At 60.2% G+C, this 56,458-nt stretch carries 52 protein-coding genes, 2 tRNA genes and 2 pseudogenes (1 of these 56 cut by a window edge); 37 read left to right on the top strand and 19 right to left on the bottom strand.

Annotation, left to right across the window (positions count from 1 at the left end; translation table 11 throughout):
* The 3 genes in view from relA to ACIQU2_RS22785 are tightly spaced (at most 28 nt apart) and all read left to right on the top strand, a layout consistent with a single transcriptional unit that may run on beyond the window.
* Positions 1-761, top strand: the 3' portion of a protein-coding gene (relA, locus tag ACIQU2_RS22795) for a GTP diphosphokinase (protein WP_403144107.1). 1,483 nt of this gene lie to the left of the window's left edge; only the last 761 of its 2,244 coding nucleotides appear in the window; its start codon lies off the left edge, out of view; the stop codon is at positions 759-761.
* A 5-nt stretch (positions 762-766) separates the two neighbouring features.
* Positions 767-1,600, top strand: coding sequence for a nucleoside triphosphate pyrophosphohydrolase (gene mazG / locus ACIQU2_RS22790; protein WP_403144105.1), 834 nt, complete (start codon positions 767-769; stop codon positions 1,598-1,600).
* A gap of 28 nt (positions 1,601-1,628) precedes the next feature.
* On the top strand, positions 1,629-2,171 hold the full coding sequence (locus ACIQU2_RS22785) for a DUF2058 domain-containing protein (RefSeq protein ID WP_033056870.1): 543 nt from the start codon (positions 1,629-1,631) through the stop codon (positions 2,169-2,171).
* Between the two features lie 70 nt (positions 2,172-2,241).
* Here ACIQU2_RS22785 and ACIQU2_RS22780 read toward each other — a convergent pair whose 3' ends face one another.
* From ACIQU2_RS22780 to ACIQU2_RS22755, 6 genes are all read right to left on the bottom strand, one after another.
* Positions 2,242-2,430, bottom strand: coding sequence for a hypothetical protein (locus tag ACIQU2_RS22780; protein WP_347802243.1), 189 nt, complete (start codon positions 2,428-2,430; stop codon positions 2,242-2,244).
* 420 nt (positions 2,431-2,850) lie between these two features.
* Positions 2,851-4,071 (bottom strand): beta-ketoacyl-ACP synthase I, encoded by a 1,221-nt coding sequence (gene fabB / locus ACIQU2_RS22775; protein ID WP_403144103.1) that lies wholly within the window; start codon positions 4,069-4,071, stop codon positions 2,851-2,853.
* 11 nt (positions 4,072-4,082) lie between these two features.
* A complete protein-coding gene (gene fabA, locus ACIQU2_RS22770) occupies positions 4,083-4,598 on the bottom strand; it encodes a 3-hydroxyacyl-[acyl-carrier-protein] dehydratase FabA (protein WP_008148022.1) in 516 nt (171 codons plus the stop codon).
* Positions 4,599-4,845: 247 nt separating this feature from the next.
* Positions 4,846-6,747 (bottom strand): ATP-binding protein, encoded by a 1,902-nt coding sequence (locus ACIQU2_RS22765; RefSeq protein WP_403144102.1) that lies wholly within the window; start codon positions 6,745-6,747, stop codon positions 4,846-4,848.
* Positions 6,744-7,676 carry an ABC transporter substrate-binding protein gene (locus tag ACIQU2_RS22760; protein ID WP_403144100.1) on the bottom strand — a complete coding sequence of 311 codons (933 nt, stop codon included), beginning with the start codon at positions 7,674-7,676 and terminating at the stop codon, positions 6,744-6,746. The genes ACIQU2_RS22765 and ACIQU2_RS22760 overlap by 4 nt, the downstream gene beginning before the upstream one ends.
* A 1-nt stretch (position 7,677) precedes the next feature.
* The gene (locus ACIQU2_RS22755; RefSeq protein ID WP_403144098.1) at positions 7,678-9,801 is read right to left on the bottom strand and encodes a TonB-dependent receptor plug domain-containing protein; all 2,124 of its coding nucleotides are present in this window, start codon (positions 9,799-9,801) and stop codon (positions 7,678-7,680) included.
* Between the two features lie 196 nt (positions 9,802-9,997).
* Between ACIQU2_RS22755 and ACIQU2_RS22750 the strand changes: the two genes are divergently transcribed.
* From ACIQU2_RS22750 to ACIQU2_RS22705, 10 genes are all read left to right on the top strand, one after another.
* Entirely contained in the window at positions 9,998-11,023 is a 1,026-nt protein-coding gene (locus ACIQU2_RS22750; protein WP_134419054.1) for an NAD(P)H-dependent glycerol-3-phosphate dehydrogenase, read from the top strand.
* A gap of 31 nt (positions 11,024-11,054) precedes the next feature.
* On the top strand, positions 11,055-11,402 hold the full coding sequence (locus tag ACIQU2_RS22745; protein ID WP_347802239.1) for a DUF4389 domain-containing protein: 348 nt from the start codon (positions 11,055-11,057) through the stop codon (positions 11,400-11,402).
* Complete coding sequence (gene sixA / locus ACIQU2_RS22740; RefSeq protein WP_403144097.1) at positions 11,399-11,851, top strand: phosphohistidine phosphatase SixA; 453 nt, start codon at positions 11,399-11,401, stop codon at positions 11,849-11,851. The genes ACIQU2_RS22745 and sixA overlap by 4 nt, the downstream gene beginning before the upstream one ends.
* Before the next feature lie 197 nt (positions 11,852-12,048).
* Positions 12,049-13,716 (top strand): AMP-binding protein, encoded by a 1,668-nt coding sequence (locus tag ACIQU2_RS22735; protein WP_403144095.1) that lies wholly within the window; start codon positions 12,049-12,051, stop codon positions 13,714-13,716.
* Positions 13,717-13,748: 32 nt separating this feature from the next.
* On the top strand, positions 13,749-14,192 hold the full coding sequence (locus tag ACIQU2_RS22730) for a hotdog fold thioesterase (protein WP_403144094.1): 444 nt from the start codon (positions 13,749-13,751) through the stop codon (positions 14,190-14,192).
* 264 nt (positions 14,193-14,456) lie between these two features.
* Positions 14,457-15,263, top strand: a complete 807-nt coding sequence (locus ACIQU2_RS22725) for an alpha/beta fold hydrolase (protein WP_403144093.1) — start codon at positions 14,457-14,459, stop codon at positions 15,261-15,263.
* Positions 15,260-16,114 (top strand): alpha/beta hydrolase, encoded by an 855-nt coding sequence (locus ACIQU2_RS22720; protein WP_403144091.1) that lies wholly within the window; start codon positions 15,260-15,262, stop codon positions 16,112-16,114. Before ACIQU2_RS22725 ends, ACIQU2_RS22720 begins: the two co-directional genes overlap by 4 nt.
* A gap of 50 nt (positions 16,115-16,164) precedes the next feature.
* Positions 16,165-16,824 (top strand): glutathione S-transferase family protein, encoded by a 660-nt coding sequence (locus ACIQU2_RS22715; protein ID WP_056745055.1) that lies wholly within the window; start codon positions 16,165-16,167, stop codon positions 16,822-16,824.
* Between the two features lie 8 nt (positions 16,825-16,832).
* Entirely contained in the window at positions 16,833-17,639 is an 807-nt protein-coding gene (locus ACIQU2_RS22710) for a DUF4892 domain-containing protein (protein WP_347802234.1), read from the top strand.
* Between the two features lie 69 nt (positions 17,640-17,708).
* Positions 17,709-18,764: an AI-2E family transporter gene (locus ACIQU2_RS22705; protein WP_403144089.1), complete on the top strand. Its 1,056-nt coding sequence runs from the start codon at positions 17,709-17,711 to the stop codon at positions 18,762-18,764.
* 141 nt (positions 18,765-18,905) lie between these two features.
* Here ACIQU2_RS22705 and xopAW read toward each other — a convergent pair whose 3' ends face one another.
* The 3 genes from xopAW to ACIQU2_RS22690 form a co-directional block, all read right to left on the bottom strand.
* Positions 18,906-19,754: a XopAW family type III secretion system calcium-binding effector gene (xopAW, locus tag ACIQU2_RS22700; protein ID WP_403144088.1), complete on the bottom strand. Its 849-nt coding sequence runs from the start codon at positions 19,752-19,754 to the stop codon at positions 18,906-18,908.
* A 143-nt stretch (positions 19,755-19,897) separates the two neighbouring features.
* The gene (locus ACIQU2_RS22695; RefSeq protein WP_403144085.1) at positions 19,898-20,950 is read right to left on the bottom strand and encodes a sensor histidine kinase; all 1,053 of its coding nucleotides are present in this window, start codon (positions 20,948-20,950) and stop codon (positions 19,898-19,900) included.
* Positions 20,950-21,708 (bottom strand): response regulator, encoded by a 759-nt coding sequence (locus tag ACIQU2_RS22690; RefSeq protein WP_033053235.1) that lies wholly within the window; start codon positions 21,706-21,708, stop codon positions 20,950-20,952. Before ACIQU2_RS22690 ends, ACIQU2_RS22695 begins: the two co-directional genes overlap by 1 nt.
* Positions 21,709-22,001: 293 nt before the next feature.
* On the opposite strand from ACIQU2_RS22690, the gene pyrF reads away from it, so the two are divergent.
* The gene (gene pyrF, locus ACIQU2_RS22685; RefSeq protein ID WP_178122744.1) at positions 22,002-22,700 is read left to right on the top strand and encodes an orotidine-5'-phosphate decarboxylase; all 699 of its coding nucleotides are present in this window, start codon (positions 22,002-22,004) and stop codon (positions 22,698-22,700) included.
* 86 nt (positions 22,701-22,786) lie between these two features.
* On the opposite strand, the gene ACIQU2_RS22680 is transcribed toward pyrF, so the two are convergent.
* A complete protein-coding gene (locus ACIQU2_RS22680; protein ID WP_403144083.1) occupies positions 22,787-23,791 on the bottom strand; it encodes an NADP-dependent oxidoreductase in 1,005 nt (334 codons plus the stop codon).
* A 235-nt stretch (positions 23,792-24,026) separates the two neighbouring features.
* Here ACIQU2_RS22680 and ACIQU2_RS22675 point away from each other — a divergent pair, with 235 nt between their 5' ends.
* The 4 genes and pseudogenes from ACIQU2_RS22675 to ACIQU2_RS22660 all read left to right on the top strand — a co-directional run bounded on the left by ACIQU2_RS22675 (position 24,027) and on the right by ACIQU2_RS22660 (position 28,436).
* Positions 24,027-24,788 carry an SDR family oxidoreductase gene (locus tag ACIQU2_RS22675; protein ID WP_150631761.1) on the top strand — a complete coding sequence of 254 codons (762 nt, stop codon included), beginning with the start codon at positions 24,027-24,029 and terminating at the stop codon, positions 24,786-24,788.
* A 183-nt stretch (positions 24,789-24,971) separates the two neighbouring features.
* Entirely contained in the window at positions 24,972-26,363 is a 1,392-nt protein-coding gene (locus tag ACIQU2_RS22670; protein ID WP_403144081.1) for a PLP-dependent aminotransferase family protein, read from the top strand.
* A 108-nt stretch (positions 26,364-26,471) separates the two neighbouring features.
* Positions 26,472-27,575: pseudogene (locus ACIQU2_RS22665) on the top strand (HAMP domain-containing protein); the annotation flags it as partial.
* Positions 27,555-28,436 carry a methyl-accepting chemotaxis protein gene (locus ACIQU2_RS22660; RefSeq protein ID WP_371317146.1) on the top strand — a complete coding sequence of 294 codons (882 nt, stop codon included), beginning with the start codon at positions 27,555-27,557 and terminating at the stop codon, positions 28,434-28,436. The pseudogene ACIQU2_RS22665 and the gene ACIQU2_RS22660, both read left to right, overlap by 21 nt.
* A 223-nt stretch (positions 28,437-28,659) precedes the next feature.
* On the opposite strand, the gene ACIQU2_RS22655 is transcribed toward ACIQU2_RS22660, so the two are convergent.
* Entirely contained in the window at positions 28,660-29,418 is a 759-nt protein-coding gene (locus tag ACIQU2_RS22655) for a hypothetical protein (protein WP_033053231.1), read from the bottom strand.
* Positions 29,419-29,811: 393 nt separating this feature from the next.
* On the opposite strand from ACIQU2_RS22655, the gene ACIQU2_RS22650 reads away from it, so the two are divergent.
* Together ACIQU2_RS22650 and ACIQU2_RS22645 are read left to right on the top strand one after the other, a co-directional pair.
* Positions 29,812-29,887: transfer RNA gene (locus tag ACIQU2_RS22650), tRNA-Glu, on the top strand.
* A gap of 3 nt (positions 29,888-29,890) precedes the next feature.
* A tRNA-Gly gene (locus ACIQU2_RS22645) sits at positions 29,891-29,966 on the top strand.
* A 288-nt stretch (positions 29,967-30,254) separates the two neighbouring features.
* On the opposite strand, the gene ACIQU2_RS22640 is transcribed toward ACIQU2_RS22645, so the two are convergent.
* From ACIQU2_RS22640 to ACIQU2_RS22625, 4 genes are all read right to left on the bottom strand, one after another.
* Entirely contained in the window at positions 30,255-31,994 is a 1,740-nt protein-coding gene (locus tag ACIQU2_RS22640; RefSeq protein ID WP_403144079.1) for a dipeptidase, read from the bottom strand.
* A 198-nt stretch (positions 31,995-32,192) separates the two neighbouring features.
* Positions 32,193-32,828 carry a LysE family translocator gene (locus ACIQU2_RS22635; protein ID WP_033056907.1) on the bottom strand — a complete coding sequence of 212 codons (636 nt, stop codon included), beginning with the start codon at positions 32,826-32,828 and terminating at the stop codon, positions 32,193-32,195.
* 1 nt (position 32,829) lies between these two features.
* Positions 32,830-33,600, bottom strand: a complete 771-nt coding sequence (locus ACIQU2_RS22630) for a 2OG-Fe(II) oxygenase (protein WP_056742718.1) — start codon at positions 33,598-33,600, stop codon at positions 32,830-32,832.
* Between the two features lie 92 nt (positions 33,601-33,692).
* The gene (locus ACIQU2_RS22625) at positions 33,693-34,319 is read right to left on the bottom strand and encodes an alanyl-tRNA editing protein (RefSeq protein WP_347804110.1); all 627 of its coding nucleotides are present in this window, start codon (positions 34,317-34,319) and stop codon (positions 33,693-33,695) included.
* A 91-nt stretch (positions 34,320-34,410) separates the two neighbouring features.
* On the opposite strand from ACIQU2_RS22625, the gene ACIQU2_RS22620 reads away from it, so the two are divergent.
* Complete coding sequence (locus tag ACIQU2_RS22620) at positions 34,411-35,409, top strand: LysR substrate-binding domain-containing protein (RefSeq protein ID WP_403144077.1); 999 nt, start codon at positions 34,411-34,413, stop codon at positions 35,407-35,409.
* A gap of 65 nt (positions 35,410-35,474) precedes the next feature.
* On the opposite strand, the gene ACIQU2_RS22615 is transcribed toward ACIQU2_RS22620, so the two are convergent.
* Both ACIQU2_RS22615 and ACIQU2_RS22610 read right to left on the bottom strand, forming a co-directional pair.
* Complete coding sequence (locus ACIQU2_RS22615) at positions 35,475-35,882, bottom strand: PA2817 family protein (RefSeq protein WP_007905217.1); 408 nt, start codon at positions 35,880-35,882, stop codon at positions 35,475-35,477.
* 85 nt (positions 35,883-35,967) lie between these two features.
* Positions 35,968-38,415, bottom strand: a complete 2,448-nt coding sequence (locus ACIQU2_RS22610; protein ID WP_403144075.1) for an acyl-CoA dehydrogenase — start codon at positions 38,413-38,415, stop codon at positions 35,968-35,970.
* Between the two features lie 249 nt (positions 38,416-38,664).
* Here ACIQU2_RS22610 and ACIQU2_RS22605 point away from each other — a divergent pair, with 249 nt between their 5' ends.
* The 4 genes from ACIQU2_RS22605 (at position 38,665) to ACIQU2_RS22590 (ending at position 41,833) form a co-directional block, all read left to right on the top strand.
* On the top strand, positions 38,665-39,324 hold the full coding sequence (locus ACIQU2_RS22605; RefSeq protein ID WP_403144073.1) for a transglutaminase family protein: 660 nt from the start codon (positions 38,665-38,667) through the stop codon (positions 39,322-39,324).
* Between the two features lie 43 nt (positions 39,325-39,367).
* On the top strand, positions 39,368-39,991 hold the full coding sequence (locus ACIQU2_RS22600; RefSeq protein WP_403144071.1) for a glutathione S-transferase family protein: 624 nt from the start codon (positions 39,368-39,370) through the stop codon (positions 39,989-39,991).
* Positions 39,992-40,124: 133 nt separating this feature from the next.
* Positions 40,125-41,057, top strand: coding sequence for an ABC transporter ATP-binding protein (locus tag ACIQU2_RS22595; RefSeq protein ID WP_347804115.1), 933 nt, complete (start codon positions 40,125-40,127; stop codon positions 41,055-41,057).
* Positions 41,054-41,833 carry an ABC transporter permease gene (locus ACIQU2_RS22590; protein WP_010461900.1) on the top strand — a complete coding sequence of 260 codons (780 nt, stop codon included), beginning with the start codon at positions 41,054-41,056 and terminating at the stop codon, positions 41,831-41,833. Before ACIQU2_RS22595 ends, ACIQU2_RS22590 begins: the two co-directional genes overlap by 4 nt.
* A 45-nt stretch (positions 41,834-41,878) precedes the next feature.
* Here the strand turns inward: ACIQU2_RS22590 and ACIQU2_RS22585 are convergent, their stop codons facing one another.
* On the bottom strand, positions 41,879-42,400 hold the full coding sequence (locus tag ACIQU2_RS22585) for a DUF2062 domain-containing protein (protein WP_403144069.1): 522 nt from the start codon (positions 42,398-42,400) through the stop codon (positions 41,879-41,881).
* Between the two features lie 135 nt (positions 42,401-42,535).
* Here ACIQU2_RS22585 and ACIQU2_RS22580 point away from each other — a divergent pair, with 135 nt between their 5' ends.
* The 12 genes from ACIQU2_RS22580 to ACIQU2_RS22525 all read left to right on the top strand — a co-directional run bounded on the left by ACIQU2_RS22580 (position 42,536) and on the right by ACIQU2_RS22525 (position 53,985).
* Entirely contained in the window at positions 42,536-44,758 is a 2,223-nt protein-coding gene (locus tag ACIQU2_RS22580; RefSeq protein ID WP_403144067.1) for a DNA internalization-related competence protein ComEC/Rec2, read from the top strand.
* A gap of 98 nt (positions 44,759-44,856) precedes the next feature.
* Positions 44,857-45,492: a MotA/TolQ/ExbB proton channel family protein gene (locus ACIQU2_RS22575; RefSeq protein ID WP_283181269.1), complete on the top strand. Its 636-nt coding sequence runs from the start codon at positions 44,857-44,859 to the stop codon at positions 45,490-45,492.
* Positions 45,489-45,920: a biopolymer transporter ExbD gene (locus ACIQU2_RS22570; RefSeq protein ID WP_347804118.1), complete on the top strand. Its 432-nt coding sequence runs from the start codon at positions 45,489-45,491 to the stop codon at positions 45,918-45,920. The genes ACIQU2_RS22575 and ACIQU2_RS22570 overlap by 4 nt, the downstream gene beginning before the upstream one ends.
* Complete coding sequence (lpxK, locus tag ACIQU2_RS22565; protein ID WP_347804119.1) at positions 45,920-46,930, top strand: tetraacyldisaccharide 4'-kinase; 1,011 nt, start codon at positions 45,920-45,922, stop codon at positions 46,928-46,930. Before ACIQU2_RS22570 ends, lpxK begins: the two co-directional genes overlap by 1 nt.
* Before the next feature lie 25 nt (positions 46,931-46,955).
* Positions 46,956-47,141, top strand: coding sequence for a Trm112 family protein (locus ACIQU2_RS22560; protein WP_007945752.1), 186 nt, complete (start codon positions 46,956-46,958; stop codon positions 47,139-47,141).
* On the top strand, positions 47,138-47,902 hold the full coding sequence (gene kdsB / locus ACIQU2_RS22555; protein ID WP_403144064.1) for a 3-deoxy-manno-octulosonate cytidylyltransferase: 765 nt from the start codon (positions 47,138-47,140) through the stop codon (positions 47,900-47,902). Before ACIQU2_RS22560 ends, kdsB begins: the two co-directional genes overlap by 4 nt.
* Positions 47,902-48,366, top strand: a complete 465-nt coding sequence (locus ACIQU2_RS22550; RefSeq protein WP_403144062.1) for a low molecular weight protein-tyrosine-phosphatase — start codon at positions 47,902-47,904, stop codon at positions 48,364-48,366. Before kdsB ends, ACIQU2_RS22550 begins: the two co-directional genes overlap by 1 nt.
* Positions 48,363-49,382 carry a UDP-N-acetylmuramate dehydrogenase gene (murB, locus tag ACIQU2_RS22545; protein ID WP_403144060.1) on the top strand — a complete coding sequence of 340 codons (1,020 nt, stop codon included), beginning with the start codon at positions 48,363-48,365 and terminating at the stop codon, positions 49,380-49,382. Before ACIQU2_RS22550 ends, murB begins: the two co-directional genes overlap by 4 nt.
* A gap of 244 nt (positions 49,383-49,626) precedes the next feature.
* Positions 49,627-50,097 (top strand): (2Fe-2S)-binding protein, encoded by a 471-nt coding sequence (locus ACIQU2_RS22540; RefSeq protein WP_131062737.1) that lies wholly within the window; start codon positions 49,627-49,629, stop codon positions 50,095-50,097.
* A complete protein-coding gene (locus ACIQU2_RS22535; RefSeq protein WP_403144058.1) occupies positions 50,094-52,415 on the top strand; it encodes a molybdopterin cofactor-binding domain-containing protein in 2,322 nt (773 codons plus the stop codon). The genes ACIQU2_RS22540 and ACIQU2_RS22535 overlap by 4 nt, the downstream gene beginning before the upstream one ends.
* Complete coding sequence (locus ACIQU2_RS22530; protein WP_347804123.1) at positions 52,415-53,398, top strand: XdhC family protein; 984 nt, start codon at positions 52,415-52,417, stop codon at positions 53,396-53,398. The genes ACIQU2_RS22535 and ACIQU2_RS22530 overlap by 1 nt, the downstream gene beginning before the upstream one ends.
* On the top strand, positions 53,395-53,985 hold the full coding sequence (locus tag ACIQU2_RS22525) for an NTP transferase domain-containing protein (protein WP_403144056.1): 591 nt from the start codon (positions 53,395-53,397) through the stop codon (positions 53,983-53,985). Before ACIQU2_RS22530 ends, ACIQU2_RS22525 begins: the two co-directional genes overlap by 4 nt.
* 161 nt (positions 53,986-54,146) lie before the next feature.
* Here ACIQU2_RS22525 and ACIQU2_RS22520 read toward each other — a convergent pair.
* Positions 54,147-56,447 (bottom strand): annotated as a pseudogene (locus ACIQU2_RS22520) (ribonuclease E/G); the annotation flags it as partial.
* Positions 56,448-56,458: the final 11 nt, after the last annotated feature.

Raw genomic sequence — 56,458 nt, 5'->3', positions numbered from 1 at the left:
CGTCGCGGGCACGGGCGAAGATCGTTCACTGGTTCAAATTGCAGGCGCGCGATCAGAATGTCGCGGCCGGTAAAACCTTGCTGGAGCGCGAACTCAACCGCCTCGGTCTGCCAGCGGTAGATTTCGACAAGCTGGCCGAAAAGGCCAACATGAAGACGGCCGAGGACATGTACGCCGCGTTGGGCGCAGGCGATTTGCGTCTGGCGCAACTGGTGAACCTGGCGCAGCAACTGGTCGAGCCGGAACGCGGCAACGAACAGCTGGAACTGATTCCGCGCAAGGCCACCGGTTACAAACCAGGCAAGCGCGGCGACATCCAGATCCAGGGCGTCGGCAACCTGATGACCCAAATGGCCGGCTGCTGCCAGCCGCTGCCGGGGGATGCGATCGTCGGTTACATCACCGTGGGCCGCGGCGTGAGCATTCACCGCCAGGACTGCGCCTCGGTGCTGCAACTGGGCGGGCGCGAGCCCGAGCGGATCATCCAGGTCAGCTGGGGGCCGGTGCCGGTGCTCACCTATCCGGTGGACATCATCATCCGCGCCTACGACCGGTCCGGTCTGCTGCGTGACGTTTCGCAAGTGCTGCTCAACGAGCGGATCAATGTGCTGGCGGTCAACACCCGCTCGAACAAAGAGGACAACACCGCGTTGATGTCCCTGACCATCGAGATTCCGGGGCTGGATGCACTGGGGCGGTTGCTGGGGCGGATTTCCCAGTTGCCGAACATCATCGAAACCCGTCGTAACCGGACGCCGTGAAACCGATGTACAGCCTTGAAGACTTGCTGCACCTGATGAGCCGTCTGCGCGATCCGCAGTACGGCTGCCCGTGGGACATCAAGCAAACCTACGAAACCATCGTCCCGCACACCCTTGAGGAAGCCTACGAAGTCGCCGACGCCATCGAGCGCGGTGACTTCGATCACTTGCAGGGTGAGTTGGGGGATTTGCTGTTCCAGGTGGTTTATTACAGCCAGCTGGCACGGGAAGAAGGGCGCTTCGAGTTCGCCGGTGTCATCGACAGCATCACTCGCAAGCTGATCCGCCGTCATCCTCACGTGTTTCCCACGGGTGATTTGTACGCACCGCTGGATGTTCCGCGTCTGAATGAAGATCAGGTCAAGCAGCGCTGGGAAGAGATCAAGGCTGAAGAACGGGCGGAGAAATCTTCGGCGCCCGAACAACTGTCCTTGCTCGATGATGTACCCGCAGCACTGCCGGCATTGTCCCGTTCGGCGAAGTTGCAGAAGCGTGCAGGGCAGGTCGGTTTTGACTGGCCGGACGCCTTGCCGGTGCTCGACAAAGTGCGCGAAGAGCTCGATGAAGTGCTCGAAGCCATGGCCGACAATGACTCGGCAGCGATTGCCGATGAAGTCGGTGATCTGTTGTTTTCCGTGGTCAATCTGGCACGCCATCTCAAGGTCGATCCCGAAACTGCACTGCGTGGCGCCAACAGCAAGTTCGAAAGACGCTTCCGTTTTATCGAACAGGCATTGCGCGACACCCACCGTCCCATAGAAGATTGCACCCTCGAAGAGTTGGACGCCTTGTGGGGCGAAGCCAAACGTCAGGAAAAGAATTTGCCCAGCTGCGGTTGAGCAGTTGCCTAAGTGAGTAATAAGCACCATGAGCATTTCCCTTCGCGACCAGTTGCTCAAAGCAGGGCTGGTCAACCAGAAGCAGGCCAAACAGGTCGGCAAAGAGAAGCAGAAACAGCAGCGTCTGGCCCACAAAGGTCAGATCGAACTTGATGACTCGCAGCAGCGGGCGGCTCAGGAAGCCATGGCCGAGAAGGTCAAGCGCGATCAGGAGCTGAACCGTCAGCAACAGGAGAAGGCCGAGGCCAAGGCTCGCGCCGCCCAGGTCAAACAGTTGATCGAAGTCTCGCGTCTGCCGAAGCTGACGACCGAGGACTACTACAACTTCGTTGACGACAAGAAGGTCAAGCGCATCTCCGTCAACACGCTGATGCGCAACAAGCTCAGCAGCGGTTCGCTGGCCATCGTGCACCACGCCGGCGGCTACGAAGTGATCCCGCGTGAGGCGGCCCTGAAGATCCAGGAGCGCGATCCACAGCGTATCGTGCAGCTGAATGTGAAGACCGAAGAAGTCGCTGTCGAAGACGATCCGTACGCGGCCTATCAGATCCCGGACGATCTGATGTGGTAAGCCGTTAAAGGCTGCAACAACGACAAACCCTGCTCATGGCGGGGTTTGTCGTTTTCAATGCTGTCATTGCTTATGCGGATTGGAGCTCTCGTTGCTGCTCCAGTTTTTCCAGTTCGGCCTTGTAGCTGTGGGCATCGGTTTCGGAGTGGAACATCCCCACCAGCATGTCTTGTTGGTGCACGTCCCAGATCCGGATACCGGCGGCTACGCCTTCGTGGGACATATGTGAATCGTCGCGTTCAGTTACTTTTACAGTCATCTGCTAGCTCCAATCTCTGTTATCTGCAGCAAGGCGTGTGCAGGACTCCGTTATATGTTTGGTTAGCTGGCTAAGTAAACGACTGAGTTCGGTAGCGGATTTTTGCGAATTTGGTAAAAGTCCTGCAGCCCGCCAAACACGCGGCATTCGGTCGCAGGGCGTTGAGTTTCATGACAAAAGCTTCATGTTCGTGAGAAACAAAACCGTTGATTGAGGCCGAAGGTACAGAACCTGTGGGAGCCGAGCTTGCTCGCGATGGCGGTCTCATAGTCGATGATGATGGTGAATGAAATGGCCTCATCGCGAGCAAGCTCGGCTCCCACAGGTTTTGTACCTGGCCAAGGCTATGTGTTTCAAACACACATAAAAACGCCCCGAACCAGTCGGGGCGTTTTTATGTGGCGCGTAGCGGGCTAGGTATTACTTACCGGCCCAGCGCTTCAGTACCAGCGTGGCGTTGGTGCCGCCGAAGCCGAAGCTGTTGCTCATCACGGTGTTGATGGTGGCGTCTTCACGAGTCTTGGTCAGGATCGGCATGTCAGCCACTTCCGGGTCCAGTTCGTCGATGTTGGCGGAACCCGCCATGAAGTTACCTTCCATCATCAGCATGCAGTAGATCGCTTCGTGAACGCCGGCGGCGCCCAGGGAGTGACCCGACAGGCTCTTGGTGGAGCTGATGGCCGGAGCCTTGTCACCGAACACTTCACGCACACCTTTCATTTCCATGACGTCGCCGACCGGAGTCGAGGTGCCGTGGGTGTTCAGGTAGTCGATCGGAGCGTCAACGGTGGACATGGCCATCTGCATGCAGCGGATGGCGCCTTCGCCGCTTGGGGCGACCATGTCGTAGCCATCGGAGGTCGCGCCGTAGCCAACGATTTCGGCGTAGATCTTCGCGCCGCGGGCCAGAGCGTGTTCCAGCTCTTCGACCACGACCATGCCGCCACCGCCGGCGATGACGAAACCGTCACGCTTGGCGTCGTAGGCACGGGAAGCCTTTTCCGGGGTTTCGTTGTACTGGCTGGACAGTGCGCCCATGGCGTCGAACAGGAACGATTGGCTCCAGTGTTCTTCTTCACCGCCGCCGGCGAACACGATGTCCTGCTTGCCCATCTGGATCTGTTCCATGGCGGTACCGATGCAGTGAGCACTGGTGGCGCAGGCAGAAGCGATGGAGTAGTTCAGGCCCTTGATCTTGAACGGCGTTGCCAGGCAAGCGGAAACGGTGCTGCTCATGGTCCGTGTGACACGGTATGGGCCGACGCGCTTGACGCCTTTCTCGCGCAGGATGTCCAGCGCTTCCATCTGGTTCAGCGTGGAGGCGCCACCGGAGCCGGCGATCAGGCCGGTACGCGGGTTGGAGACTTGCTCATCGGTCAGACCGGAGTCGGCGATGGCGTCTTTCATGGCCAGGTAGGCGTAAGCCGCCGCGTGGCCGACGAAGCGAAAGATCTTGCGATCGATCAGCTCTTCGAGGGGAAGGTCAATGGAGCCGGAAACCTGGCTACGCAGACCCATTTCGGCATATTCCGGGTTGAACCGGATGCCAGGGCGGCTTGCACTCAGGTTAGCTGAGACGGTCTCTTTGTCATTGCCTAGGCACGAAACGATGCCCAGACCAGTGATAACGACGCGGCGCATGCGGATAACCCTTAGAAGTTGTCAGTGGAGGTGAAAACGCCGACCCGAAGGCCTTCGGCGGTGTAGATCTCGCGGCCGTCGACGCTGACCGAACCATCGGCGATGGCCAGGTTCAGCTTGCCCTTCAGTACGCGCTTGATCTGAATGTTATAGGTTACTTTCTTGGCGGTCGGCAGAACCTGACCGAAGAATTTCACTTCGCCCGAACCCAAGGCGCGACCGCGGCCTGGCAGACCTTGCCAGCCGAGGAAGAAGCCGACCAGTTGCCACATGGCGTCGAGGCCCAGGCAGCCTGGCATCACCGGATCACCTTCGAAGTGGCAGGCGAAGAACCACAGGTCCGGAGTGATATCCAGCTCGGCGACCAATTCACCCTTGCCGTACTTGCCACCCTCGGCGCTGATATGGGTGATGCGATCCACCATCAACATGTTCGGGGCGGGCAGTTGTGCGTTACCTGGGCCGAACAGCTCACCGCGACTGCAGCGCAGCAGGTCTTCCCGAGTAAAGGCGTTTTGTTGGGTCATGCGAGCTCCTCAATAGTCCCATGCGGCAGGTGGGGCAAATCTTCCCGGCCGATCGAAGCGTTCATGCCTCGAGTCAGCAGCCTACTCATAGACTATTGCGTTGTGGTGAAAGTCACAGCACCAAGGACATGAATGTACACTTGTGCACTGAAATTATTATTCAAGCCCCTTTTCGGGCCTGTTCGGGTGCCTAAGACTGCCGCACTTTCGCCTTTCACGCCAGTCGCAGATAGCCGAAAGGCCTGCACTACTGCACCCAGCGTTGCAGAATTTGCTGCAAATCTGTGCGTTTGAAGGGCTTGGCCAAGTAATCGTTCATTCCCGCCGATAAACAGGCTTCGCGGTCACCCTGCAAGGCGTTGGCGGTCAGCGCGATGATCGGCAAGTCTGTGCAGCCGGGCAATTGTCGGATCTGTCGGGTAGCCTGGTAGCCGTCGATGATCGGTAGCCGGCAGTCCATCAAAATGGCTTCAAAAATCAGACTCTCCGCACTGCGCACTGCCTGGGCGCCATCGGTGACGACGCTGACAGTAAAGCCCAAACTGCGCAACATTGCTTCGATGACCGTCTGATTGACCGGATTGTCTTCCACCAGCAACACGTTGCGCCCTTCGCCATCACCGCTGCCGGTCGGTATGCGCGGCGCCAGCACGGGCAGCGTCTGTTTGTAGAGCGCCAGCGGGATTTCCAGGGTGAACACCGAGCCGCGACCTTCCTCGCTCTGGGCGCGCAACGTGCCGCCCATGCGTTCAGCCAGCGTGCGAGCAATCGGCAGGCCCAGCCCGGTGCCACCGTATCGCCTCGAAATAGAACTGTCGGCCTGCTGGAAGGCGTTGAACATCAATTCCAGGCGTTCAGCCGAGATACCAATCCCGCTGTCGCGCACGGTGCAGGTGAACCACAGCAGTTCGTGATCCAGCGACTGCCATTGCGGTTCGATGCTGACGCGGCCCTGTTCGGTGAATTTCAGCGCATTGCCGATCAGGTTGACCAGGATCTGCCTGATCCGCGTCGGGTCGCCCTGCACCTGCAACGCGCGCATGTCGTCCGGGATCGACAGCGCCAGGTCGAGCCCGCGTTGCACGGCACTGTGCGAGAACGACTGGGCGCAACTGCCGATCAGGTCTGCGAGGTGGAATGGAATGTGCTCCAGCTCCAGTTCCGAACGCTCAATGCGCGAGAAATCGAGAATGTCGTTGATGACTTTGAGCAGGTGTTCGGTGGACTCCGAGGCGAGCGCCGCGTATTCGACCTGCTCCTCGGTCATCTCGGTGGTTTCCAGCAGTTGCAGCATGCCCAGCACGCCATTCATCGGCGTGCGCAGTTCGTGGCTCATCATTGCAAGGAAATCGGATTTGGCGTTGTTGGCCTTTTCCGCTTCCTCGCGCGTCTGAATCAACTGCGCCATCGCTTGATGCTGTTCGCGACTGGCTTGTTCGAGCCCGTTGGCGAGGTTGTTGATGTGTTGCGACAACGCGCCCAGCTCGGTGTCGTCGACGATCGGCAGCGGCGTTTTGTAGTCACCGTCCTGAATCGCCTTGACCGCGTTGCCGATGTCGCGGATCGGTTGCGACAGGCTGCCGGCCAGGCGTCGGGCGACCAGAAAAGTAAACAGCAGGGCGAACAGCGCCAGGATCCCGGCCTTGAGCAGGATTTCCTGCTGACGCTGGCTGAAGGCGTCATTGGACAGGCCGACGATCACCCGACCCAGATAATCCTCGGTGGGCGCCGTGTTGGCGACGCGGCTGCCCTGCAGGAAATCATTGTGCAGCTGGATTCGTTGCAGCCGCACCGGGGCCTGGAACACTTCGACCTGGTGCGAGCGGTTGTGGGTTTCCGACGGTTGCTCGACGTACACCAGAATCCGGTTGGCGCTGTCCTGGACTTCCAGAAAGCGCACATTGGGCGTGGCCAGGGTGGCCTTGAGCAAACTGTCGAGCACCTCGTTGTTGCCCGAGATCACCCCGTATTCGGTGGCCGGCGCCAGTTGGTTGGCAATCAGTTGCCCGGTGCGGTTGAGCTCCTGACGCAGGTCCTGGATCCGCACGAAGGTGAAGAAGCTGATCAACAGCAACGTCAGCAACAGGGCAGGGCCGAGGCTGATAATTTGTGTGCGGGTGTTGATGTCCCAACGGCGACGGAAGGTCATGGGCGATTTTCTCCTTCGGCCAACTGTGTTGCGACAGACGCTTCGTTCATCTGTTCAATCCCTAATGAGCGAGCCACTTGCGGGTTGCTTAAGACTTTGAAGCGTTGCGGGTAGTGCGTGCGTGGCCACGTGGCCGGTGGCCGGTCGAGCAGGTCGTCGAGTATCGCCAGCCAATCGCTCTGATCGCTGTAGGTGCTGGCAAGGCTCCCGGCCCTGACGAACCCGGCGTTAGGGCCGATCAGCGCCAGTTGCCGTGCATAGCTGCTGAGCAACAGGTTTTTCGCGGTTTTCGGGTTGTACAGATCGGGGTCGTCGAGGCCCAGCAACACGTCGCTGTTTTTCAGCAAGGTCTGCAGCGGCCGGCTGTCGTTCGTGTTATCCCAGCGCTCGGTGATCACTTCAAGGCCCAGGGAGTGGGCGGCCTGATGCAGTTCTTTCAAGAGGAATTCGCTGTGGCTGTCGAAGAGCACGCCGACCCGTTTGGCCTGAGGCAGCAGCAGTCGGGTCAGGCGCAATTGTCGGTCCAGGGGCGGGTCGCTCCAGAGCAGGCTGAGGCGCGGGGGCAGGGTGGCCCCCAGATGCTGACGGGCTTGCAGGCGGCTGATGCGCAGCACTAGCGTCGCCGGGCCCTGGGTGTCTTGCAGGCGCCAGTCGAGGCTCGGCAGGTCGAGCAGAATCAAACGGGTGCCGGCGGGCAGTTTGCCTGGCGCCGGCAGACTGGCCAGTGGCTGGAAGCGCACGTTATCGGCAGGCCGCAAGGCGCTCAGGGCCTTGGTGAAGGATTGCATGCCCGGGCTGTCCTCGGCGCCGGTCAGCAAAATGTCCGCGGCGGTGGCCTCCAGGCTGCTCAGCAGTCCGGCAAACACCAGGCACAACCCGACCAGCAGGCGGCCAAGGATTGGCGTCTTGCGTGACGGGCTATACAGCATCTTAGAACGCCAGCTCAGCGCTGAAGTAAAGCACTCGGCGCTCGTCGTAGTTGTTGTCGACGAAGGTTGTGGGCTGGCTGTCGAGGCGTTGCTGGAGCACACCGGCCAATTCCAGGCTGGCCTTGCCCAGGCCGATGCGTTTGGCGATGCGCGTGTCGACCCGTTCGAAGCGGTAGCCGTTCAGGGCATCGTCACCATAGTAGAAGAGCGCGCTGTTCCAGCCGTGGCCCCAGTTGCGCAGCCAACCGGCGGAACCGCTGTTTCGAGCGGTCTGTTGTGCATCCTGTGGGTTGCTCGCCTCGGCATCGACGTAGGCATACGTCAGGCGCAGGCGATCGGCGCTGCTGATTCGCCAGTCGAGCTGGGTTTCTGCCCCGGAGAAGCGCGCGTTGTTCGAGTTGCTGGCGATGTACTGATTGTTGCGCAGCGGTTCGCTGATCATCCCGGTGATTTCGTCGTAGAACAGCTTCACATCGACCGCCAGCCCCACGTCGGCAAAGTAGCCGTTATAGCCCAGCTCCCGGGAGCGCATGTGTTCCTGTTCGAGGTTACCGGGGCCACGGGTCTTGACGAAATAACGGGCGCTGGACTGGCCATAGGCGCTGGGCCGCAGGTTCTTTACCTGATAGCTCCAGTTGACGTTGTTCTCGAACATGTCCGGCGAGCGGATGGCTTCCGAGTACACCGCCCGCAGGCCATGGCGCGGGTTGATCAGGTAGTTGACCGCCACCCGCGGGGTGAGCGAACTGCCGATCAATTGCGTGTCTTCGAACATCGCTCCGCCCTGCAGCAACCAATGCTCGGTGGCGCGCCACTCGAGTTGGCCGAACGCCCGCCAGGTGGTGTCGTCGAGGGTGCCATTGAAGTAGGTCTCGGAATCTGCCCGGTCGTAACGATAGTTCATGCCGCTGACCAACCGCAGACTGTCGGACAGGCTGAGGGTGTCCTGCAATTCAAGGTCGTAGCGCGATTCCCGGGTGCTCTGGTCAATATCGCCACAGAGGGTTTGTCGGGCGCCGTTTCGCCATTGGTCCAGCACTTGATTGGCCAGTGCGCGCTGGGCCGGGTCACCTGCGGGCGCGCCGGGGCCGGTGTAGCGCTCCATGTTGCGCGCCAGGCGTTCGGTGTAATTCGGGTTGAGCTGCCAGAGTTCGGTCAACTGCGGGCTGAACGAAACCTCGGCATCGCACGCACGCCAGGTCTGCTGACGATCCCAGTGCTGCGCCGAGCCCTGAATGTAAAGGCTGTGATCGGGATTGATGTCGAGGTTCCAGCGCAGCGAGCCGGCGTAGTCCTTGGCGATGACGTCGGAATTGTTCCCCGCAGCGGTAATCCCCGAGAAGACCGGGCGGTAGGTATACGGACGCTGGTTGGCCCCGTCCTTGGCATTCAAATGCCAGTCGATACTCTGGTTTTCAGTGAGCGTCTGGCTGACGGCGAGGTTGAAGCGGTTCAAGCGGCGGCTGTCGCGGTAGTCGGCGCCATGACGGTCCGAGTCGAAGCCGTCGTCTTGCTGGCCGGAGAGTGACAGGCGCAGGTCGCCGCCGTCCCAGCCCACGCCCTGGCTGGCGTAAAAGTCGTCGATGCCGCGCTGCCCACGGGTGACTTTCATCCGCGTGCCGTGGCTGTCGGCCGGGTTGCGCGTGATGATGTTGACCACCGCCATCAGCGCATTGGCGCCATAGCTGACGGTGTTCGGGCCGCGAAAAACTTCGATGCGTTCGATGTCTTCCAGGGCCACCGGAATGTCACTCCAGTCCACCGTGGCCAGGCCTGCGCGGTACACCGAACGGCCGTCGATCAACACTTGCATGCGTCGCGCTTCGGTCGCATTGGTGCCGTGATAGTTCACCGCCGCCTGGTTGCCGTTGATGTTGCCGACCATCATTCCCGGCACCAGTCGCAGCAACTCACTGATGTCCCGGGCGCCACTGGCGTTGATCAGTTCGCTGTCGATCACCGTCATGCTCCCCGGTACCGCGGCCGGCGACTGCTTGAGTCGCGTCGCGGTCAATACTTGCGGCAGCGGCTCGCTGTCGAGGAACAAGTCGTCGGCGAGCAATGGCGAGCTGAAAATCAGCGCCAGTACCAGCGGCGAGCGAGGTGATGGAGAGCCAAACGACACAACACATCCTTGATAGCGAACAATTGGCGCGCATGTTAACCGAGCGCAATGACTTTTCCAGTCACGTTGTGGGCATTTTCCTCGGTTTTCTTGGTCTTCTTCCTACAAGTGCCGGTAATTGATGCGGGGGCTGGCCGCCACTGGGCCGCTCCGTATAATGCCGTCATCGCCACTGGTATGGATTAACGGATTGCATATGACTGAACAGCGCCCAATTGCGGTCCTGGGAGGCGGAAGTTTTGGTACCGCCGTGGCTAACCTGCTGGCCGAGAACGGGCATCAGGTCCGGCTGTGGATGCGTGACCCCGAGCAGGCCGAGGCCATTCGGGTCAATCGCGAGAACCCGCGTTACCTCAAAGGCATCAAGATTCTGCCGGCCGTGGAAGCGGTCACCGACCTGCTGGCCACTCTGCAGGCCTGCGATCTGTGCTTCGTCGCACTGCCGTCCAGCGCGCTGCGCTCGGTATTGATGCCGCACGCCGAACGTTTGAGCGGCAAGTTGCTGGTGAGCCTGACCAAAGGCATCGAAGCTCACACCTTCAAACTGATGAGCGAAATCCTCGAAGAGATCGCCCCGCAAGCGCGTATCGGCGTGCTGTCCGGGCCGAACCTGGCCCGAGAAATCGCCGAACACGCGCTGACTGCCACGGTGGTCGCCAGCGAAGACGAAGAACTCTGCCAGCGGGTCCAGGAGGCATTGCATGGCCGGACCTTTCGCGTGTACGCCAGCGCCGACCGCTTCGGCGTGGAGTTGGGCGGGGCGCTGAAAAACGTCTACGCGATCATCGCCGGCATGGCGGTGGCGCTGGGCATGGGCGAAAACACCAAGAGCATGTTGATCACCCGGGCGCTGGCGGAAATGACCCGCTTTGCGGTGAATCAGGGCGCCAACCCGATGACCTTTCTCGGTTTGGCGGGCGTCGGCGATTTGATCGTCACCTGCTCGTCGCCGAAAAGCCGTAACTACCAGGTCGGATTCGCCCTCGGCCAGGGCTTGAGCCTGGAAGATGCAGTGACGCGCCTGGGCGAAGTCGCTGAAGGCGTGAACACCCTCAAGGTGCTCAAGGCCAAGGCCCAGGAGGTGGGCGTGTACATGCCGCTGGTCGCCGGGCTGCATGCCATCCTGTTCGAAGGGCGCACGCTGGAGCAGGTGATCGGTCTATTGATGCGTGCCGAGCCGAAAACCGACGTCGACTTTATTTCCACCAGCGGTTTCAACTGAGCACTCAATTGACAGGGGCAGGGAGCGAGACATGAACGATCCAAAAGTAGAAGCCAAGTACGAATCCATCCTGCTGCGCGTGTTGTGGATGATCGTCTACGTGCTGGTCTGGCAAGTGGCGCAGTTCATCCTTGGTGCCGTGGTGTTGGTTCAACTGATCTATCGTTTGATATATGGCGCCCCGAGCGCCAGCCTGATGAACTTCGGCGACAGCCTGAGCCAGTTTCTGGCGCAGATCGGTCGTTTCGGCAGCTTCCACAGCGACCAGAAACCGTGGCCGTTCGCCGACTGGCCGACGCCGCGTACACCGGAAGGTGAAGCGCCGCACACTGTGGCGCCGGCACCACACCCGGCCCGAGATGAGGAGCCCAAGCTATGAAACTCTGGATACTGCGTCATGGTGAAGCCGAGCCACACGGCAAGCGTCCTGATTCGGAACGGGCACTGACTGCCCATGGTCGTGAAGAAGTGCTGCGCACTGCCGCCGAGTTGGCCGGCAAGCCGCTGACCGCGATCTATGCCAGTCCTTACCTGCGAGCGCAGGAGACCGCAGAAATTGTGCGTACAGCGCTGAATTTCGCGCCGGAGATTCGCACCGTCGACTGGCTGACCCCCGACAACCGCCCGCAAGCGGTGGCGGAGCAGTTGGTGTCTGTGGATCACGCGTTGCTGGTCAGTCATAACCCGCTGGTGGGCAACCTGTTGGGTTATTTGCAGCACGGCCATGTGCAAGACCCGGAAGCGGTGAAAACCGCCGGCCTTGCAGAACTTGAAGGCGATTTGCCGCTGGCCGGCGCGATGAAGCTTAAGGGCATCAAGCACCCATAGCTCTGCTCTTTGTGGGAGCGTGGCTTGCCCGCGATGGCATCAACGCGGTCTACCTGACAGACCGCAGCGCCTGCATCGCGGGCAAGCCACGCTTCCACAGGTTCTGCTTCGTACCTGATTTTTGTGTGAAATAGTCAACCAAGCAACTGCTTGGTTGACTACGCTTGCTCCAGACCAAAAACAAAGGAGCGAGTCGCATGCCTGCCGCTTTTCGTTTGCCGCTGGACGTCTTCTACGAGCGTGAGGCCCGTCATCCCCGCCAGCGCTTTCTGATCCAGCCCGTGGGTGGCGGACAGGTCGAGACCCTGAGCTGGGCCGACGTCGGTCATCAGGCACGTTGCGCCGCGCATTGGTTGCGCGCGCGCGAATTGCCCCAAGGCAGCCACATCGCCCTGATCTCGAAAAACTGCGCGCACTGGATCATCGCCGACCTGGCGATCTGGATGGCGGGCCACGTGTCGGTGCCGCTCTACCCGAACCTCACCGCCGAGACCGTGGCCCAGGTCCTTGAACACTCCGAAGCAGCGCTGGTGTTCATCGGTAAACTCGATGACTGGCCTGGCATGTCTCGCGGGGTCAGCGCTGATCTGCCGACGATCAGCCTGCCGCTGCATCCGCCTGGTACTTTCGACTACAGCTGGGCCGACCTGCAAAAGAGCTCACCGATCCAGGACGATCCCAAGCCGTCCGCCGACCAGTTGGCGACCATCATTTACACCTCCGGCACCACCGGCACGCCCAAAGGCGTGATGCACAGTTTCGCCAATCTGGGGTTTGCCACCACTCGCGGCACGCAGTTGTTTGGCTTGAATGAGTCGGATCGGCTGCTGTCCTACCTGCCGCTGTGCCATGTCGCCGAGCGGATGTTCGTCGAGCTGGCGTCGATCTACACCGGGCAAACGGTGTTTTTTGCCGAGAGCCTCGATACCTTCCTGACCGATTTGCGCCGTGCACGACCGACCGCGCTGTTCGGTGTGCCGAGGATCTGGACCAAATTCCAGATGGGCGTGTACAGCAAGATCCCGGCAAAGCGCCTCGACTTCCTGCTCGGTCTGCCGATCATCGGCAGGCGGGTCGGCCACAAAGTCCTGGCCGGGCTCGGGCTGGATGCCTTGCGCATCGCCTTGTCCGGCGCCGCGCCAGTGCCGCAGACCTTGCTGCTGTGGTACCGCAAACTGGGGCTGGATGTGCTGGAGGTCTACGGCATGACCGAAAGCTGCGGCTATTCGCACGTTGGCCTGCCGGGCCAGAACAAACCCGGCTGGATCGGCAAGCCCTGCCCGGAGGTCGAGGTGCGGATCGCTGAGTCGGGCGAGGTCATGGTGCGCAGTGGCGCGACCATGCTCGGGTATTTCAAGGAGCCTGAGAAAACCGCCGAAACCATCACCGAGGACGGCTTCCTGCGCACCGGAGACAAGGGCGAGGAAGACGCCGAAGGCAACCTGCGCCTGACCGGGCGACTGAAAGAAATATTCAAGACCAGCAAGGGCAAATACGTCGCCCCGGCACCGATCGAAAATCGTCTGGCGGAGCATTCGCGCATCGAGCAGGTCTGCGTGGTCGGCGATGGCCTGAGTGCGCCGCTGGGTTTGTGCGTGCTCTCGGCGGTCGGTCAGCAGGACGCCAGCGGAACGGCGCGGGCGGGCCTGCATTCAAGCCTGGAAAAACTGTTGGAGGAGGTCAATGGCGTCCTCGACAAACACGAACGCTTGCATCGATTGGTGGTGGTCAAGGACAGCTGGGCGGTGGAAAACGGCTTCCTGACGCCGACCCTGAAGATCAAACGCAACGTGATCGAAGCCGTCTACGGTGCCCGTTTCGAAGAATGGAGCGAGCGCAGTGAAGCGGTGCTGTGGCAGGATTGAGTCACGAATAAAACCAACAAAGGACAGCAACGATGAGTCTGTGGCGTACCACTCCCAACGTCGAGCAGTTGAACGCAATCCAGAAAAACACCATCGGCGAAGTGCTGGATATTCGCTTCGAAGCCTTCGACGAAGCGTCCCTGACCGCGAGCATGGTCATCGACCATCGCACTCACCAGCCTTATGGCTTGCTGCACGGCGGCGCCTCGGTGGTGCTGGCCGAAACGGTCGGCTCGATGGCCAGTTACCTGTGCATCGACGCCAGCAAGTTCTACTGTGTGGGCCTGGAAATCAACGCCAATCATTTGCGCGGCTTGCGCAGTGGGCGGGTCACGGCGGTGGCCAAGCCGATTCACATTGGCCGTACGACGCATGTCTGGGATATCCGTTTGACCAGCGATGAGGGGAAGGCCAGTTGTGTATCGCGGTTGACCATGGCGGTGGTGCCGTTGGGTGAGAATCCGCCCGCCCGCTGAAACACGATTCCATGTAGCAGCTGGCGAAGCCTGCGTTCGATTGCGCAGCAATCGTAAAACCATTCACTGCGTTGGTTCAGGAAGATTGAGGTCGCTGGATTTACGACTGCTGCGCAGCCGGACGCAGCCTTCGGCAGCTGCTACACAGATCTTCATCAGAAATCCTGTTGACCGGACTGTCATCATTCCTGGCACTTACGGTCATTGCTGTAGGACGTCGTCTTACGGACAATCAACCCTTGTTTTCGTTGATGGATCACCGGTATGTCGAAACAGATATTTTTCGCCCACGCCAACGGTTTTCCCTCGGGCACCTACGGCAAGTTGTTCGCGGCGCTGGCGCCCGAGTATCAGGTGACGCATCTGCAGCAGCACGCCCATGACCCGCGTTTTCCGGCGGACGACAACTGGTACAACCTGGTCGACGAGCTGATTCATCACCTCAAGCAGCAACCGGAACCTGTGTGGGGCGTCGGCCATTCCTTCGGTGGCGTGCTGCATCTGCACGCGGCGTTGCGGTGCCCCGAGCTCTATCGCGGCGTGGTGATGCTTGATTCGCCGGTGCTGACCCGCGCTGATCAATGGGTGATCCGCGCCGCCAAACGCTTCGGTTTCATCGATCACCTGACCCCGGCCGGCCGTACGTTGGGACGTCGGGAAGAGTTCGCCGATCTGGAAGCGGCCCGACTCTATTTCGCTGGCAAAACCCTGTTTCGCAGTTTCGACCCGGAATGCTTTGACGCCTACCTGCAATACGGCTTGCACAAGGTGGGTGACAGGTTGCGCCTGCGCTTCGACCCGGCCACGGAAATCAGTATCTACCGTGGCGTGCCGCACACCAGTCCCGGCCGCACACGGCAATTGAAAGTGCCGCTGGCGGTGGTTCGGGGGCACAAGAGCCGGGTGGTGATGCGTCATCACGCAAGCCTCGTGGGGCGCTTGCCGCTGGGTGAGTCCCTGACCATGCCTGGCGGCCACATGTTTCCCCTCGAACGTCCCCAGGACACCGCCACGCTGCTGAAGAACCTGCTCAGCCGTTGGGAAGGTCGCCGCCAACAGGATTGCGCATGAGCAACGTCGTTGAAGAAGTTCGCCTGAGCCTGCCGCATATCGAGTTGGCAGCGCACTTGTTCGGCCCCGAAGACGGCATTCCGGTGATCGCCTTGCATGGCTGGCTGGACAACGCCAACAGCTTCGCCCGGCTGGCGCCGAAGCTCAAAGGCTTGCGCATCATTGCGCTGGACATGGCCGGTCACGGTCATTCCGGGCATCGGCCGACCGGAGCCGGTTACGCACTGTGGGACTACGCCCATGACGTGCTGCAAGTCGCCGAACAACTGGGCTGGAAACGCTTTGGGCTGCTGGGGCATTCCATGGGCGCGATCGTTTCGCTGGTGCTGGCCGGTTCTTTACCGGAACGCGTGACCCATCTGGCGTTGATCGACGGGATCATTCCTCCTACAGACAAAGGCGAAAACGCTGCCGAACGGATGGGCATGGCCCTGCAAGCGCAGCTGGATTTGCGGGAGAAGCGCAAACCGGTCTACAACACGCTCGACCGGGCCATCGAGGCGCGCATGAAAGGCTTGGTCGCTGTCAGTCGCGAAGCCGCAGAACTGCTGGCCCAACGTGGATTGATGCCGGTGCCAGGCGGTTATACCTGGCGCACCGATAACCGCCTGACCTTACCGTCGCCGCTGCGTCTGACCTCCGAACAGGCGATGGCCTTCGTCCAGCGAGTCAGTTGCCCTGCAAAACTGGTGGTGGCTGCCGACGGCATGCTCGCCAAACATCCCGAGTTGCTGGAGCGTCTACCCTTTAGCCGTGAACAGCTGCCTGGCGGCCATCATTTACACCTGAATGACGAACCCGGTGCCGACCTTGTCGCAGACTGTTTCAATCGGTTCTTCGCCGTTCCTTGACTTGCGCCGGGCAACTGTCGAGGCTGGGCGGGTTGAAATGGGAGACAACCATGATAGATCTCTACACCGCTGCGACCCCGAATGGCCACAAGGTCTCTATCGTGCTCGAGGAACTCGGCCTGCCCTACACGGTGCACGCCTTGAGTTTCGACAAAAAGGAACAGAAGTCCGAGGGCTTCCTCAAGATCAATCCCAATGGCCGGATTCCGGCGATTGTCGACCGCGCCAACGGCGATTTCGCCGTGTTTGAATCCGGCGCGATCCTGATTTACCTGGCTGAACTGAGCGGCAAACTGCTGCCAAAAGACCCCAAGGGGCGTTCGGTGGTCCTGCAATGGCTGATGTTCCAGATGGGTGGAATCGGCCCGATGCAAGGCCAGGCCAACGTGTTTTTCCGTTATTTCCCGGAGAAGCTCCAGGGCGCCATCGATCGCTATCAACATGAAACCCGCCGCCTCTATGAAGTGCTCGACACGCGCCTGCAAGCCGTCGAGTTTCTGGCCGGTGAATACAGCATTGCCGACATCGCCACTTATCCGTGGGTCCGTGGCCATGAGTGGTCGGGTGTCGAGGTCGACGGTTTGCCGGCCCTGCAGCGCTGGATGGCAACCATGGAGGCGCGTCCGGCGGTACAGCGCGGTTTGCTGGTGCCTGAGCGCATCGATGACGCCAGTATCATCAAGGGTGCCCAGGCCATGCTGATCCGATGAGTCTATCCATGCGTTCATTCAGTCTGCTGGCGCTGTGTTGCTTCAGTCCGCTGTTATTTGCCGCCGATGTCCCGGGCAGTCAGGACCTGCCGATCATGCCGCGTATGGCCGATGCGCAGATCGTTGACTATCGTCCGGTCGCCGAACTTGAGCGGATCTATCCACTGGGCTCGATCCGCAAAATCAGCGGCCAGTTGCGCTTTGACGGCCAGGTCGCTGCCCGAGGGCAAACCACTTCGGTAACCTACGAGTTGCCACCGGAGCATTCCTCCACCGAGGCCTTCACCGCCGCTCGTGAAGCCTTGCAGAAGCAGGATGCCGAGTTGCTGTTCTGGTGCCAGGCCCGTGATTGCGGCGAAAGCAGCCTGTGGGCCAATGATGTCTTTGGCAATGCCAAGCTTTATGGCACTGATGATCAGCAAGCGTATTTGCTGTTGCGCCTGGCGGCCCCACAGGACAACACGCTGGTAGCGCTTTACAGCATCACGCGCGGCAATCGCAAAGCTTATCTGCACGTCGAACAGTTTGACGCTGCCGCGCCGCTGGGTGATTTGCTGCCGACTTCTGCAACCTTGCTTCGAGAACTCAAAAGCACCGGTGAACTCGATTTCCCCAAATTGACCGGCGATCCTGACGATGCCTGGCTGCGCCTGATCTCTCGTGGGCTGAATCTGGACACCACGTTGCGGGTCAGTGTTTCGGGGCCGAAGGCCGAAGCCTGGCGTCAGGCACTGATCGGGCAGGGTGTGCGTACCGCCAGGATGGAAGCCGGTAGCGTCGAGGGCGCAGGCTTGCACATCCAACTGTTGCGATAAGCTTTATCAGGCGAACGTACACGCTGCGTTCGCCGACTCTTTTGCGGACTGACTTTTTTCGAGATTTAGATGATCAATAACGATCGGCTGTTGGTGCAGATCCTGCTCCTGGTGCTGTTTGGCGCGAGCTTCTGGGTGATGGCGCCGTTCTGGTCGGCGCTGTTCTGGGGCGCGGTGCTGGCGTTTGCCAGTTGGCCGCTGATGCGTTTGCTGACGCGTTTGCTCAATGGTCGCGAATCTCTGGCGGCCGCAGTGCTGACGCTGGGCTGGATGTTGCTGGTGGCGTTGCCGTTGGTTTGGCTGGGATTCAACCTCGCGGACCATGTGCGCGATGCCACGGCGTTCATCAAGGATGTGCAGGTCGACGGGCTGCCGGAAGCGCCGACCTGGCTGGGCAGTGTTCCCTTGGTGGGCGAGCGGCTGGTGGGGGTCTGGAACAGCATCGATCAGCAGGGCGCAGCGATGATGCTGGCGGTCAAACCTTATCTGGGCCAGGTCGGCAATTGGCTACTGGCGCGCAGCGCGCAGATTGGCGGCGGGATTCTTGAGCTGACGTTGAGTATCGTCTTCGTGTTCTTTTTCTACCGTGACGGGCCGCGTCTGGCGGCGTTTGTTCACGGGTTGCTGGAACGTCTGATTGGTGACCGTGCCGGGTATTACATTGAATTGGTGGCGGGCACGGTGCAGCGGGTGGTGAACGGCGTGATCGGGACGGCGGCGGCCCAGGCGGTTCTGGCGTTGATCGGGTTTTTGATTGCCGGGGTGCCCGGGGCGCTGGTGCTGGGGATCGTCACGTTTTTGTTGAGCCTGATTCCGATGGGGCCGCCGCTGGTGTGGATTCCGGCCACGGCCTGGCTGGCTTGGAAGGGTGAGTACGGGATGGCGGTGTTTCTTGGCATTTGGGGGATGTTCATCATCAGTGGCGTCGACAACGTGCTCAAACCGTACCTGATCAGCCGGGGCGGTAATTTGCCGTTGGTGATTGTCCTGCTCGGGGTGTTTGGCGGGTTGATTGCCTTTGGGTTTATTGGTTTGTTTATCGGCCCGACGTTGTTGGCGGTGGCCTACAGCCTGCTCAACGACTGGAGCAAGAGTCAGGCTCGGGTTGAGGATCGCCGGCCCTGAGGTTTTTGTTGGGGCTTAGGGCCTCTTCGTCGGAACGCCGCCCGGAGCAGGCTCGCTCCCACATTGATTTTATATCGATAACAAATTATGTGATCAATGCAGATCAACTGTGGGAGCGAGCCTGCTCGCGAAGCTTTTGACTTATGTGGCCTCGTTCAGGTACTTACCCACGGTCGCCACGTTGTCGAGCGAGTACTGCTTGCTCAGGTTGGCGATCATTTTGTTCAGGGCTTCGGTCACGTTCGACTGATCGGTGGAACTGTCGGTGTTTCGCTCGCGGCCGGCTTGCAACGCGGCTTTCAACTCGTCGCTGCTGACGCCGCCACTGCTGTCGCTATCCAGCACTTTGAGCAACGCGGCGCTGGTATCGGTGCTGGTCGATGAGGTGCTGCTGGTCTGCAACGCGCTGGTCAGTTCGGTGGCGCTGACACTGCCGTCGCTGTCCGCATCGAGCTGGCTGAACAGTTCTTCGCTGGACACTTGTTGAGGTGGCGGCGGAGGCGGGGCGAGACTGGCGGCGAGTTCGTCCTGGCTGACGGAACCGTCTTCGTTCTTGTCCAGGGCCGAGAAGATTTCTGTGCTGTCGGCGGTGCTGCCGGCGCTGGCCAGACCGTTGCTCAGTTCATCGCTGCTGATGGCGCCGTCACCGTCGGCGTCCAGGGCGCTGATCAGCGCGTCAGCCAGTTCGGTGTTCGGTGCCTGGTCCCGTGGCGGTGGCGGCGGAGGGGCCATCGCGGCCATTTCTTCACTGCTCAGACTGCCGCTTTCGTCGCTGTCCAGGTCGGCGAAATTCTTGCTCAGGCTGACCAGCAGACCGTCGTCGGATTTCTGCGACAGGGCGCTCTTGAGTTCATCCTGATCCACCGCGCCGTCGCTGTTGCTGTCCAGTTTGGCGAGCAGATCTTTCTGAAATTGCTGGCTGCGGGCGGTGCTGGTGGTGGTGCTGTTGATGCTGGTATAGCTCGTGTAACTGCTGACGCTACCGATCATTGCGCTCACTCCTTGGTATGGATAACCGGTGGGTGCACCGGCTTATGCAGCCTCAAGGGGCAAGTTGTCGTGGGTATGTGAAGTTTGTACCGAACGGTACACAGAGCACGACAGATCCGTGTAGCAGCTGGCGAAGCCTGCTGCTACAAGGATCGAGGTAGCCGTATAACGGCGGTCAAGCCGCCACCGGGCGTTTCTTCCAGGCTCAACTGGCCACCCAGGCGTTCGGCCGCCTCGCGGGCGATGGTCATGCCCAGTCCGACGCCACCGGAGTTGCGGTTGCGCGATCCTTCCAGACGAAAGAATGGCTCGAACACGGCTTCACGTTTATCCGCCGCAATACCCGGCCCATGGTCGATGACCCGGATCACCAGGGTTTCGCGCGTGTCTTCGAGCGTAATCATGGCCTGCCCGGCATAACGCAGGGCATTGTCCAGCAGGTTGTTGATGCACGAGCGCAAGGCCATCGGCTGCACTTGCAACGGTGCGCAGTGGCCGCTGGTCAGAACATCGGCGCCCTGGTCCTGGGCGTTTTCACTCAGGGATTCGACCAGCGCCTGCACATCCATCCATTGCACAACTTCACTGGTCCGCTGTTCATGCAGGTAAGTGAGGGTGGCGTCGAGCATGCTGATCATGTCGTCCAGATCCTGACGCATCTGGCCTTGCAATTTGTTGTCGTCGATCTGCTCCAGTCGCAGCTTGAGCCGCGACAGCGGCGTGCGCAGGTCGTGGGAGACGGCGCCAAGCATCCGCGAGCGTTGCTGCACTTGTTCACGAATGCGTTGCTGCATCTTGTTGAAGGTGTGTGCCGCTTGCCGTGCTTCCCGTGGGCCGGACTCATCCAGAGGCGGGCTGTCGAGGTTTTCGCTCAGTCGCTCGGCAGCATCGCTCAGGCGCTGGATCGGCCGGCTCAGCAGTTTGGCACCGTACCAGGCGGCGATGATCAACGAGACCAGTTGAAAGGTCAGCGGCACCAAGGGGCCGCCGAACCACGGCCGCGGTGGCCGATTTCCGAAGCGCGGGTCCATCGACGGGCGCTGTCCGTCGAAGTTATCGGAAAACCCCGGCGGCGGAGGGGGCGGCGGCGGGCCGTAATAGTGAAACCAGAAAAACGCCAACAAGTGCGCCAGGATGATCGCCACCAGCAGCATGCCAAACAGGCGGCCGAAGAGCGTATCGAAGCGCGCACGCATCAGCCGATGTCTCTGGCGTCGAACAGATAACCCTCACCGCGAACGGTCTTGATCAGCTGCGGGGCTTTCGGGTCGTCACCGAGTTTCTGGCGCAGGCGCGAGACCAGCAAGTCTATGCTGCGATCAAAGGCTTCGATCGAGCGACCGCGAGCGGCATCCAGCAGTTGTTCGCGGCTGAGTACCCGGCGCGGACGTTCGATGAACACCCAGAGCAAACGGAACTCGGCGTTGGACAGCGGCACCACCAGGCCATCCGCGGCGATCAACTGGCGCAGCACGCTGTTCAGGCGCCAGTTGTCGAAACGGATGTTCGCCCGCTGTTCAGTGCGATCGTCGCGTACCCGGCGCAGGATAGTCTGGATGCGCGCCACCAATTCTCGCGGTTCGAACGGCTTGGCCATGTAGTCGTCGGCGCCCAGTTCCAGGCCGATGATCCGGTCGGTGGGTTCGCAGCGGGCAGTGAGCATCAGAATCGGGATGTCCGATTCGGCGCGTAGCCAGCGACACAGTGACAAACCGTCTTCGCCGGGCAGCATCAGGTCGAGCACCACCACGTCGAAATGCTCCGCTTGCAGCGCCAGGCGCATCGCGGCGCCATCGGTGACGCCGCTGGCGTGAATGTTGAACCGGGCCAGATAGTCGATCATCAGTTCGCGGATCGGGACGTCATCGTCGACGATCAGGGCGCGAATGCTCCAGCGTTTGTCGTCGCCGGGCGCTTTTTGATCGTCGTTCACAGGTGCGTGGAGGTTGTGCATGCGTGCGTTCATCTGCCAGGTAGGCTGCCAACCACAAAGATGGGCTGCGAGGTTGTGGTTTCAGCATAGGCGTCCGGCCCGGAGGCGGGAAGTGCTGTAAGGACGTGTTGCGGCTGCCGAAGGTAACGTTGAAGGGTGTTGCAGGCGTGTCATGTGTGTATCTGACTCGACACAATGGGTGCAAAGGCTAGTCTTGCTTGAGCCGCCTCGACGAATTACCGATCATCGGGTCCCGCAGAGGCGCTGGTTCCGCTACAATGCGCGCCGATTTCGACCTGCCTGAGAGCCCACTCATGTCCGCCTGCCAGACTCCTATCATCGTCGCCCTGGATTTCCCCACCCGTGACGCCGCACTGAAGCTGGCCGATCAGTTGGACCCGAAGCTGTGCCGGGTCAAAGTCGGTAAAGAACTGTTCACCAGCTGCGCTTCGGAAATCGTTGGCACCCTGCGTGACAAGGGGTTCGAAGTGTTCCTGGACCTCAAGTTCCATGACATCCCGAACACCACAGCCATGGCCGTCAAGGCAGCTGCGGAGATGGGCGTGTGGATGGTCAATGTGCACTGCTCCGGTGGTTTGCGCATGATGGCCGCGTGCCGCGAAGTGCTTGACCAGCGCACCGGTCCGAAACCATTGCTGATCGGCGTGACCGTGCTGACCAGCATGGAGCGTGAAGACCTGGCGGGTATCGGTCTGGATATCGAGCCGCAGGAGCAAGTGTTGCGCCTGGCCGCGTTGGCGGAAAAAGCCGGGATGGACGGTCTGGTTTGTTCGGCTATGGAAGCCCAGGCCCTGAAATCGGCGCACCCGTCGCTGCAACTGGTGACCCCGGGGATTCGTCCGGCGGGCAGCGCCCAGGACGATCAGCGCCGCATTCTGACGCCGCGTCAGGCGCTGGATGCCGGTTCCGATTATCTGGTGATCGGCCGTCCGATCAGCCAGGCCGCGGATCCGGCCAAGGCGTTGGCGGCGGTTGTGGCCGAACTCGCGTAAAAAGATCGCAGGCTGCGCCAGCTCCTACAGGGAATGCGATCCCATGTAGGAGCTGCCGAAGGCTGCGATCTTTTGTTTTACTGCTTTTAGACCTTCAGCACCAACTTCCCGAAATTCTCGCCGCTGAACAACTTCATCAGCGTCTCCGGGAACGTCTCCAGTCCTTCAACAATATCTTCCTTGCTTTTGAGTTGCCCCTTGGCCATCCAGCCGGCCATTTCCTGGCCGGCGGCGGCGAACTGCGCGGCATAGTCCATCACCACAAAACCTTCCATCCGCGCGCGGTTGACCAGCAGCGACAGGTAGTTGGCCGGGCCTTTGACCGCTTCCTTGTTGTTGTACTGGCTGATGGCGCCACAGATCACCACCCGCGCCTTCATGTTCAGACGACTCAACACCGCGTCGAGGATATCGCCGCCGACGTTATCGAAATACACATCGACACCTTTCGGACATTCGCGCTTGAGGCCAGCGTGGACGTCTTCGTTTTTGTAATCGATGGCACCGTCAAAACCCAGTTCGTCAATCAGGAACTGGCATTTGTCCGCGCCGCCGGCAATGCCGATGACGCGGCAACCTTTGATCTTGGCGATCTGCCCGGCAATGCTGCCCACCGCGCCGGCCGCGCCCGACAGCACCACGGTGTCACCCGCCTTTGGCGCGCCGACATCGAGCAGGGCGAAATAGGCGGTCATGCCGGTCATGCCCAGCGCCGACAGATAGCGCGGCAGAGGCGCCAGTTTCGGATCGACCTTGTAGAAACCTCGTGGCTCGCCGAGGAAGTAATCCTGCACACCCAGGGCACCGTTGACGTAGTCCCCGACCGCGAAGCCCGGATTATTCGAGGCAACGACTTTGCCTACGCCCAATGCGCGCATCACTTCGCCGATACCGACCGGCGGGATGTAGGACTTGCCCTCGTTCATCCAGCCACGCATGGCCGGGTCCAGGGACAGGTATTCGTTTTTGACCAGGATCTGACCCGCAGCCGGTTCGCCGACCGGTACTTCCTGATAGGTGAAGGTCTCGCGGGTCGCCGCGCCCACCGGACGTTTGGCGAGCAGGAACTGGCGATTGGTCTGGGTAGTCATGACAGGCACTCAAGATGAATGAAGACTTGTTGATAGACCTTCATGAACGATGCCGCAAGTTTGGCTGATGCGGCGAATGCATATCGATCCAGTGCAGTGATAGTCGAACCGGCGGTTCTATCACTGTCACTCATGGGCACCCAACCGGCCTTCTGATAGTGCTGCCGCGCCTCAGGCCCTTGTGGCTAGATTGCGAACACGCGATCCCCCGCATCTTCTCTTCGAGGACATAACAATGAGCATGACGTTTTCTGGCCAGGTCGCTGTGGTGACGGGCGCCGCCAATGGCATTGGCCGTGCGACTGCCCAGGCATTCGCTGCTGAAGGCTTGAAAGTGGTAGTGGCCGACATGGACACAGCCGGGGGCGAAGGCACTGTGGCGCTAATTCGTACGGCGGGCGGCGAAGCGACCTTCGTGCGTTGCAATGTCACGCTGGAAAGCGATGTAAAAAATCTGATGGACGAGGTGGTCAATACCTACGGCCGTCTCGACTATGCCTTCAACAATGCCGGCATCGAGATCGAGAAAGGCAAACTGGCCGAAGGTACGGTCGACGAGTTCGACGCGATCATGGGCGTCAACGTCAAAGGCGTCTGGTTGTGCATGAAATACCAGTTGCCCTTACTGCTGGCCCAGGGCGGTGGTGCAATCGTCAACACCGCATCGGTAGCCGGCCTTGGGGCTGCGCCGAAGATGAGTATTTACGCGGCGTCGAAACATGCGGTAATCGGCCTGACCAAATCGGCGGCCATCGAATACGCCAAGAAAAAGATTCGGGTGAACGCGGTGTGTCCGGCAGTGATCGACACCGACATGTTCCGCCGTGCCTATGAAGCCGACCCGAAGAAAGGCGAGTTCGCCAATGCCATGCACCCCGTCGGGCGCATCGGCAAGGTCGAGGAAATCGCCAGTGCGGTGTTGTACCTGTGCAGCGACGGCGCAGCGTTCACCACGGGGCATTCACTGGCGGTGGACGGCGGCGTTACGGCGTTTTGAAACAGGCACTGCAACGTAGGAAAAAACCCGCAATTGTGCGGGTTTTTTTTCGGTTCCTTAAAGGTGCCGGACAAAGTGTTTCAAATGGTTAGAACCGATGGTTTTAGCGGTGTTGTCGCACAGCTGATCGAGCGCTCCTGTGATTAACTGTTCCCCGCAAAACGGACAGGAGTTTGCTTGCTCATGGAGTTGAGAATCGATCGACAGGCATTGGTGCCGGTCGTACAGCAAATCGTCGACGCGCTAGCCTGCTGGCTTCGCCGTGGCGAGGTGCCGCCGGGGACGCGTTTGCCTTCTGTGCGGCAAATCGCCCGGATCAATTTGCTCAGTCAGTCCAGCGTCGTTGAGGCCTGTGAGCGTCTGGTGGCTCAAGGGGTGCTGGCGTCGCGTCATGGCGCCGGTTTCATTGTCGCCATGCCAGCGCTGGCCGCGCCGGGGCAACAGGATTGCCCCTGGTTCGAGGGGGTAGAAGTGAAGCAGGGCGGCACTTCGGGCGAACTCAAACTGGGGTGTGGCGGACTACCCGAGAGCTGGCGCGAAACTGACGACCTGAGCTACGCGATCCGTCAGGTCAGCCGCACCGACATGGCCGGCCTGTTCAACTACAGCACACCGCTGGGCCTGCCAGCCTTGCGTCAGCAGATTCACAAGCGCCTGAAACAGCTCGATATCGTGGTGGAGGAAAACCGGATCCTGACAACGGCGGGTGCCAGTCAAGGACTGGACCTGATCGTGCGTACCTTGTTCAAGCCGGGTGATTGCGTGGTGGTGGAGAATCCCGGTTATTGCTTGCTGTTCGATCTGCTCAGACTGCACGGTGTCAGCATGATCGAGGTACCGCGAACCCCGCGCGGGCCGGACATCGAAGCGCTTGAGGCGCTGCTGGTGAAATACAGCCCGAGCGGGATCTTCATCAATAGCTTCTATCACAATCCCACTGGCAGCAGCCTGGCGCCGGCGGTGGCGCAGCGGGTTCTGCAACTGGCCAAAACTTATGGCCTTCTGGTAATCGAAGACGACGTCTATGCGGATTTGCACAGCGGCCCCGGTACGCGCCTCGCTGCGTTGGGTATCGATGACAACGTGATCTACGTCGGCAGCTACTCCAAAACCCTCAGCAGTTCGTTGCGGGTCGGTTTTGTAGTGGCCGGTGCCGGGGTTATTTCGCGGCTGGCCGAAGTCAAGATGATCAGCAGCATGGGCGCTTCACGGTTTTGCGAGTCGGTGCTGGCAAGCCTTTTAGCCAGCGGTGCCTACCGCAAACTGGTCCAGCGCCAGCGCCAGCGTTTGAGCAATGACAGGGAGGCTGCGTTGCAAGTGCTTGAAGACGCCGAGTGGGAGGTGTTCGGCAAGCCGGTCGGAGGCTTGTTCATCTGGGCGCGATCGCGGATGTCCGACTACGCTCAGGTGCGCAAACAAGCCCAGCGCTTCGGTGTCCTGTTGTCTTCTGCGACGGCATTCAGCCCCACTGCAGAGGCCAACGACTGGCAGCGTATCAATGTGGCCTATGCCTGTGATCCGCGAGCCCGCGCGTTTTTTCAGGCCACCGCTCGGGATCGACCTCAAGCGTTCTGAAAACGACGTGAGCGTAGCTTTTTGCCATTATTCCGACGCCAGAGACTTGTGTTGATACAGGCCCGTTGCGAATCTGCGTTAACAGACTATGTCAGGGGACTAAGTGCAATGATTTCGGCCGTGCAAGGACGTTTTGCCAACCTCGGTATGGCGAAAAAACTGGGTGTCGGGTTTGTACTGGTGCTGCTGTTGACAGCCTTGGTGGCGGCCATCGGCGTATGGTCCTTGCAAACCATCAGCCAGCGCTTCGACGGGCTCAAGCAGATGTCGTCGCTCAACAGCGGTTTGCTCAAGGTGAGACTGCTCGAGCAGGAATACGCCTTGCACGGCAACCCGAAAACCGCTGATGCGCTGCGCGAGGGCGTTGACGGTCTGATCGCCCTGGCAATCCAACTGAAAGCGGCGTCTGCGGCCAACGTGCCGGTGATGAATGACGTCGAGCAGTCTCTGGGGGCCTACCGCAAGGCCTTTGACGAGTTCGTCTCGCTCAGCCAGGCCAAGGACCTGGCACTGGAGATGGCCAGTTGGTCGGTGTCCAGCGTGGCCAATAATCTCGACGTGCTACAGGCCGGGCTGGCCGATGACGGCGCTTATACCTTGAAGGAATCCGAAGGCAAGGACGGTGGGCAGTTTATCGAACAGGCCAATCAGGTCAGCCAGGTGTCGCGGTTGATGTTGCAAGCCATGAACGAAGCGCGTGTGCGCCTGGACCTGAGCCGCAAGGGCGACGACAGCGCAGGGCAGGGCAAGATCGAGCAGGCCGACCAGGCACTGACCCAGGCCGAGCAGCTGAAAACCACGGTCAAGGATGAGGGTTACCAGACGGTCCTCAACGAAGTGGTCGGGCACATTGGCGGATTCAGCGAAAAACTCGCTGAGTACACCGGCCTGCTGGCGCAGGAAAAAACCGTTTATCAACAGCTGCATCAGCGCGCCGCTCAGGTGGTGGAACGGGTGGATCAGGCCTATGTCGCCGAAGACCAGTCGATGCAGGCGGAGCTGAAAAAGAACTCGCTGCTGATCATCGGTTCCTCGGCGCTGGCGCTGCTGGTCGGGCTGATTGCGGCCTGGGTGATTACCCGGTTGATCGTGGCACCGCTGCGCAGTGTGATCCGTGTTGCTCAACAGATTGCCTCTGGCGATTTGAGTGCGACGGTTGAAGTGACCCGTCGTGATGAGATAGGGCAGCTGATGCAGGCCATGCAGCAGATGGGCGCGGGGCTTAGCAGCATTGTCAGCGGTTTGCAGGCGGGCATCGAACAGTTGGCCAGTTCAGCGCAGTCACTGTCGGCGGTGACCGAGCAGACCAATCTTGAAGTCAGCAGCCAGAAGGAAGAAACCGAACAGGTCGCTACCGCGATGAATCAGATGACCGCCACCGTGCACGACGTTGCGCGCAACGCGGAGGAGGCCGCTCAAGCGGCGCAGACAGCGGACGGCAAGGTTGAAAGTGGTCAGCAGGTGGTGCGCCAGAGCATGGCGCGGATCGAACAGTTGGCAGATTCCGCCACCTCAGCCAGTTCGAGCATCGAAAGCTTGAGTGCCGAGATCCAGAACATCGGCACGGTACTGAGTGTCATCAAGAGTGTGGCCGAGCAGACCAATCTATTGGCCCTCAACGCCGCGATCGAGGCGGCTCGAGCCGGCGAGCAGGGCAGGGGCTTTGCGGTGGTGGCCGATGAAGTGCGGGCCCTGGCCAAGCGTACTCAACAATCGACCGAGGAGATTGAACGACTGGTGAGCGCCTTGCGCTCGGCGGCTCAGTCTTCTGTTCAGCAGATTCAGAACAGTGGCGAGCTGGTGAAGCTGGCTGTGAGTGATGCGTTGCAGACTGAGAGTGCGCTGGGGAGTATTGCGGCGGCAGTGTCTTTGATTCAGCAGATGAACCAGCAGATTGCAGCGGCTGCCGAGGAGCAGAGTTCAGTGGCTGAGGAGATCAATCGCAGTGTCACGAGTATTCGGGCCAGCGCGGATCAGTCTTCGTTGGCGATGCAGGGGAATGCGGCTTCCAGTATTGAGTTGGCGCAGTTGGGGGTTGAGCTGAAGGGGATGGTGGGGCACTTTCGGCTTTGAGGTGTACACCGATCAACTGTGGGAGCCGGGCTTGGTCCGGGCGGCGTTCCGACGATAGCGGCCTGACGGCCGACCAATCCCTTGCGGTTGTACATCGTCCAACTGTGGGAGCGAGCCTGCTCGCGAAGGCGGCCTGATAGTCGACCTTGCTGTCCTGGCCCCGCCCATCAAACTCAACGCAAAAAAAAGCCACCTGCTTAGGTGGCTTTTCTACTTTCTCTGATCAGTCGTAGATCACTTTTTTCTTCCAGTCCGCATCGGCCTCGACGTCTTTGAGTCCTTCGGTCAGCTGGTTCACTTCGCCTTCTACCGGTGCGATGTTGTCCATGACTTGTGCGTTTGCGCGAGCCAGGAGTTTTTCCAGGTATTCCAGCTGTTCGGCGTAGACCTGGGGTTCCTGTTGTTTGCGCAGGTATTGCACGCCGCGTTCGAACGCCAGGCGGGCCTGGCCGGGCTGGTTCTGTTGCAGGGCGTGCTGGCCGAGGTTGTTGAAGAATTCGATGTGCAGCAGGACCAGGATGTGGCGAACTTCGCGGATCCAGCGTTTGGCTTCGTTGGTTGGCAGGAAGCCGTCCTGTGCGGCGCGGGTGATTTGGCCGTGCAGGGCTTCGAGCAGGAAACGTACGTCCTTGGCTTTGGCTTCGGTCTGGATCGGTGCGGGCGGGTTGTTGACCGGGATCGATTCGCCCTGGCCGACCAAGGCGCTCAGTTCGCCAATCCGTGCCTTGAGGTTGGAGCTGGTTTTTTCCAGATTGAGCAGGCGTTGGCAGACGTTCAATTCCAGACGGGTCAACAGCAGCTTGAGGCCCGGTGTCATCAATTGGCCGGGGAAGGTCTCGGTGATTTCGCCGCAACGACGTAGACGATCGTTGAGCTCAACTTTGGCGCGGGCCTTTTCCAGCTTATTGTTTTCCACCACATGGTTCATGTAGCCAATGGCGATCAATAGTGCGATCCCGGCTACGACTAGCAGGGTGATCATGAGTGGTGTCACCGGTAAGACCTCTTTATGGGGTTCGCGTGCGAGTGTAGTGGCTTGGCATTGGGACGCATAGCGCCACTCAGCGAGTTGAATCGGCTACTGCACTGCCTGTATCGGCCGCGTTCCTGCTTATATAAGTAATAGCGTGCGAGGTGCACATTGCCATCATCTTTGGCGTGGGTGGACTATAACGTCTTGGCGGGTGTCAGAATATAGGCGTCAAACCCCGGGCGACGGAAAAGCCTGATTAGTGTCTCAAAGCAGGGCGAAGTCATTGATTTAAATAAATTTATATCTGGGGGTTGACGACCCCTCAATCCATCCATAGAATGCGCGCCACTTACAGCGTAAAGCACACAGCGAAACGCGGTAGGGAGTGAATGTTGTACGTGTGTCCCCTTCGTCTAGTGGCCTAGGACACCGCCCTTTCACGGCGGTAACAGGGGTTCGAGTCCCCTAGGGGACGCCATTTGCGGGAATAGCTCAGTTGGTAGAGCACGACCTTGCCAAGGTCGGGGTCGCGAGTTCGAGTCTCGTTTCCCGCTCCATATTTAACAAAAACGCCGCCCAGCAATGAGCGGCGTTTTTGTTTGCGCGTTATTTATGAAAAAAGAACCTAGGATAATGCCGGCCAAGACCCGATCCCTGTAGCAGCTGGCGAAGCCTGCGTTCGGCTGCGAAGCAGTCGTAAATCCGGATTGCGCCGTGAGCCTGACACACCGCGGTGTCTGACTTTACGACTGCTGCGCAGCCGAACGCAGGCTTCGCCAGCTGCTACAGGGGTGTTGCTACGATCAAAGCAGTGGACCCACCAGGACAGCGGGTCCGAAAGAGCATCACAGCTTCGGCAACTGCCCGATGCGCCCCATCATCTCGGTCACGATCTGCAGATCCAGCAGGAACTGGTCGACGGTCTTGAACTCGTTGTCAGTGTGGCCGGTGTACTTGACCTCGGGCCTGGCCAGGCCGAATTGCACGCCATTGGGCAGTTCATGGACCGAGGTGGCGCCGGCGGAAGTACCGAACTTGTTCTCCATGCCAAGGTTTTCGCTGGCCACGGCCAGCAGGGCCTTGACCCATTCACCCTCAGGGTTGCGGTACATCGGCTCGGCGATCGAGTAGTCGAAGGCCACCGCAACGTGGGTCTTCTTGCTCCAGGCGCCAAGCTTTTCGGCGATTTCGGTTTTGAGCACTTCGGGGGACTTGCCCTTCGGCACCCGCAGGTTGACCGCGAGCTTGAAGGTTTTCTCATCCATCCCGACATAGGTCAGGGAAGTGGTCAACGGTCCCATGAAGGCATCGGAAAAGCCGACCGCCAATTGGCCACCCAGGTAGTCCAGTCCCCAGTTGTCGGCAGCGTAGCGGGCGGCGTCGGTAATGTGGTTGTGCTTGAGTGCGACTTTTCCGTCGAGGCTGTTGATGAAGTCCAGCATCCTGGCCACCGGGTTAACGCCTGACTCGGGCTCGGAGGAGTGGGCCGAAACGCCGGTGACCGTCAGCTTGACGTCTTTGCCGACGACCTTGGCGGTTACCTCGAAGTTGCCGCCATTGCGCTTGGCATAATCGCTACCTGCCTTCTGCAGGCTGGCGGCCAATTCAGCAGGCTTGTCACTCAAAAGGGTGGCGACCGATGTCGACGGAATCTGGTTGGTGGCCATGCCGCCCGTCATCGATATGATTTCAGCGCCCTTGCCCTCTGCCTTGCGCTTGGCAAAGTTCGCCATGACAGTGCCGTAGCCTTTCTCGGCAATCACTACCGGGTAGCCACCATCCAGCGCCAGGTTGTAGTTGGGTGTCGGGTTGTGTTCGAAGTAATAGGGGATGGCGTCGCCGGTGGTTTCTTCGGTGGTGTCGACCAGCAACTTGAGATTCCTGGCCAGCGGCAGCTTCTCTTCCTTGATGATCTTCATGGCGTAGAGCGTTACCACGATGCCGTTCTTGTCATCCTCGGTGCCCCGGCCATACATGCGGTCGCCGATCAGAGTGACCTTGAACGGGTCAAGTCGGGTGCCGTCTTTCAGGACCCAGTTCTCCGGCGTCACGGGCACCACATCGGCATGCGCGTGAATGCCCACGACTTCATCGCCACTGCCTTCCAGGGAGATTTCATAGACGCGGTTGTCGATGTTGCGAAAGTTCAGGTTGAAGGCCTGTGCAAGACCCTTGATCTTGTCGGCGATCTTGATGAATTCGGGATTGTCGTGCTGGGCAACACCGTCCACGCGGAAGGTCGGAATTGCCACCAGCTCGCGCAGGGTCTCGGTGGCGGCGCTGCCGTACTTCACGCGTGCATAGAGGCCGAGCAGGCGATGGATCTCGTTCTGCTGTTCGGGGGATAGGGCCTTGTTGTCGAGAAAGGCGCTGATGGCCGGGCCGAGGTCGTCGGTTTTGCCAAGGTCGCTTTTGGCCAGGCCTCCCAGGAACTGCCTGAAATCCGTTACCGATGCGTCGCTGAAGGTCTTGAGGATGGCCGCGCTCTGTTGCGGGGTGATGTTAGCGTGCGCTGTCAGGGTGAACGACGAAAGGCTGGCCAGTATCAGGGTTGACGCGGCCAGGTGCTTGAGTGAGAAATTCATTGTTGGGGGCATTCCTTTGCAGGCAGTTTGTGAGAGATTTCTGATCGATGAGGCAAGAAAACGTTCCCAAACTAACACCACGAGTGAGCAGTACGGGAGTCCCTGAAGTGAGATCTGTCGCACAGAAATGCAAAAGCGACGCAGAAACGAAAAAGGCCCGTCAGCCGACTGAGCGGGCCTTCTGCATGGGTGCAGGTTTTACATCGACAGAATCAGGCGCCCCGCGAACAGGATCAGAATCACCCCCATGGTGCGTTCGAACCAGTGCCCCATGCGCATAAACAGCAGCCGTACCCGAGCACTGGAAAAGAACAGCGCGACGATCACAAACCACAGCGCATTCACAAAACACATCCAGATTCCGTAAAGCGCCTGGATCTTCAGTGGCGTTGTGGCGCTGATGATGGTGGTGAAGATCGCCAGGAAAAACAGTGTGGCTTTCGGGTTGGTCGCGTTGGTCAGGAAGCCGGTGGTAAATGCCTTCAGCAAAGTTTGTTCTACGACCGGTTCGTCAGGCTTGTCGCCTTCCAGTACGGTCTTGGGCTTGCTGCGCAACAGGCTGACGCCGAGGTACAAAATGTAAGCGCCACCCACAACCTTGGCCACCGTCAGCAGCCAAGGCGTCGTGTGCATCAGCGCGCCGACCCCGAGCAAGGTGTAAAGCACGTGCACGGAAATACCCGCACCGATGCCCAGAGCCGTGCAAATCCCGACCAGTCGACCGAAGCGCACGCTCTGACGGATGGTCACTGCGAAGTCAGGTCCGGGTGCGACCACAGCCAGAAAGTGGATAGTTGCCAGCGCCAGAAACTCGCCCAGGTAATTCGAAAGCATTTCAACTCCAGAAAGTAAGGGGTGAAGCATTGCCGCGATAGCCGACAAAGAACGAAAGGCTCAAGCGCGGATCAGCCACACCCGGTGTCACCGAGTGCATGCAGCGCGAATTGAACATGATGAAATCACCCGGCTCGGGAAGAATCTCCAGGGTCGGAGTCCCGAGCAGAGCCGGATCGATTCCGTAACTGTCGCCACGCATTTCGTCGAACTGGTCCGGGGAGATGTCGTGGTCCCACATCTGCAGTGCACCGCCCTCGGCGGGCATGTTCAGGTAAACATTGCAGGCGAACTGCGCTTCCAGGCTTTTGGCCTGATAACTGTCCGGGGCGTCCTTGGCGAAAATGTCGTGGTGGGCCAGAAAACAGATCCCGGGTTTCACCACCCGGGACAGCCCGACATACATCTTGCGACCGTAGAGATTTTCCAGGTGCGCACCCGCCGGCCAGGACTCGTCGAGCATGCAGCGCAGGGTGTCGACGGGGGACGAATAGGGCGCACACCGGTTGCGTAATTCCGCAATGTTGCGGGTGGCGCGTTCGAAATAATCTTCGATCAGCAGCGGCTGGTTTTCCGCTTCATAAAACGCCATGCCGATGCGACCGATGCTTGGCGCATTGATATAGCCTTCGAAGCCCGGGGCGAGGATCTTGTCGCCAATCTGAATCGCCAGTGGCTTGGGCAACAAGCCTTTGACGCGGATGGCGAGGACTTCTTCGTTGGCCAGTTTTTTTATGCACGTCTCATCGAGACGCTCGACGTCAAGCATCATGTCTTAGGTCCATCTATCAGATAGTCAACAGAACCCGCGACCGCAGGTTCCCCCGGCGTCAGGCGATGACAGGAACGGCATCGCCCAAATGCTCAATCCACGCTGTAGTGGACTGACAGCGTTCCCTTCTTCAGTGAAAGGGACGTGATTGTGACCGTGCCCAGATCCTTCAGGCTGCGTACATGGGTGCCGCCGCAGCCGTAGGCGGGCAGTTCACCGAAACCGATTTCCCGGGCGCCTTCACGCATTGACGTCAGGCGCGGCAGATCATTGGCGATCCACTGCTCGATGCCGTGCTGAATCATCTCTGCATCAACCTCTTTTGCCGACTCTGCCGGTTTGAATTGCACGCGTCCTTCGCCCGGCCAGTGATGAGCCTTGATCGGCATCCAGCCCATGGCCTGGACGAAGTGGCCGATCAGGTGGCCGGCGGAATGCATGCGTGAATTGAACTGGCGGCGTTGTTCGTCGACACGAATCTGAGTCATGCCCGGTTTTACCGGATGGTCGACGAAATGAATGATCCGGTCCGGATCCTGAACAACCCGCAGCACCCGGCTTTCGCCGATCCAGCCGGTGTCAAAGGGCTGTCCACCGCCTTGGGGATGAAACAACGTGGCGCGCAGCACCACGACAAATTCGTTCTCGTGGGGCGTGCAATCCAGGACTTCCACATTGGCCTTGAGGTCATCACTATGGAAAAAGAGGCGAAGCGTCATATTCCATGCCCTTATTAACAATTCTATTTTTTATTATATGAAGCGTGGAATTGCGTGATAATCCGTTCAAACATCAAAGGACTGTTGCGCTGTGAGCATAAATCTTCCACTGCCATTGCTCGGTGAAATGGCGATCTTCGTCAAGGTTGTCGAGACCGGCAGCTTCTCCGAGGCCGCTCGCCAGTTGGGTTCTTCACCCTCGGCGGTCAGTCGCAGCATTTCGCGTCTGGAGAAGGCGCTCGCCACCCGTTTACTGCAGCGAACCACGCGCAAGTTGCGCTTGAGCGACGGTGGGGAAGAGGTGTTCAAGCGCTGCCGGGAGATGGTCAGCGCAGCCAAGTCGGTGATGGAGATCAGCGGTCAGTTCACCCATGAAGCGGAAGGACTGGTGCGCGTCAGTGTGCCGAAGGCGGTGGGGCGTTTCGTGATTCATCCGCATATGCCGGAATTTTTGCGTCGTTATCCCAAAGTGGATGTGGAGCTGTTGCTTGAGGACCGCCAGGTGGATTTGATCGACGACAACGTTGATCTGGCGATTCGTATTACAGATCGGCCACCTGCTGGACTGGTCGGGCGGCAATTGCTCACCATCGATCATATGCTCTGTGCAACGCCGCAATACCTGGCCGAACACGGCACACCGACCCATCCCCACGACTTGCTCAACCACAGCTGCATCTATCTGGGCGAAACGCCGAGCGATGCACGCTGGAAATTCAAGAAAGGCACCAAGGCTTTCACCGTTGGCGTGCGCGGACGTTATGCGGCCAATCACACCGGCGTGCGGTTGGGCGCAGTGTTGCAGCACATCGGGATTGGCAGCCTGCCGTACTTCACTGCGCGTCATGCGTTGGAGCAGGGGCTGATCGTGCAGGTGCTGCCGGACTGGACTTTTCTGGCGTCATACCACGGCGGTGCCTGGTTGCTGCATTCGCCAACCCGTTATTTGCCACCGAAGTTACGGGTGTTGATCGACTATCTGGTGGAGTGCCTGGAGAAGGAACCAACGCTGAGCAAGCCGGGCAAGTTGAGTAGTGCGGGCAAGCTCGCGGCGGAGTATGAGTTGCCGGAGAGTGATGGGTTGCTCTGAAGCGAAGATCAAAAAAAAGGCCCGCATGTTCAACCATGCGGGCCTTTTGCATTTCTGACCGAGGATCAGTGCTTGCTGTCCTGGTTCGACATCGCCAGCAGCTGTTTTTCCTGGTTCCAGTCGAAAGGTTCGTCGTTTTGTTCAGCTTCGAAACGACGTTCTTCCAGCGCCTGGTACAAGTCGATTTCATCGTCGGGCATATAATGCAGGCAGTCACCGGCGAAGTACCACAGCAGGTCGCGCGGGACCAGGTGGGCGATTTGCGGGTAGCGGGTGATCACCTGGCACAGAATGTCCTGGCCCAGGTATTGGCTTTCGATCGGGTCGACCGGCAGCAACGCACGCAGTTCGTCGAAGCGCTCCAGGAACAAGGCATGGCTTTCTTCGGGAACCTGTTCGGCCTCACCTACGGCGACCAGGATGCTGCGCAGGTGGTCGAGCAAGACAAGATGATCGGCAACGACATTGGACACGAGATAAGTCCTCAAGAGCAAAACGGGCGCGGGAGTATAAAGCTCCTGCGCCCATTTTTACAGGTAGGGCACATGACCTGCTGGATCAGCGGACCTTTCCTTCTGCCTGCGCCACTTCCTCTTTATCGAAATCATCGACATCGATCACCTTGCGCTGCGCCGCTTCGGCGTCACGCAGGGTCTGCGCTTCAACGGGCTGTAACACGCCAGCTTCAAGCGCTGCATCGATGGTGTGTTCCCCGGCGACCGGTTTGACCTGGCCGCTTTTGAGTGCGACATGAAGCTTTTTCCGCAGCGGTTGCGCGGCACTCAGCAGGTTACACGCATGTTGCAGGGCGCCGACCGGGTCATCAGTGGATTGCGGCCGGTAGCAACCGCCGAGCAACTCTTCCAGGGTCGGATCGCCCTTGGCGCGACCGATCACCGCCGCCACTTCCGCGCCGAGATTGTCTGATGGCCCTTTGTGACGACGACCGAACGGGAACACGATCACTCGCAACAGGCAACCCAACACCTTGTTCGGGAAGTTGGTCAGCAGTTCATCCAGCGCTCGTTCCGATTGACCCAGACTTTCTTCCATGGCCCAAGTAAACAGCGGAGCCATGTGCTCCGGTGAATCGAGGTCGTGGTAACGCTTGAGTGCGGCGGAGGCGAGGTACATGTTGCTGAGCACATCCCCCAGACGTGCCGACAGACGTTCGCGTCGTTTCAATTCGCCGCCCAGCAGCATCATGCTCAGGTCGGCGAGCATGGCGAACGCAGCAGCCTGGCGATTGAGGGCGCGGAAGTAACCCTGGCTGAGCCTGTTGCCCGGCATGTGTTCGAAATGGCCGACACCAAGGTTCAGCACCAGGGTGCTGGCGGCGTTGCTTACGGCAAAACCGATGTGCTTGAGCAGCAGACCATCAAATTCAGTGAGGGCCTGATCCTTGTCCTCACGTCCGGCGAGGGCCATTTCCTTGAGCACGAATGGATGGCAGCGAATCGCACCCTGACCGAAGATCATCAAGTTACGCGAGAGGATGTTCGCGCCTTCCACGGTGATGAAAATCGGTGCGCCATTCCAGCTGCGACCGAGGTAGTTGTTCGGCCCCATGATGATTGCCTTGCCGCCATGAACATCCATGGCGTGACTGATGCACTCGCGGCCGCGTTCAGTGAGGTGGTACTTGAGAATCGCCGACAGCACCGACGGCTTCTCGCCCAAATCCACTGCATTGGCCGTGAGCATCCGCGCGGCGTCCATCATCCAGGCGTTGCCGCCGATGCGCGCCATCGCTTCCTGAATACCTTCGAAGGCCGACAGTGGAACATTGAATTGTTCGCGGACCTGAGCGTACTGGCCGGTCACCAGGCTGGTGAACTTGGCGGCACCGGTGCCGACCGCTGGCAACGAAATCGAACGCCCCACCGACAGGCAGTTCATCAGCATCATCCAGCCTTTGCCGATCATTTCCTGGCCGCCGATGAGGAACTCCAACGGTACGAACACATCTTTGCCAGAGTTCGGGCCGTTCATAAATGAAGCGCCCAACGGCAAGTGACGGCGGCCGATTTCGACACCGGCAATATCGGTCGGGATCAACGCCAGACTGATCCCCAGGTCTTCCTCCTCACCCAGCAAGTGATCCGGGTCGTAGGCCTTGAACGCGAGGCCGAGCAGGGTGGCGACAGGACCCAGTGTGATGTAACGCTTCTCCCAGTTCAGACGCAGACCCAAGGTTTCCTTGCCTTCCCATTCACCTTTGCAGATCACCCCGGTGTCGGGCATGGAGCCGGCATCAGAGCCGGCCAGTGGGCCGGTCAGTGCGAAGCACGGGATGTCATCGCCGCGCGCCAGTCGAGGCAGGTAGTGGTTGCGTTGCTCGTCGGTGCCGTAATGCAACAGCAGTTCGGCCGGACCGAGGGAGTTGGGGACCATCACGGTAGAGGCAAGGTCGCCGCTGCGGGTCGCCAGTTTCATCGCCACCTGGGAGTGGGCATAGGCGGAGAAACCTTTGCCGCCAAACTCCTTGGGAATGATCAGGGCGAAGAAGCCGTTTTCCTTGATGTAGGCCCAGGCTTCGGGAGGCAGGTCCATGGTTTGACCGATCTGCCAGTCGCTGACCATGGCGCAGAGTTCTTCAGTCGGGCCGTCAATAAAGGCCTGTTCCTCTTCGCTCAGCTGTACTTTTGGATAGGACAGCAGTTTGTTCCAGTCCGGGCGACCGCTGAACAGTTCACCGTCCCACCACACCGTGCCGGCATCGATCGCATCGCGTTCGGTTTGCGACATCGGCGGCAGGGTTTTCTGGAACCAGCTGAACAGCGGCGCGCTGAAGTATTTGCGGCGCAGGTCGGGCAACAACAAGGGCGCAGCCACGGCCGCGATCAACACCCAGAAAATCAGCAACAGCCAGCCTGGCGCGCGGCTGAAAACACCCATCGCCACCAGGTAGACGGCAACGATACCCAAGGCAGGCAGTGGAGCGATGCGTCGGTGGGCTAAATAAGCAATCCCGACAACCAGAACCAGTATCCACAACAGCAGCATATTTAATCCTCCGTGAAACCAGGGCAAAACCAACGTTCAGAGCTTAGACGGCATCCGAAAAACACGGTGGTCAGAGCGATGTGATTGAATTCGTGGGAAACCATGGATGAGTTTTGTAGGCCCGGTGGGCAACAGGCCGCGGAAATCGTTCGTTGGGTGGGCGGCAAAGCGTCCATGTTTGGCCGAAACGTCGTTATCTCTGTGCTGAACGTGTCGCTAGACTCGAGGCTTCCCCAGGAGATTGTTCTCATGCACGAGTATCTGAGTCCCGGCCGCTTCATCGATAGTGACCACCCGTCGGTGGTGGAGTTCGCCGAAAAACATCGCGGCAGTAGTCGCGATCCGCTCGAACAGGCGGTCAATCTCTATTACGCCGTGCGTGAAGCCGTGCGTTACAACCCTTACACCTTCAGTCGCGACCCGGATACCTTGCGCGGTAGTTATGCGCTGGCAGCGGGGGAGAGTTATTGCGTGCCCAAAGCCACGCTGCTGGCCGGGTGCGCCCGACATTGCGCGATCCCTGCGCGTATCGGCCTGGCGGATGTACGCAATCATTTATCGACGCCGCGGTTGCTCGAGTTGCTCAAGAGCGATGTGTTCGCCATGCACGGCTATACGGAGCTGTATCTCAATGGCCGCTGGGTCAAAGCCACGCCAGCGTTCAACCAAGGCTTGTGCGAACTGTTCAATGTCGCACCACTGGAATTCGACGGAATCAACGACAGCGTTTTCCATCCGTTCAATCGCGACGGCGAGCAATTGATGGAATACCTGATCGACCACGGCCAGTTCACCGACGTGCCTGAAGCGTTCTTTTTCGAGCACCTGGAGAAGTGCTATCCGCATCTGTTCAGCGACACACTGCCCGTGCTGCTGGGTGACATGCAGAGCGATTTGAGTCGCGCCTGATCCGGCGTATGCTGCCTGCGCATTCATCCATAAAGAGGCGGTCATGCTGAAGGTCTGGGGTCGGAAAAACTCGTCGAATGTCAGGAAACCTTTGTGGGCCGCCGAGGAGCTGGGCCTGGCCTATGAAGCCATCGATGCGGGCGGCGCCTTTGGTGTAGTCGATACGCCGGAGTACCGCGCGATGAACCCCAATGGCCGCGTGCCGGTGATTGAAGACGAGGGTTTCGTGCTGTGGGAATCCAACGCCATCGTGCGTTACCTGATGGCTCGCCACGCCAACGGCACGGCCTGGTATCCAGAGGACCTGCGGTCCCGGGCTTCTGCCGACAAGTGGATGGACTGGACCACTTCAAGTTTTGCCGGCCCTTTCCGCACGGTGTTCTGGGGTGTGTTACGTACACCGGAAAGTCAACAGGACTGGCCTGCAATCAACGCCGCGATCAAGGAGTGCGATGGCCTGCTGTCCATGGCCGATCAGGCGCTGGCGACCCAACCGTATCTGTCGGGCGATGAGATCGGCATGGGCGACATTCCTCTGGGCAGTTTCATTTATGCCTGGTTCGAGATGCCGATCGAGCGCGCACCGCAGCCTCATCTGCAAGCCTGGTATGCACGCCTGAAACAGCGTCCGGCGTATCAGAAAGCGGTTATGACCGCGTTGACTTAATACTCACTATCGACACACTTGACTGTACTTGTGTGGCGGCGACAAGCACCATTGCGCTCGTGCGCCGCGGTTGTATTAGTCGCCGCCCGCCCTTATTTGTCCCTTTCATCCCTTCTTGGTGCGTAAATCCGATATGAGTTCCGCTCTGTCAATCCGGCAGCTAACCAAAACCTACGGCAACGGTTTCCAGGCCTTGAGTGGTATCGATCTGGACGTCGCCGAAGGTGACTTTTTCGCCTTGCTCGGCCCCAACGGCGCCGGCAAATCCACGACCATCGGCATCCTCTCGACCCTGGTGAACAAGACCAGCGGGACGGTGAATATCTTCGGTCACGACCTGGACAAAAATCCTGCGCAGCTCAAGCGCTCCATCGGCGTGGTGCCCCAGGAATTCAACTTCAACCAGTTCGAAAAAACCTTCGATATCGTCGTGACCCAGGCCGGTTATTACGGCATCCCGCCGAAAATCGCCAAGGAACGCGCCGAGCAGTACCTGACTCAACTGGGCCTGTGGGACAAGCGCGATACGCCATCGCGTTCACTGTCTGGCGGCATGAAGCGTCGACTGATGATCGCCCGTGCGCTGGTTCATGAACCGCGCTTGCTGATCCTCGACGAACCGACGGCGGGTGTGGACATCGAACTGCGTCGCTCGATGTGGACGTTCCTCACCGAGCTGAACAAGAAAGGCATCACCATCATCCTCACCACCCACTACCTGGAAGAGGCTGAGCAGTTGTGCCGCAACATCGGCATCATCGATCACGGCACCATCGTCGAGAACACCAGCATGAAACAGTTGCTCGGCCAACTGCATGTGGAAACGTTCCTGCTCGACCTCAAAAACACTTTGCAAACCGCGCCGCAGTTGCTCGGTTACCCGACCAAGCTGCTCGACAGCCACACCATCGAAGTTCAGGTCGACAAGGCCATGGGCATCACCGCGCTGTTCACCCAATTGGCGCAGCAGAACATCGAAGTGTTGAGCCTGCGTAACAAAACCAATCGCCTCGAGGAGTTGTTCGTGTCCCTGGTGGAGAAAAATCTGTCGAAGGTGGCGGTATGAGTTCCGAGCTGCAACCCAACCTCGTTGCCCTCAACACCATCGTTTACCGAGAGGTCAAACGCTTTACCCGGATCTGGCCGCAGACGCTGCTGCCGCCGGCCATCACCATGGTTCTGTACTTCGTGATCTTCGGCAATCTGATCGGCCGGCAGATCGGTGACATGGGTGGCTTCACCTACATGGAGTACATCGTGCCGGGGCTGATCATGATGTCGGTGATCACCAACTCCTACGGCAACGTGGTCTCGAGTTTCTTCGGCAGCAAGTTCCAGCGTTCCATCGAAGAATTGATGGTGTCGCCCGTGTCGCCGCATACGATTCTGATCGGCTACACCCTGGGCGGCGTGCTGCGCGGCTTGATGGTAGGGCTCATCGTGACCCTGCTGTCGCTGTTCTTCACCGAGTTGCAGGTGCATCACCTGGGCGTGACCATTCTGGTGGTGGTGCTGACGGCGACGATCTTCTCGCTGCTGGGCTTCATCAACGCCGTGTTTGCGCGCAATTTCGATGACATCTCGATCATCCCGACGTTTGTGCTGACACCGTTGACCTACCTGGGTGGGGTGTTCTACTCGATCTCCTTGCTGCCACCGTTCTGGCAGACCGTGTCCCTGGCCAACCCGGTGCTGCACATGGTCAACGCGTTCCGTTACGGCATTCTTGGCGTTTCGGACATCAGGATCAGCGTGGCGATCACCTTCATGCTGGTGGCGACCGTGGTGTTGTACATCGGTTGCGCACGGCTGCTGGTCAGTGGTCGCGGGATGCGTACCTAATCGCGCACTGCTCAATCAGAAACGGCACCTCAGGGTGCCGTTTTTTTATTCTTGCCTCCGTCTTTTCTGGCGCCGCCGCCACTGCCGCCCGACCCACCAGCGCCAGTACATCATGGTCAGGCAATAGGCGAGCGCGCCGAGCACCAGTCCCGTCACCACCGAGCCGAGTAAAAACGGCTGCCAAAGAGTCGAGAGTTCGCCGCTGATCCATTCCCAGGTCAGCTCGTCCGGCAAATGGCGGGTAGGAACGTCCATCAGCCAGGCGCCGGTCTGGTAAGTGCAGAAGAACACCGCCGGCATGGTGATCGGATTGGTCAGCCAGACCAGGCTGACCGCAATCGGCATGTTGCCGCGCACCATGATGGCGAGAATGGCGGCGAGCAGCATCTGCAGCGGAATCGGCAGGAACGCCGCGAACAGACCAACTGCCATGGCCCGTGCGACGGAATGGCGGTTGAGGTGCCAGAGGTTCGGGTCATGCAGCAGGGTGCCGAGAAAGCGTAAGGACTTGTGTTCCTTGATGCTGATCGGGTCTGGCATGTAACGTTTGAATAAGCGCCGGGGCATAAGGCTTCTCGGTCGGTTAAGGCGGCAAGTATGTCTGGATTCTATGAGCCGCCCATTCAGACTTTGTGACAATTAATAACGATGCCTGTGCGATTAGCCGGCTATGCCTAGGAGGGGACTCTCAAGGACGGGCGTATGCGCACAGGGATGATGGCGCTGGCGTTGGGTCTGTTGATCCTGCGTTTTTTACCGGTATTACCGCCGGTCTGGTTATGGATGTTGCTGCCGGTAATCGGTTTGATGTTGCTGCCGTTTCGCAGCTATCCACTGGCATTTTTGCTGTTCGGCTTCAGTTGGGCAGGCGCGAATGCCCACTGGGCGCTGGATGATCGGCTGCCGATGAGCCTCGATGGCGAAACCCGTTGGGTCGAAGGTCGGGTGACGGGATTGCCCCAGAACAATGAGGCCGTCGTGCGTTTCGAGTTGGCGGACGCCCGGTCGCGACACGGCAAGGTGCCGCAACTGATGCGCCTGGCCTGGTATGACGGGCCGCCGGTCAACAGCGGCGAACATTGGCGACTGGCGGTCAAGTTGAAGCGTCCTGCGGGGCTGCTCAATCCCCATGCCTTCGATTACGACGCCTGGCTGTTGGCTCAACGCATCGGCGCTACCGGGACGGTCAAGGCTGGCGAGCGGCTCAAGGAAGCCCAATGGGCCTGGCGCGACGGCATCCGTCGGCGCTTGCAGTCCGTGGATGCCCAAGGGCGAACGGGAGCGCTGACGGCGTTGGTGCTGGGGGACGGCGCCGGACTGAGTCGCGAAGACTGGCAGGTGCTGCAAGACACCGGCACCGTCCATCTGTTGGTGATTTCCGGACAACACATCGGGTTGTTGGCAGGGCTGGTGTATCTGTTGATCGCCGGGCTGGCCCGTTATGGTCTGTGGCCCAAACGCTTGTCTTGGCTGCCGTGGGCCTGTGGACTCGCGTTCGCGGCCGCTCTCGGTTATGGGCTGCTGGCCGGTTTCGAGGTGCCGGTGCGGCGGGCCTGCGTGATGATCGGTCTGGTGCTGTTGTGGCGCCTGCGATTTCGTCACCTCGGCGCCTGGTGGCCGCTGTTGCTGGCGCTCGACGGTGTTTTACTGCTGGATCCGCTGGCGAGTCTGCAACCGGGTTTCTGGCTGTCGTTCGCGGCGGTGGCGGTGTTGATCTTCACCTTCGGTGGTCGGCTGGGCCCATGGCGTTGGTGGCAAACGTGGACCCGCGCCCAATGGCTGATCGCGATTGGTCTGTGCCCGTTGCTGCTGGTGCTCGGGTTGCCGATCAGTCTCAGCGGGCCGGTGGCCAATTTGCTCGCGGTGCCGTGGATCAGTCTGGTAGTGCTGCCTCCGGCGCTGTTGGGTACGTTGTTTTTACCCGTTCCTTATGTGGGCGAAGGGCTGCTGTGGTTGGCAGGAGGTCTGATCGACCTTTTGTTCAAGGGCCTGGCGCTGATGGCCGGGTACTTGCCCGCGTGGGTGCCGGTGGCCATCCCGTTGTGGATATGGGCACTCGGCACACTCGGTGCCTTTCTACTATTGATGCCTCGAGGTGTGCCGTTTCGCTCGTTGGGTTGGCCGATGCTGCTGTTGCTGGTTTTGCCACCCAGGCAGGTCTTGCCTGAAGGCGTCGCCGAAGTCTGGCAGCTGGATGTCGGCCAGGGTTTGGCAATCCTGGTGCGCACCCGTCATCACGCACTGTTGTATGACACCGGACCACGTTTCGGCGATTTCGACCTGGGCGAGCGGGTGGTGCTGCCGACATTACGCAAACTGGGGGTGGAGGGGCTCGATTTGATGCTGATCAGCCATGCTGACGCCGATCATGCGGGCGGCGCCCGGGCCGTTGCCAATGGCCTGCCGGTGAAACGGGTGGTCAGTGGCGATCCCCTGGCGTTGCCGGCCGAGTTGCAGGCGCAGGGCTGCGAGAGCGGCAAGCAATGGGTCTGGGATGATGTGAGGTTCCAGCTCTGGCAGTGGTCTTCGGCCAGCGACAGCAATCAAAAATCCTGCGTCCTGCAGATAGAAGCCAACGGTGAGCGTCTGTTATTGACCGGTGATATAGACGCCGCAGCCGAGCGGGCACTGCTCGACAGTCCACTGGCCGTCACCACCGATTGGTTGCAGGCGCCGCACCACGGCAGTCGCAGTTCGTCATCGATGGCGTTGCTTGCCGCGTTGCAGCCCCAAGCGGTGTTGATCTCCCGCGGCCAGGGGAATTCATTCGGTCATCCCCATCCCACGATCATGGCGCGCTATCGAAAGCGCGGCATGTCGATCCATGACAGCGCCGAACAGGGTGCCATCCGTCTGCAACTGGGACGCTTCAAGCCGCCATGGACGATGCGTCAAGAACGGCGTTTCTGGCGCTCTGCGCAGTAACCCGGAGTGATTAAAGCCCGACCGGATGCGACATCACGGTCTTCGGTGCGCTCACCCCCTATGTTAGAGTGGCGCACTTTTTCGAGGGGACTGTCACTGTGTGGGAATTGGTCAAATCCGGCGGATGGATGATGATACCGATCATTCTGAGTTCCATCGCGGCAATGGCGATCGTCGCCGAACGTCTCTGGACCCTGCGAGCCAGCCGTGTGACCCCGGAGCATTTGCTCGGGCAGGTCTGGGTCTGGATCAAGGACAAACAACTCAATAAAGACAAACTCAAGGAACTGCGCGCCAACTCGCCGTTGGGTGAGATCCTGGCTGCCGGCCTGGCCAACTCCAGGCATGGTCGCGAGATCATGAAAGAGTGCATAGAAGAAGCCGCCGCGCGAGTGGTTCACGAGCTCGAACGCTACATCAATGCGCTGGGCACCATCGCCGCCATGGCCCCGTTGCTGGGTCTGTTGGGGACGGTGTTGGGCATGATTGATATCTTCAGCGCATTCATGGGTTCGGGCATGACCACCAACGCTGCCGTGTTGGCCGGTGGTATCTCCAAGGCGCTGATAACCACAGCCGCAGGCCTGATGGTCGGCATCCCGGCGGTATTCTTCCACCGGTTCCTGCAACGCCGGATCGATGAACTGGTGGTGGGCATGGAGCAGGAAGCGATCAAGCTCGTCGAGGTGGTGCAGGGCGACCGTGATGTTGACCTGAATGGGAGCAAAGCGTGAAATTCCGCCGCAAGCAACGGGAGAATGTGGACATCAACCTCGCGTCGCTGATCGACGTGGTGTTTATCCTGCTGCTGTTTTTCGTTGTGACCACCACCTTTACCCGTGAAACCCAGTTGCGCGTCGATCTGCCGGAAGCGGTCAGCGGTTCGCCTGCCGAAGACCAGCAGGTCAAACACCTGGACGTTGCCATCAGTGCCGAAGGCGTGTTTTCGGTGAACAACCAAGTGTTGCCGAAAAACGATTTGGCCACCCTGATGGACGCGCTGCAGAAAGAGTCCAGTGGCGATACCAACCTGCCGCTGTCCATCAGCGCTGATGGCAAGACTCAGCATCAGGCCGTCATTACCGCCATGGACGCCGCCGGTAAACTCGGTTTCAGTCACTTGCGCATGACCACTGTCGAGGCGGCGCCGACCGCGCCCTGATGGCCATGTCCGACCGCTTGCTCGCCGCGTGGTACCAAGGTCATCCGGCCCTGAAGCTGTTGCAGCCGCTGGAGTGGCTGTATCGGCGCGTGGTCAATAACAAGCGCAAGCGTTTTCTGGCGGGTGAAGGCGAGATCTATCAACCGCCGGTGCCGTTGATCGTAGTCGGTAACATCACCGTCGGCGGCACCGGCAAGACGCCGCTGATTCTCTGGATGATCCAGCACTGCCAGCGCAGCGGTTTGCGGGTCGGGGTGGTCAGTCGGGGTTATGGCGCCAAGCCGCCGCAATTGCCGTGGCGGGTTGAGGCGGATCAAAGCGCCGATACCGCGGGCGACGAACCGCTGTTGATCGTCCAGCGTACCGGCGTTCCGTTGATGATCGACCCCGACCGCAGCCGTGCCGTCAAAGCGCTGCTGGCGAGTGAGCCACTGGACCTGATCCTGTCCGACGACGGCATGCAGCATTACCGTCTGGCCCGGGACCTTGAACTGGTGCTGATCGACGCCGCCCGTGGCTTGGGCAACCAGCGTTGCCTGCCCGCCGGCCCGTTGCGCGAACCGGTTGAGCGTCTGCAAAGCGTCGACGCGGTGCTGTACAACGGTGCCGATGCCGATCGCGATGGCGGTTTTGCCTTCCAGCTTCAACCCACCGAACTGGTCAATCTGCACAGCGGCGAGCGGCGTCCCCTCGACCACTTTCCCGCTGGCCAGTCGGTGCACGCCGTGGCCGGGATCGGCAATCCGCAGCGTTTCTTCACAACCCTCGAAACGCTACACTGGCAGCCAGTCCCGCATGCGTTTGCCGATCACGCCGAATACAGCGTGCAGGCCTTGAATTTCACACCGTCATTGCCGTTGGTGATGACCGAAAAGGACGCGGTGAAGTGCCGTGCCTTCGCCGCCGCCGATTGGTGGTACCTGGCGGTCGATGCTGCGCCATCGCCGGCCTTCGTGGCCTGGTTCGATACGCAGCTGATGCGCCTGTTGCCGGCTCGTCTTTTGCCTTAAATCCGTTTTTATCCAGGGAATGCTCATGGACACCAAATTGCTCGATATCCTCGCTTGCCCGGTCTGCAAAGGCCCGCTCAAGCTCAGTGCCGACAAAACCGAGCTGATCAGCAAGGGCGCAGGTCTCGCTTACCCGATTCGCGACGGCATCCCGGTGATGCTCGAAACCGAAGCCCGCACCCTGACCACCGACGAGCGTCTGGATAAATGACCACAGCCTTTACCGTTGTCATTCCATCGCGTTACGCCTCCACCCGCTTGCCGGGCAAACCGCTGCTGCTGATCGCCGGCAAGCCGATGATCCAGCACGTTTGGGAACAGGCGAGCAAAAGCAGCGCCCAACGCGTGGTGGTTGCCACTGACGATGCGCGCATCGTCGAGGCCTGCAACGGGTTTGGCGCTGAAGTGGTGCTGACCCGCGAAGATCACAATTCCGGCACCGACCGTTTGGCAGAAGTCGCCGCGAAACTGGGCCTTGCGCCCGATGCCATTGTGGTCAACGTCCAGGGTGACGAACCGTTGATCCCGCCGAGTGTGATCGATCAGGTTGCCGCCAACCTGGCCGCCCACACCGAAGCGCGCATGGCCACGTTGGCCGAGCCGATCGAAGACGTGGAAACCCTGTTCAACCCCAACGTGGTCAAGGTTGTCAGCGACCTTAATGGCCTGGCGCTGACCTTCAGTCGTGCCACGTTGCCGTGGGCCCGTGACGCGTTCGCCCAAAGCCGCGAGCAATTGCCGGAAGGCGTGCCCTATCGCCGCCACATCGGCATCTATGCCTACCGCGCCGGTTTCCTGCATGACTTCGTCAGCTGGGGCCCGTGCTGGCTGGAAAATACCGAATCCCTGGAACAGCTGCGTGCCCTGTGGCACGGCGTGCGGATTCACGTCGCCGATGCACTGATCGCACCGCCCACCGGCGTCGATACCGTCGAAGACCTTGAGCGCGTTCGTCGCCTGCTGGAGGCCTGATGCGGGTTTTGTTTGTCTGCCTGGGCAACATCTGCCGTTCACCCACGGCCGAAGGCGTGCTGCGGCATAAACTGCGCGAAGCGGGGTTGGCCGATCAAATCGAAGTCGCCTCCGCTGGCACCGGTGACTGGCACGTCGGCAAGGCCCCGGACAAGCGCAGCCAGGCGGCGGCCAAGCTGCGCGGTTATGACCTGTCCGCCCAGCGCGGCCAGCAAGTGTCTCGCGCCGATTTCGCCACCTACGACCTGATTCTGGCGATGGACAACAGTAACCTGCGCAACCTCAAGGCCTTGCAACCGGCCAAGGGCAAAGCCGAGCTGGACCTGTTCCTGCGTCGTTACCAGTCGGAAATCGATGAAGTGCCGGATCCGTACTACGACGGCGACCAAGGCTTTGAGCAGGTGCTGGACCTGATCGAGCGCGCCAGTGATTTGCTGGTGATCGAATTGAAGGGGCGGTTATGAGTTTGCAGGTGCACGCCCAGGTTTCGCTCAAGCCGTTCAACAGCTTTGGTGTCGACGTTCAGGCCCGGCTATTTGCCGAGGCCCATAACGATGCCGACGTGCGTGAAGCCCTGGCCTATGCGGTGGAACATGACGTGCCGCTGCTGGTGATTGGCGGTGGCAGCAATCTGCTGCTGACGGCCGATATCCAGTCGCTGGTGCTGCGCATGGCCACGCGCGGGATTCGCATCCTGAGCGATGACGGCAGCAAGGTCGTGATCGAAGCCGAGGCCGGCGAACCTTGGCATCCGTTCGTGCAGCAAACTCTGGCGCAGGGTTTGTCGGGCCTGGAAAACCTCAGTCTGATCCCTGGCACCGTGGGCGCGGCACCGATGCAGAACATCGGTGCTTATGGCGTGGAGATCAAAGACGTGTTCGCCGGCCTGACGGCTCTGGATCGCCAGACCGGAAACCTGCGGGACTTCACCCTGGAAGAATGCAACTTCGCCTACCGCGACAGCCTGTTCAAACAGGAACCGGGGCGTTGGTTGATCCTGCGGGTTCGTTTCATCCTGGACCGCGCCGCGCACCTGCATCTGGAGTACGGCCCGGTGCGTCAGCGCCTGACCGAGCAAGGTATCGATCATCCGACCGCCACCGATGTCAGCCAGGCGATTTGCAGTATCCGCAACGAAAAGCTTCCAGACCCGGCAGTGCTGGGCAATGCCGGCAGCTTCTTCAAGAATCCTTTGGTGCCAGCGGCGCTTGTCGCGCAACTCAAAGGTGAATACCCGGATCTGGTGGCCTACACGCAACCCGACGGGCAGATGAAACTGGCGGCGGGCTGGCTGATCGAGCGGGCCGGCTGGAAAGGTTTCCGTGACGCCGATGCCGGCGTGCATAAATTGCAGGCGTTGGTGCTGGTCAACTACGGCAACGCAACTGGCCTGCAATTGCTGAACCTGGCGCAACGTATCCAGAAAGACATTTCAGAACGTTTCCATGTCGACCTGGAAATGGAGCCCAATCGGTATTGAGGCTACGCTTTCAAGACTGATCTCAAAGCCCTGCACACGTTTAACGGTGCAGGGCTTTTTTGTTAATGCTGGGTTAACTTAGCCACCTAACGATGCAAGCGTTTGCTCCATCAAAGGCCCGATGCAGACGCTACCGTCCGCACAAGAGAGCCTCATTAGCCTGAGCCGATCTGCGTGATGCCAACCGCCAACCCCTGGCGGCAGATTGCTCGACCCCATAACCAGTAACTATGCGGGCGTGCCCATGATTACCCTGAAGCTCAATGGTCAAGACCATCAACTCGATGTCACCGAGGACATGCCGCTGCTCTGGGCGATCCGCGACGTGGCCGGTTACAACGGCACCAAATTCGGCTGCGGCATGGGCCTGTGCGGCGCCTGCACCATTCATATCGAAGGCGCTCCGGCACGCAGTTGCATCACGCCGATCGGTTCGGTGGTTGGCCAGAACGTCACCACCATCGATAACTTGCACGTTGACCCGGTCGGGCAAGTCGTCCAGCAAGCCTGGCTCGACACCGCCGTTGCCCAGTGTGGTTTCTGTCAGGGCGGGCAGATCATGTCGGCGACAGCGCTGCTCAAGACCAACCCGAACCCCAGCGACGAACAGATCGAAGAGGCGATGGTCGGCAATATTTGCCGCTGCGGCACTTACAATCGTATCAAGACCGCCATCCGCCAGGCATCCACTCACCTGAAGGAGGCCAAGGCATGAGCCAGTTACCGAATGATTTCGCGCTGAGCAACCTCAGTCGTCGCGGTTTCCTCAAAGGCGTTGGCGCCACCAGTGCGCTGGTACTGGTGGCGAGCTGGGGCTGGCAAGAGGCTTTCGCTGCCGAGAAAGAGAAGAAATTCGGCGCCGATGGCATGCCCAACGGCTGGATCGACGATCCCAAGGTGTACGTCAGCATCGCCGCTGACGGCACGGTGACCGTGGTCTGCAACCGTTCGGAAATGGGCCAGGGTGTGCGCACCAGCCTGACGATGGTGGTGGCCGATGAACTGGACGCCGACTGGGCGATGATGAAGGTGCAACAGGCACCGGGCGACGAAGTACGTTTCGGCAACCAGGACACCGATGGCTCGCGCAGCATGCGCCACTGGTACGAGCCGATGCGTCGCTGCGGTGCTGCCGCGCGGACCATGCTTGAACAAGCCGCTGCCGAACAATGGAAAGTGCCGGTCAGCGAATGCCGCGCGCAACTGCATAAAGTCATTCACCAACCGACCGGTCGTGAGCTGGGTTACGGCGCCTTGGCCGCCGCTGCTGGTGCGTTGGCAGTGCCGGCGCGCGACAGCCTGCGGCTCAAGCAGCCGTCGGAATTCCGCTACATCGGCAAGGAAGGCACCAAGGCTATCGACGGTGCCGACATCGTCAATGGCCGCGCCATTTACGGTGCAGACGTACATTTCGACGGCATGCTCTACGCCACCATTGCACGCCCTGCGGTGTACGGCGGCAAGGTTAAGTCCGTCGACTCCAGCGCCGCGATGAAAGTCCCGGGCGTGATCAAGGTCATTCAGATCGAAAATCGTCCACTGCCGCTGGAGTTTCAACCGCTGGGCGGCGTGGCCGTGGTCGCCAGTAATACCTGGGCGGCGATCAAGGGCCGCGAAGCGCTGAAAATCGAGTGGGACGATGGCCCCAACGCCAGTTACGACTCGATCGCCTACCGCAAGGAAATTGAGGCAGCATCCCTCAAACCCGGCAAAGTGGTGCGCAATACCGGCAACATCGACGAAGCCATGGGCAGTGCCAACAGCACGCTCGAAGCATCCTATTACCTGCCGCACCTGACGCAAGCGCCCATGGAACCGATGGTCGCCATCGCCCGCTTCAAGGACGGTGTGTGCGAAGCCTGGGCGCCAAGCCAGGCACCCCAAGTCACTCGCGAACGCATTGGCGAACGCCTCGGCATTCCGTTCGATAACGTCACCTTCAACGTCACCTTGCTGGGCGGCGGTTTCGGGCGTAAATCCAAACCGGACTTCATCATCGAAGCGGCCATCCTCGCCAAGGAATTCCCCGGTAAGGCAGTACGGGTGCAATGGACCCGTGAAGACGACATCCACTGCTCCTATTTCCACACGGTGTCGGCCGAGTACCTGAAAGCCAGCCTGAACAACGACGGCCTGCCGTCCGGCTGGTTGCACCGCACCGTGGCGCCGAGCATCACTGCGCTGTTTGCGCCGGGCATGAACCACGAGGCGGCCTTCGAACTGGGCATGGGTTTCACCAACATGGCTTACGCGATCCCCAACGTGCGCCTGGAAAACCCGGAAGCGACGGTCCATTCCCGCGTCGGCTGGTATCGCTCGGTGTCGAACATTCCTCATGGTTTTGCGATTCAGAGCTTTGTCGATGAACTTGCGCACAAAGCCGGCCAGGATCCTCTTAAGTACCAGATCAAATTGCTCGGCCCGGACCGGCAGATCGATCCGCGCACCTTGAGTGAAGAGTGGAATTACGGCGAATCCCCCGAGCGTTATCCGATTGACACCGCGCGTCTGCGCACGGTGCTGGAAACCGCTGCGAAAGCCGCCGGTTGGGGCCGTGAGTTACCCAAGGGCCGAGGCCTGGGGTTGGCGGTGCATTACAGTTTCGTGACCTATGTGGCGGCGGTGATTGAGGTTGAAGTCAAAGACGACGGCACGTTGATCGTGCACAAGGCCGATATCGCCGTGGATTGCGGTCCGCAGATCAACCCCGAGCGCATTCGTGCGCAGTTCGAAGGCGCCTGTGTCATGGGCCTGGGCAACGCGGTGCTGGGGGAAATCAGCTTCAAGGACGGCAAGGTCCAGCAGGACAACTTCCACATGTACGAAGTGGCGCGCATGTCCCTGGCGCCGAAGGAAGTCGCGGTTCATCTGGTCAAACCACCGGGTGATGTGCCATTAGGCGGTGTCGGTGAACCGGGCGTACCACCGATCGCACCTGCGCTGTGCAACGCAATCTTTGCCGCCACCGGCAGGCGCATCCGCAACTTGCCGGTTCGCTATCAGCTGCAAGGTTGGCAGAAGGCGCAGGCCTGATGGACAGCGTCGATCTGAATGTCCTGCGCAGCGTGCTCGAATGGCGCCGCGCCGGTCAGCGGGTGGTGTTGTACAGCGTGGTCCAGACCTGGGGCACCGCGCCGCGGGCACCTGGCGCCATGCTGGCCTTGCGTGAAGATGGGGTGGTGATTGGCTCGGTGTCCGGTGGTTGTGTCGAAGACGATTTGATTGCCCGGCTGCACGACGGTCGTATTCCAGCCGATGGGCCGCCGGTGCAATTGATCACTTACGGCGTCACCCGTGAGGAGGCGGCACGCTTCGGTTTGCCGTGCGGCGGCACCTTGCGCCTGACTGAGGAACGGGTCGGCGATCCGGCTTGGGTCGCCGAGTTGCTGGCGCGCTGCGAGGCGCATGAAATCGTGGCTCGCTCACTCTGTGTCGAGACGGGTGAAGTCATGCTGCAACCGGCTGACAAGACTGATGTGCTGACGTTCGATGGCAAGACGTTGCGGGCCATTTACGGTCCGCGTTGGCGGCTGTTGCTGATCGGTGCGGGGCAGTTGTCCCGTTATGTCGCCGAGATGGCGCGGCTGCTGGATTTCGAAGTGCTGATCTGCGATCCGCGCACCGAGTTCGTTTACGGCTGGGAAGAGCAGCACGGGCGATTTGTCTCGGGCATGCCCGATGAAGCGGTGCTCAGCATCCAGACTGACGAGCGTACGGCCATCGTCGCGCTGACCCACGATCCTCGACTCGATGACATGGCTCTGCTCACGGCGCTCGACTCCAGGGCGTTTTATGTCGGTGCGCTGGGCTCCCGGGTTAACAGCTTGAAGCGCCGGGACAACCTCGCTCAGCTAGGCTTGTCACAAGAGGCTATCTCTCGGCTGCACGGCCCGATCGGTTTGCACATTGGCAGCCACACACCGGCGGAAATCGCCTTGTCGCTGCTGGCCGAAATCGTGGCGATCAAAAACGGCGTCGAACTGAAGCAGAAGAAGCTGTTGCAGGAGGTGGTATGAGTGAGCCCATCGGCGTCATCGTGCTGGCAGCGGGGCAGGGCAGTCGGTTTCGACAGGAGGCCGGTGCCGAGAGGGACAAGCTGGTGGCGGATTGTACGGGGCGCGAGGGTGCTGTTCATTCGATGATCGAGCAAGTGCTGGTGAATTTGCCGGCTTCCCTTGAGAAGCGCGTCCTGGTGACCACTGTGGATCGACCGCAAGTGATCCGCATGGCCAAGGCCTATGGCTGCGAGATTGTGCTGATCGAATCGACCGGCATGGGCGATAGCATCGCGGCCGGGGTGGCGGCGTGTCCGCAGCTCGGTGGCTGGCTGATTGTGCTGGGGGATATGCCGTTCATCCTTCCAGCGAGTATTGAACGTGTGGTGGCGGGGATTACTGATGACGCCGTCAGTGTTCCGGTGCATCGGGGGGAGTTTGGGCACCCGGTGGGATTTGGGCGCAGTTTTGGTCCGGCGTTGATGGCGTTGTCCGGTGATCGAGGGGCCAAGGCGTTGTTTGCGCAGGCGAGGGTGGTCGAGGTGGCGGTGGACGATTCCGGAGTGTTGTGGGATGTGGATGTTCCAGAGAAATTAGTGTTTGCGTGATCCCCAAAAGATCGCAGCCTTCGGCAGCTCCGACAGAGATTGAGTTCACCCTGTAGGAGCTGCCGAAGGTTCGGGCCGCGTTCGGACGATCTTTTGATTTTTTGGACATAAAAAAAGCCCCGCCTGGATCACCAGGCGGGGCTTTTTAGTGGCCGATGGAATCAGACGAGAGGTTTAGGCTCGTGTTCTTTTTCCAGGGCTTGCTCGTGTTGCTCTACCGCTTCCTGAACGGAGCGCGGTGCTTCTTCGATCACCGATGCAGCCGGTTCAGCTGGAGCAGGAACTGCTTCGACTTCTTCAGCAACAACCGGTGCAGGCTCTGCAGCCACAACCGCTTCAACCGGAGCAGCAGTGGCAGCCAGTTCGGCTTCTTTCTGCAGATGCTCGGCTTCACGCTTGCGACGACGCACTTCACGTGGGTCGTTCGGCGCACGGCCACTTGGCGTCAGGGCGCTGACAGGGGCGGCTTCGATTTCCGGCGCAGCCACTTCGGCAACAACCGGTGCTTCAACCACTGGAGCAGGTTCGGCAGCAGCAACCACTGGCTCGGACACCTTGGCCTCGGCTTCTGGCGCTTCGGCGGCGGCTGGCTCGGCAACCCAGTTGAACGCGGTTTGCTCTTCGCGAACTTCACGGACAGCTTCAGTCACTGTTTCGCTGGCTGTTTCGACAACCGGTTCAGCGGCAACCACTGGTTCAGCGGCAGCTTCAACGACAGGCTGTACTTCACGAACCGGGGCGACTTCGATTTCCGGAGCGGCGGTGGCTTCGACCGGAGTCGTTGCTTCAACCACTGGCGCTTCCACTGGAGCAGTTTCCAGGGTGGCGGCAGTCGCGCGTTCGGCTTGCTCGTTAGCCTGTGCTTCGGCTGGAGCGCTGATCACGGTGCTGGCAACGGCTGCGGTAACAGCCAGGCCGGCGGCAAGATCGGCAGCGCTTGGCGCTTCGTTGGTTTCGGCAGCTTCGTTACCTTCGGCGGACTCGGATTCTTCCGAACCTTCGATCACATTACCGTTGGCATCGCGCTGACGCTCACGACGGTTGCTGCGACGACGCTGGCCACGGGAGCGGCGGCGTGGACGATCGCCTTCGGCGCCTTCCTGACCGTCTTCCTGCAGTTGCTCTTCGTTGGTAACCAGCTCTTCTTCGGCAACGGCGGCAGCCGCTTGCTCGGCACGTGGCTGACGTTCTTCACGCGGTGGGCGTGGAGCACGTTCTTCGCGTGGCTGACGGGCTGGACGCTCTTCAGCGGTAGCAGCGGCGGCCGGAGCGGCATCCAGAGGCTCACGCAATTCACGAACCGGGCGTTCTTCACGATCGCCACGTGGCTTGCGATCTTCGCGAGGAGCGCGCGGTGCACGTTCTTCACGAGGAGCGCGTGGTGCGCGCTCTTCACGTGGAGCGCGTTCTTCGCGGGCGACTGCTGGCGTTTCTTCGCGGGCTTCGCGTGGTTCACGTGGTGCGCGTTCTTCACGCGGTGCACGTTCCTCTCGAGGCTTGCGTTCTTCATCGCGGCGACCGTTACGGTTGCGGCTCTGCTGACGACCGTTGCGACGCTCTTCGTTACGGGCCGGACGCTCGGCGGCCGGTTTTTCAACCACAACCGGAGCAGCAGGCTCTTCCTTGGTCGCGAACAGGCTGACCAGCGATTTCACCAGGCCTTTGAACAGGCTTGGCTCAGGCGCGGCGGCCGGTGCGGCAACAGGTGCGGCAGCGACGACTTCGGTCGGAACCGGAGCGTTGGCGCGGGCCGGAGCCGTCTTGACCGCGGCTTCCTGGCGAACCAGGGTGCGGGTCGCAGCGGCTGGCTGGACTTCTTCCACTTCGGCAGCGGCAGCAGCGATTTCGTAGCTGGACTGGCCGACCGCGGCTTCCGGGCTGTCATCGCGCAGACGCTGAACTTCGAAGTGCGGCGTTTCGAGGTGATCGTTCGGCAGAATGACGATGCGGGCACGGGTGCGCAGTTCGATCTTGGTGATCGAGTTGCGTTTTTCGTTGAGCAGGAACGCGGCGACCGGGATCGGCACTTGTGCGCGAACTTCGGCAGTGCGGTCTTTCAGGGCTTCTTCTTCGATCAGGCGCAGAATGGCCAGCGACAGCGATTCAACGTCACGGATGATGCCGGTGCCGTTGCAACGCGGGCAAACGATGCCGCTGCTTTCGCCCAGCGATGGACGCAGGCGCTGACGGGACATTTCCAGCAGGCCGAAGCGCGAGATGCGACCGACTTGCACGCGAGCGCGGTCGGCTACCAGGCATTCGCGGACTTTCTCGTCCACGGCGCGCTGGTTCTTGGCAGGGGTCATGTCGATGAAGTCGATGACGATCAGGCCGCCTATGTCGCGCAAGCGCAACTGACGGGCGATTTCTTCGGCGGCTTCAAGGTTGGTCTGCAGAGCGGTTTATTCGTTTTCGCTGCCTTTGGTGGCGCGCGCAGAGTTTATGTAGATTGACACCAGGGCTTAGGTCGGAT

The organism is Pseudomonas sp. NPDC098740 (assembly GCF_044760065.1).
GTDB lineage: Bacteria > Pseudomonadota > Gammaproteobacteria > Pseudomonadales > Pseudomonadaceae > Aquipseudomonas > Aquipseudomonas rossensis.
Note: the sequence above shows the minus strand (reverse complement) of the source record. Positions and strands in the feature narration are given on the sequence as shown.

Coding starts and splice junctions, on each gene's coding strand:
- mazG (WP_403144105.1), top strand. CDS start 767: ATGTACAGCCTTGAAGACTTGCTGCACCTGATGAGCCGTCTGCGCGAT.
- ACIQU2_RS22785 (WP_033056870.1), top strand. CDS start 1,629: ATGAGCATTTCCCTTCGCGACCAGTTGCTCAAAGCAGGGCTGGTCAAC.
- ACIQU2_RS22780 (WP_347802243.1), bottom strand. CDS start 2,430: ATGACTGTAAAAGTAACTGAACGCGACGATTCACATATGTCCCACGAA.
- fabB (WP_403144103.1), bottom strand. CDS start 4,071: ATGCGCCGCGTCGTTATCACTGGTCTGGGCATCGTTTCGTGCCTAGGC.
- fabA (WP_008148022.1), bottom strand. CDS start 4,598: ATGACCCAACAAAACGCCTTTACTCGGGAAGACCTGCTGCGCTGCAGT.
- ACIQU2_RS22765 (WP_403144102.1), bottom strand. CDS start 6,747: ATGACCTTCCGTCGCCGTTGGGACATCAACACCCGCACACAAATTATC.
- ACIQU2_RS22760 (WP_403144100.1), bottom strand. CDS start 7,676: ATGCTGTATAGCCCGTCACGCAAGACGCCAATCCTTGGCCGCCTGCTG.
- ACIQU2_RS22750 (WP_134419054.1), top strand. CDS start 9,998: ATGACTGAACAGCGCCCAATTGCGGTCCTGGGAGGCGGAAGTTTTGGT.
- ACIQU2_RS22745 (WP_347802239.1), top strand. CDS start 11,055: ATGAACGATCCAAAAGTAGAAGCCAAGTACGAATCCATCCTGCTGCGC.
- sixA (WP_403144097.1), top strand. CDS start 11,399: ATGAAACTCTGGATACTGCGTCATGGTGAAGCCGAGCCACACGGCAAG.
- ACIQU2_RS22735 (WP_403144095.1), top strand. CDS start 12,049: ATGCCTGCCGCTTTTCGTTTGCCGCTGGACGTCTTCTACGAGCGTGAG.
- ACIQU2_RS22730 (WP_403144094.1), top strand. CDS start 13,749: ATGAGTCTGTGGCGTACCACTCCCAACGTCGAGCAGTTGAACGCAATC.
- ACIQU2_RS22725 (WP_403144093.1), top strand. CDS start 14,457: ATGTCGAAACAGATATTTTTCGCCCACGCCAACGGTTTTCCCTCGGGC.
- ACIQU2_RS22720 (WP_403144091.1), top strand. CDS start 15,260: ATGAGCAACGTCGTTGAAGAAGTTCGCCTGAGCCTGCCGCATATCGAG.
- ACIQU2_RS22715 (WP_056745055.1), top strand. CDS start 16,165: ATGATAGATCTCTACACCGCTGCGACCCCGAATGGCCACAAGGTCTCT.
- ACIQU2_RS22710 (WP_347802234.1), top strand. CDS start 16,833: ATGCGTTCATTCAGTCTGCTGGCGCTGTGTTGCTTCAGTCCGCTGTTA.
- ACIQU2_RS22705 (WP_403144089.1), top strand. CDS start 17,709: ATGATCAATAACGATCGGCTGTTGGTGCAGATCCTGCTCCTGGTGCTG.
- xopAW (WP_403144088.1), bottom strand. CDS start 19,754: ATGATCGGTAGCGTCAGCAGTTACACGAGCTATACCAGCATCAACAGC.
- ACIQU2_RS22695 (WP_403144085.1), bottom strand. CDS start 20,950: ATGCGTGCGCGCTTCGATACGCTCTTCGGCCGCCTGTTTGGCATGCTG.
- ACIQU2_RS22690 (WP_033053235.1), bottom strand. CDS start 21,708: ATGCACAACCTCCACGCACCTGTGAACGACGATCAAAAAGCGCCCGGC.
- pyrF (WP_178122744.1), top strand. CDS start 22,002: ATGTCCGCCTGCCAGACTCCTATCATCGTCGCCCTGGATTTCCCCACC.
- ACIQU2_RS22680 (WP_403144083.1), bottom strand. CDS start 23,791: ATGACTACCCAGACCAATCGCCAGTTCCTGCTCGCCAAACGTCCGGTG.
- ACIQU2_RS22675 (WP_150631761.1), top strand. CDS start 24,027: ATGAGCATGACGTTTTCTGGCCAGGTCGCTGTGGTGACGGGCGCCGCC.
- ACIQU2_RS22670 (WP_403144081.1), top strand. CDS start 24,972: ATGGAGTTGAGAATCGATCGACAGGCATTGGTGCCGGTCGTACAGCAA.
- ACIQU2_RS22660 (WP_371317146.1), top strand. CDS start 27,555: ATGCAGGCCATGCAGCAGATGGGCGCGGGGCTTAGCAGCATTGTCAGC.
- ACIQU2_RS22655 (WP_033053231.1), bottom strand. CDS start 29,418: ATGATCACCCTGCTAGTCGTAGCCGGGATCGCACTATTGATCGCCATT.
- ACIQU2_RS22640 (WP_403144079.1), bottom strand. CDS start 31,994: ATGAATTTCTCACTCAAGCACCTGGCCGCGTCAACCCTGATACTGGCC.
- ACIQU2_RS22635 (WP_033056907.1), bottom strand. CDS start 32,828: ATGCTTTCGAATTACCTGGGCGAGTTTCTGGCGCTGGCAACTATCCAC.
- ACIQU2_RS22630 (WP_056742718.1), bottom strand. CDS start 33,600: ATGATGCTTGACGTCGAGCGTCTCGATGAGACGTGCATAAAAAAACTG.
- ACIQU2_RS22625 (WP_347804110.1), bottom strand. CDS start 34,319: ATGACGCTTCGCCTCTTTTTCCATAGTGATGACCTCAAGGCCAATGTG.
- ACIQU2_RS22610 (WP_403144075.1), bottom strand. CDS start 38,415: ATGCTGCTGTTGTGGATACTGGTTCTGGTTGTCGGGATTGCTTATTTA.
- ACIQU2_RS22605 (WP_403144073.1), top strand. CDS start 38,665: ATGCACGAGTATCTGAGTCCCGGCCGCTTCATCGATAGTGACCACCCG.
- ACIQU2_RS22600 (WP_403144071.1), top strand. CDS start 39,368: ATGCTGAAGGTCTGGGGTCGGAAAAACTCGTCGAATGTCAGGAAACCT.
- ACIQU2_RS22595 (WP_347804115.1), top strand. CDS start 40,125: ATGAGTTCCGCTCTGTCAATCCGGCAGCTAACCAAAACCTACGGCAAC.
- ACIQU2_RS22590 (WP_010461900.1), top strand. CDS start 41,054: ATGAGTTCCGAGCTGCAACCCAACCTCGTTGCCCTCAACACCATCGTT.
- ACIQU2_RS22585 (WP_403144069.1), bottom strand. CDS start 42,400: ATGCCCCGGCGCTTATTCAAACGTTACATGCCAGACCCGATCAGCATC.
- ACIQU2_RS22580 (WP_403144067.1), top strand. CDS start 42,536: ATGCGCACAGGGATGATGGCGCTGGCGTTGGGTCTGTTGATCCTGCGT.
- lpxK (WP_347804119.1), top strand. CDS start 45,920: ATGGCCATGTCCGACCGCTTGCTCGCCGCGTGGTACCAAGGTCATCCG.
- ACIQU2_RS22560 (WP_007945752.1), top strand. CDS start 46,956: ATGGACACCAAATTGCTCGATATCCTCGCTTGCCCGGTCTGCAAAGGC.
- kdsB (WP_403144064.1), top strand. CDS start 47,138: ATGACCACAGCCTTTACCGTTGTCATTCCATCGCGTTACGCCTCCACC.
- ACIQU2_RS22550 (WP_403144062.1), top strand. CDS start 47,902: ATGCGGGTTTTGTTTGTCTGCCTGGGCAACATCTGCCGTTCACCCACG.
- murB (WP_403144060.1), top strand. CDS start 48,363: ATGAGTTTGCAGGTGCACGCCCAGGTTTCGCTCAAGCCGTTCAACAGC.
- ACIQU2_RS22540 (WP_131062737.1), top strand. CDS start 49,627: ATGATTACCCTGAAGCTCAATGGTCAAGACCATCAACTCGATGTCACC.
- ACIQU2_RS22535 (WP_403144058.1), top strand. CDS start 50,094: ATGAGCCAGTTACCGAATGATTTCGCGCTGAGCAACCTCAGTCGTCGC.
- ACIQU2_RS22530 (WP_347804123.1), top strand. CDS start 52,415: ATGGACAGCGTCGATCTGAATGTCCTGCGCAGCGTGCTCGAATGGCGC.
- ACIQU2_RS22525 (WP_403144056.1), top strand. CDS start 53,395: ATGAGTGAGCCCATCGGCGTCATCGTGCTGGCAGCGGGGCAGGGCAGT.